Annotated in this window: 44 protein-coding genes, 4 tRNA genes and 3 rRNA genes (2 of these 51 cut by a window edge); 33 read left to right on the top strand and 18 right to left on the bottom strand. The window is 42.5% G+C overall.

Translation table 11 applies throughout. From position 1 onward, the window contains the following. The 3 genes from M886_RS03820 to M886_RS03810 all read left to right on the top strand — a co-directional run. Window positions 1-424 carry the 3' portion of a (Fe-S)-binding protein gene (locus tag M886_RS03820; protein ID WP_048050685.1) on the top strand. 740 nt of this gene lie to the left of the window's left edge, so the window shows 424 of its 1164 coding nt (coding positions 741-1164); the start codon falls outside the window, past its left edge; it ends in the stop codon at window positions 422-424. A gap of 273 nt (window positions 425-697) precedes the next feature. Further along, window positions 698-955 carry a hypothetical protein gene (locus tag M886_RS03815; RefSeq protein ID WP_048039555.1) on the top strand — a complete coding sequence of 86 codons (258 nt, stop codon included), beginning with the start codon at window positions 698-700 and terminating at the stop codon, window positions 953-955. A 24-nt stretch (window positions 956-979) separates the two neighbouring features. Further along, complete coding sequence (locus M886_RS03810) at window positions 980-1261, top strand: hypothetical protein (RefSeq protein ID WP_048039554.1); 282 nt, start codon at window positions 980-982, stop codon at window positions 1259-1261. A gap of 92 nt (window positions 1262-1353) precedes the next feature. On the opposite strand, the gene M886_RS03805 is transcribed toward M886_RS03810, so the two are convergent. From M886_RS03805 to M886_RS03790, 4 genes are all read right to left on the bottom strand, one after another. Continuing rightward, on the bottom strand, window positions 1354-3234 hold the full coding sequence (locus M886_RS03805; RefSeq protein WP_048051632.1) for a YgiQ family radical SAM protein: 1881 nt from the start codon (window positions 3232-3234) through the stop codon (window positions 1354-1356). 264 nt (window positions 3235-3498) lie between these two features. Next, window positions 3499-4140, bottom strand: coding sequence for an MBL fold metallo-hydrolase (locus M886_RS03800; RefSeq protein WP_048039567.1), 642 nt, complete (start codon window positions 4138-4140; stop codon window positions 3499-3501). Between the two features lie 152 nt (window positions 4141-4292). Next, a complete protein-coding gene (locus M886_RS03795; RefSeq protein ID WP_048050684.1) occupies window positions 4293-5066 on the bottom strand; it encodes a TatD family hydrolase in 774 nt (257 codons plus the stop codon). Window positions 5067-5263: 197 nt separating this feature from the next. Next, window positions 5264-6814, bottom strand: a complete 1551-nt coding sequence (locus tag M886_RS03790) for a 2-isopropylmalate synthase (RefSeq protein WP_048050683.1) — start codon at window positions 6812-6814, stop codon at window positions 5264-5266. Window positions 6815-7544: 730 nt separating this feature from the next. Between M886_RS03790 and M886_RS03785 the strand changes: the two genes are divergently transcribed. The 3 genes from M886_RS03785 (at window position 7545) to rrf (ending at window position 12329) form a co-directional block, all read left to right on the top strand. Continuing rightward, window positions 7545-9019, top strand: a 16S ribosomal RNA gene (locus tag M886_RS03785). Window positions 9020-9224: 205 nt separating this feature from the next. After that, window positions 9225-12131 (top strand): 23S ribosomal RNA (locus tag M886_RS03780). Between the two features lie 76 nt (window positions 12132-12207). Next, window positions 12208-12329 (top strand): 5S ribosomal RNA (gene rrf / locus M886_RS03775). Together the 16S, 23S and 5S rRNA genes form the textbook arrangement of a ribosomal RNA operon. 388 nt (window positions 12330-12717) lie before the next feature. On the opposite strand, the gene bfr is transcribed toward rrf, so the two are convergent. Continuing rightward, complete coding sequence (bfr, locus tag M886_RS03770) at window positions 12718-13188, bottom strand: bacterioferritin (RefSeq protein ID WP_011033230.1); 471 nt, start codon at window positions 13186-13188, stop codon at window positions 12718-12720. 190 nt (window positions 13189-13378) lie between these two features. Here bfr and M886_RS03765 point away from each other — a divergent pair, with 190 nt between their 5' ends. The 8 genes from M886_RS03765 to M886_RS03730 all read left to right on the top strand — a co-directional run bounded on the left by M886_RS03765 (window position 13379) and on the right by M886_RS03730 (window position 18950). Then, window positions 13379-13747, top strand: a complete 369-nt coding sequence (locus M886_RS03765) for a hypothetical protein (protein WP_048050682.1) — start codon at window positions 13379-13381, stop codon at window positions 13745-13747. Between the two features lie 170 nt (window positions 13748-13917). Then, a complete protein-coding gene (locus M886_RS03760; RefSeq protein WP_011033228.1) occupies window positions 13918-14478 on the top strand; it encodes a YIP1 family protein in 561 nt (186 codons plus the stop codon). Window positions 14479-14632: 154 nt separating this feature from the next. Further along, window positions 14633-14704 (top strand) — tRNA-Cys (locus M886_RS03755). Window positions 14705-14775: 71 nt separating this feature from the next. Next, window positions 14776-14847: transfer RNA gene (locus tag M886_RS03750), tRNA-Cys, on the top strand. 185 nt (window positions 14848-15032) lie between these two features. Then, entirely contained in the window at window positions 15033-15650 is a 618-nt protein-coding gene (locus M886_RS03745) for an endonuclease III domain-containing protein (RefSeq protein ID WP_048037296.1), read from the top strand. 302 nt (window positions 15651-15952) lie between these two features. Beyond that, window positions 15953-17131 carry a bifunctional 5,6,7,8-tetrahydromethanopterin hydro-lyase/3-hexulose-6-phosphate synthase gene (locus M886_RS03740; protein WP_048050681.1) on the top strand — a complete coding sequence of 393 codons (1179 nt, stop codon included), beginning with the start codon at window positions 15953-15955 and terminating at the stop codon, window positions 17129-17131. A gap of 48 nt (window positions 17132-17179) precedes the next feature. Continuing rightward, a complete protein-coding gene (gene tpiA, locus M886_RS03735; protein ID WP_048039996.1) occupies window positions 17180-17848 on the top strand; it encodes a triose-phosphate isomerase in 669 nt (222 codons plus the stop codon). Window positions 17849-18185: 337 nt separating this feature from the next. Beyond that, complete coding sequence (locus M886_RS03730; RefSeq protein ID WP_048037824.1) at window positions 18186-18950, top strand: class I SAM-dependent methyltransferase; 765 nt, start codon at window positions 18186-18188, stop codon at window positions 18948-18950. Window positions 18951-19197: 247 nt separating this feature from the next. Here M886_RS03730 and M886_RS03725 read toward each other — a convergent pair whose 3' ends face one another. The 6 genes from M886_RS03725 to M886_RS03700 all read right to left on the bottom strand — a co-directional run bounded on the left by M886_RS03725 (window position 19198) and on the right by M886_RS03700 (window position 25918). Further along, complete coding sequence (locus M886_RS03725) at window positions 19198-20733, bottom strand: HEAT repeat domain-containing protein (protein WP_048037826.1); 1536 nt, start codon at window positions 20731-20733, stop codon at window positions 19198-19200. Between the two features lie 74 nt (window positions 20734-20807). Further along, window positions 20808-22226, bottom strand: a complete 1419-nt coding sequence (locus M886_RS03720; RefSeq protein WP_011033222.1) for a prephenate dehydrogenase — start codon at window positions 22224-22226, stop codon at window positions 20808-20810. Continuing rightward, a complete protein-coding gene (locus M886_RS03715) occupies window positions 22223-23065 on the bottom strand; it encodes a shikimate dehydrogenase (protein ID WP_048050680.1) in 843 nt (280 codons plus the stop codon). Before M886_RS03715 ends, M886_RS03720 begins: the two co-directional genes overlap by 4 nt. Continuing rightward, window positions 23062-23790, bottom strand: coding sequence for a type I 3-dehydroquinate dehydratase (gene aroD / locus M886_RS03710; protein ID WP_048050679.1), 729 nt, complete (start codon window positions 23788-23790; stop codon window positions 23062-23064). The genes M886_RS03715 and aroD overlap by 4 nt, the downstream gene beginning before the upstream one ends. Before the next feature lie 60 nt (window positions 23791-23850). Then, the gene (locus tag M886_RS03705) at window positions 23851-24993 is read right to left on the bottom strand and encodes a 3-dehydroquinate synthase II (RefSeq protein WP_048050678.1); all 1143 of its coding nucleotides are present in this window, start codon (window positions 24991-24993) and stop codon (window positions 23851-23853) included. A gap of 127 nt (window positions 24994-25120) precedes the next feature. Next, window positions 25121-25918: a 2-amino-3,7-dideoxy-D-threo-hept-6-ulosonate synthase gene (locus M886_RS03700; RefSeq protein WP_015411702.1), complete on the bottom strand. Its 798-nt coding sequence runs from the start codon at window positions 25916-25918 to the stop codon at window positions 25121-25123. Window positions 25919-26385: 467 nt separating this feature from the next. On the opposite strand from M886_RS03700, the gene M886_RS03695 reads away from it, so the two are divergent. Then, complete coding sequence (locus M886_RS03695) at window positions 26386-26955, top strand: GMP synthase subunit A (RefSeq protein WP_048037297.1); 570 nt, start codon at window positions 26386-26388, stop codon at window positions 26953-26955. Window positions 26956-27035: 80 nt separating this feature from the next. Further along, window positions 27036-28466: an IS1634-like element ISMma20 family transposase gene (locus tag M886_RS03690; RefSeq protein ID WP_048051013.1), complete on the top strand. Its 1431-nt coding sequence runs from the start codon at window positions 27036-27038 to the stop codon at window positions 28464-28466. 197 nt (window positions 28467-28663) lie between these two features. On the opposite strand, the gene M886_RS03685 is transcribed toward M886_RS03690, so the two are convergent. From M886_RS03685 to M886_RS03675, 3 genes are all read right to left on the bottom strand, one after another. Continuing rightward, window positions 28664-29995, bottom strand: coding sequence for a signal recognition particle protein Srp54 (locus M886_RS03685; RefSeq protein WP_048042486.1), 1332 nt, complete (start codon window positions 29993-29995; stop codon window positions 28664-28666). Window positions 29996-30442: 447 nt separating this feature from the next. Continuing rightward, window positions 30443-30517: transfer RNA gene (locus M886_RS03680), tRNA-Met, on the bottom strand. A 74-nt stretch (window positions 30518-30591) separates the two neighbouring features. Then, a tRNA-Met gene (locus M886_RS03675) sits at window positions 30592-30666 on the bottom strand. A 215-nt stretch (window positions 30667-30881) separates the two neighbouring features. Between M886_RS03675 and M886_RS03670 the strand changes: the two genes are divergently transcribed. Next, on the top strand, window positions 30882-31100 hold the full coding sequence (locus tag M886_RS03670; protein ID WP_230626456.1) for a hypothetical protein: 219 nt from the start codon (window positions 30882-30884) through the stop codon (window positions 31098-31100). Window positions 31101-31196: 96 nt separating this feature from the next. On the opposite strand, the gene M886_RS19035 is transcribed toward M886_RS03670, so the two are convergent. The 3 genes from M886_RS19035 to M886_RS03660 form a co-directional block, all read right to left on the bottom strand. Further along, window positions 31197-31430 carry a protease inhibitor I42 family protein gene (locus M886_RS19035; protein ID WP_053228866.1) on the bottom strand — a complete coding sequence of 78 codons (234 nt, stop codon included), beginning with the start codon at window positions 31428-31430 and terminating at the stop codon, window positions 31197-31199. Between the two features lie 48 nt (window positions 31431-31478). Continuing rightward, window positions 31479-32030, bottom strand: a complete 552-nt coding sequence (locus M886_RS03665; protein WP_053228865.1) for a hypothetical protein — start codon at window positions 32028-32030, stop codon at window positions 31479-31481. 254 nt (window positions 32031-32284) lie between these two features. Continuing rightward, window positions 32285-33058, bottom strand: coding sequence for a helix-turn-helix transcriptional regulator (locus M886_RS03660; protein ID WP_152557984.1), 774 nt, complete (start codon window positions 33056-33058; stop codon window positions 32285-32287). A 457-nt stretch (window positions 33059-33515) separates the two neighbouring features. Between M886_RS03660 and M886_RS03655 the strand changes: the two genes are divergently transcribed. The 15 genes from M886_RS03655 (at window position 33516) to M886_RS03585 (ending at window position 55494) form a co-directional block, all read left to right on the top strand. After that, complete coding sequence (locus M886_RS03655; RefSeq protein ID WP_084685121.1) at window positions 33516-34190, top strand: phosphoribosyltransferase; 675 nt, start codon at window positions 33516-33518, stop codon at window positions 34188-34190. A 417-nt stretch (window positions 34191-34607) separates the two neighbouring features. Next, window positions 34608-35051 carry a Zn-ribbon domain-containing protein gene (locus tag M886_RS03650; protein ID WP_011033208.1) on the top strand — a complete coding sequence of 148 codons (444 nt, stop codon included), beginning with the start codon at window positions 34608-34610 and terminating at the stop codon, window positions 35049-35051. Between the two features lie 330 nt (window positions 35052-35381). Beyond that, window positions 35382-36083 carry a hypothetical protein gene (locus tag M886_RS03645; RefSeq protein ID WP_235203864.1) on the top strand — a complete coding sequence of 234 codons (702 nt, stop codon included), beginning with the start codon at window positions 35382-35384 and terminating at the stop codon, window positions 36081-36083. 697 nt (window positions 36084-36780) lie between these two features. Beyond that, complete coding sequence (locus tag M886_RS03640) at window positions 36781-37473, top strand: ArsR/SmtB family transcription factor (RefSeq protein ID WP_048050676.1); 693 nt, start codon at window positions 36781-36783, stop codon at window positions 37471-37473. Next, window positions 37470-39725, top strand: a complete 2256-nt coding sequence (locus M886_RS03635; RefSeq protein WP_048039569.1) for a CDC48 family AAA ATPase — start codon at window positions 37470-37472, stop codon at window positions 39723-39725. The genes M886_RS03640 and M886_RS03635 overlap by 4 nt, the downstream gene beginning before the upstream one ends. A gap of 191 nt (window positions 39726-39916) precedes the next feature. Then, window positions 39917-40441 carry an archaeal heat shock protein Hsp20 gene (gene hsp20 / locus M886_RS03630; RefSeq protein ID WP_048037124.1) on the top strand — a complete coding sequence of 175 codons (525 nt, stop codon included), beginning with the start codon at window positions 39917-39919 and terminating at the stop codon, window positions 40439-40441. A 33-nt stretch (window positions 40442-40474) separates the two neighbouring features. Then, window positions 40475-40972 carry an Hsp20/alpha crystallin family protein gene (locus M886_RS03625; RefSeq protein ID WP_011033203.1) on the top strand — a complete coding sequence of 166 codons (498 nt, stop codon included), beginning with the start codon at window positions 40475-40477 and terminating at the stop codon, window positions 40970-40972. A 1124-nt stretch (window positions 40973-42096) separates the two neighbouring features. Continuing rightward, complete coding sequence (locus tag M886_RS03620; protein WP_048039570.1) at window positions 42097-43209, top strand: DUF1646 family protein; 1113 nt, start codon at window positions 42097-42099, stop codon at window positions 43207-43209. 1025 nt (window positions 43210-44234) lie between these two features. Next, complete coding sequence (locus M886_RS03615) at window positions 44235-45347, top strand: DUF1646 family protein (protein WP_048050675.1); 1113 nt, start codon at window positions 44235-44237, stop codon at window positions 45345-45347. Between the two features lie 645 nt (window positions 45348-45992). Continuing rightward, window positions 45993-47105, top strand: coding sequence for a DUF1646 family protein (locus M886_RS03610; protein WP_048050674.1), 1113 nt, complete (start codon window positions 45993-45995; stop codon window positions 47103-47105). A gap of 552 nt (window positions 47106-47657) precedes the next feature. Continuing rightward, window positions 47658-48770: a DUF1646 family protein gene (locus tag M886_RS03605; RefSeq protein ID WP_011033199.1), complete on the top strand. Its 1113-nt coding sequence runs from the start codon at window positions 47658-47660 to the stop codon at window positions 48768-48770. Window positions 48771-48959: 189 nt separating this feature from the next. Beyond that, window positions 48960-50246, top strand: a complete 1287-nt coding sequence (gene rbcL / locus M886_RS03600) for a type III ribulose-bisphosphate carboxylase (RefSeq protein ID WP_015411687.1) — start codon at window positions 48960-48962, stop codon at window positions 50244-50246. Window positions 50247-50372: 126 nt separating this feature from the next. Then, window positions 50373-51467 (top strand): L-threonylcarbamoyladenylate synthase, encoded by a 1095-nt coding sequence (locus M886_RS03595; RefSeq protein ID WP_048050673.1) that lies wholly within the window; start codon window positions 50373-50375, stop codon window positions 51465-51467. 212 nt (window positions 51468-51679) lie between these two features. Then, entirely contained in the window at window positions 51680-51925 is a 246-nt protein-coding gene (locus M886_RS03590) for a hypothetical protein (RefSeq protein WP_011033196.1), read from the top strand. 32 nt (window positions 51926-51957) lie between these two features. After that, window positions 51958-55494, top strand: coding sequence for a DNA polymerase II large subunit (locus M886_RS03585; protein WP_048050672.1), 3537 nt, complete (start codon window positions 51958-51960; stop codon window positions 55492-55494). A 359-nt stretch (window positions 55495-55853) separates the two neighbouring features. On the opposite strand, the gene mmp10 is transcribed toward M886_RS03585, so the two are convergent. After that, window positions 55854-57089, bottom strand: coding sequence for a methyl coenzyme M reductase-arginine methyltransferase Mmp10 (gene mmp10, locus M886_RS03580; RefSeq protein ID WP_048050671.1), 1236 nt, complete (start codon window positions 57087-57089; stop codon window positions 55854-55856). A 419-nt stretch (window positions 57090-57508) separates the two neighbouring features. Here mmp10 and mcrB point away from each other — a divergent pair, with 419 nt between their 5' ends. After that, window positions 57509-57671 carry the 5' end (the start) of a coenzyme-B sulfoethylthiotransferase subunit beta gene (mcrB, locus tag M886_RS03575; RefSeq protein WP_048050670.1) on the top strand. It continues 1142 nt past the right edge of the window, so 163 of the gene's 1305 nt are visible here — the first part of the coding sequence; it begins with the start codon at window positions 57509-57511; its stop codon lies beyond the right edge, outside the window.

Genomic DNA, 57671 nt, shown 5'->3' with positions numbered 1-57671 from the left:
CACCCTCAAGAACAATTATCCTGAAGAATTGAGAGTCATCAGTCTACCTGAGTTCCTTGCCGAGCACCTTGAAGAACTCAACCTGAAACGCCTTGACCTTTCAGTTACATATCATGACCCCTGCCACCTGGGCAGGCATAATAAGGTCTATGATGCTCCCAGAAAAGTTATTCAGGCAATCTGCAATCTTAAGGAAATGAAAAACATCAAAGAAAACTCCCGCTGCTGCGGCGGTGGGGGCGGAGTCAGGATAGGATATCCGGATATCTCCCTCGAACTTGCCAGAAACAGGCTCGACGATGTGCCTGAAGGCGTTGACTACATAGTGACATCCTGTCCTCTCTGTGTGAGGAATCTCAGAGATGCAGGCGGAAATATCGAGATAATCGATATTATAGAACTCGTGGCAATGGCGATGCAATAAGGTCGGTTCTTCATTGTTTAGCCACTCTGATTTCAGTTATGGCTTTGAGCTGTTGTTTTCTCTCAGCTCCACCTTAACTCCGGGCCGGTTTTGTCCGGCTCAAATCTATTTCTCTCCTCTTTGAATTAACTTTACCTTTTCAGCCTGGACAACATAAACCTCTGTTTTTTACAACCAGTATACTTTTTATCCCCGGAAGACAATTTTTGTCTAGAAATTCCAGTCAAATACGGGCTTTAGAAATAGTTCTAAGTAGTCAGGGAGGAGAAAACAATGAGCTGTAGACCTATAAAGTTTCGTAATGTTCCGCCTGATACGTTCGCATGTATGAAGAAAAAGCTTCAGGGAGCAGGGATCAGTGTTCCTTCAGGAAATAGAGGAGAACTCTCGGGATCCGGCATTGTGGCAGATTTCGAATGGGATGGGCAGTCTAATCTTACGATTACCATCAAAGAAAAGCCGTTTATTGTCAGCTGTGAAGTCGCAGCCATGCGAATAAAACAATTTGTAAGACAGTGCCACGGTTCGTAAAAAATCCGGGAGCCTGGTAAAGATATGGATGAAAGAAAAATTGATACCGAAGGCTGTCAGGGCATCAAATTCAGAAATGTGACTCCAGAGGTTTTTTCTTGCATGAAGAAAAAGCTCCAGGCTTACGGGATTGAAACTTCACCGGGGAATTCCGGAATGTTTGAAGGAAATGGCATAGTTGCCGATTTTAGCTGGGATGGAGAGGCGAACCTTGTGATTGAGATCAGGGAAAGGCCCTTGACTACTTACTGCGGGCAGGTAAGCGGAAAACTGAAAGCTTTTATGCGCGAGTGCCAGGGATTTTGAGAAAAACGCAAATTTCCCTGAAAATCCGTTTCTTCTCAGTCCTGTTTATTTGAAGCCTGCATATTTTTGCTAAGCATGTCCTGTTGAGTTCTTTACTTTCGTTGCCTTTCTTTTCTCCTTATCAGGCATTTATGAGCGTTTCCAACAAGGTCGATCCGTCCTGCCCTTTCCAGAGCCTCATATACGAGTTCGTAGTTTGCAGGGTTCCTGTAATGCATAAGGGCTCTTTGCATTGCTTTTTCTTTCTTATCCCTTGCAACGTACACTTTTTTGCCTGTAAACGGGTCAAGCCCTGTGAAATACATGCAGGTTGAAACTGTCATAGGAGTTGGAGTGAAGTCCTGAACCTGTTCGGTATATCCTCCATGGTCGCGCACATACTCTGCCATTTCAATCATATCTTTAAGAGTGCATCCCGGGTGGCCCGACATCAGGTAGTTTACAATATACTGTTCTTTGCCGCATTTTTTGTTAAAGGCGTTAAATCTGTCTGCAAACTTCTCATAAACTTCCTTTCCGGGCTTGGACATTGTATCGGTTACTCTTCCTGAGAAATGTTCAGGCGCGATCCTGAGCTGCCCGCTGATATGGTGGGCACAGAGTTCCTCTAAATACTCTTCATCTTCAAGGGCAAGGTCATAGCGCACGCCGTAACCTGTAAATACATGCCTGACACCCGGAAGCTCGCGCAGTCGGTGCATTAATTCAAGCAGCTTTTTGTGGCTTGTATCCAGAGCGGGGCAGACGCGCGGGTAGAGGCAGGCTTTGTCAAGGCAGGCTCCTTTCTTCTCCCAGGATCTACACTCCATGCCGTACATATTGGCAGTGGGGCCGCCGACTCCATTGATTATGCCTTTAAAATCAGGTTTTTCCGTAAACTTCTTTGCCTCGCGCAGGACGGACTCAATACTCCGGCTCGCAATCATGCGCCCCTGATGCTGGGTGATGGCGCAAAAAGAACAGCCTCCAAAGCAGCCCCTATGCGTTGTCAGGGAAAATTTAACCATCTCAAGGGCAGGTACGGGTTCGGTGTAAGAAGGATGGGTTTCGCCTGTATATGGCAGCTCATAAACATGGTCAAGTTCCGCTTCTGTAAGTGGGCGCATTGGCTTATTCTGTATGATAATGGTTTTCGGGTGAGGCTGCACAATACCTTTTCCGGTAACAGGGTTCTGTTCCAGGAAGTATGTGCGGAAAGACTTTGCAAAAACCGCTTTATCCTGGGAAACTTCGGAGAACGAAGGAATCTCGACATATTCCTTAAAAAATTCGGCCGGGTCTAGAGATTTATCCTTAGCTACATCCTCAGTTGCATTTTCAGATTCATCCTGCTCTCCGGCTTTTTCTTTACCCTCTCCTTTAAGCTCTTTCCAGGCTTTAACTTCCATTTTCCAGACAGTTCCGGAGATGTCTCTGATGCCCTTTATGTCCTCTCCGGCTTGAAGCCGTTTTGCAATTTCTACAATCTGGAGTTCACCCATACCGTAAACTACGAGGTCTGCAGGGGCATCAGCCAGAATTGACTGCCTTACTTTGTCCGAGAGATAATCATAATGGGCAAAACGCCGCAGTGAAGCTTCGATTCCTCCGAGCACTATAGGCATATCAGGAAAAGCTTCCTTTATTCTGTTTGAATAGATAATTGCTGCGCGGTTAGGGCGAAGTCCTGTTTTTCCTCCCTGGGAATATGCATCTTTATTACGTGGCTTGAGTCCGGGTGTCAGGTTGCTTACCATGGAATCCGTATTTCCGGCGCTTACGGAAAAGAAGAGTCTGGGTTTTCCGAGTTTTTTGAAATCTTCGGGGTTTTCCCAGCGCGGCTGGGCAATAATTCCTACTCTGAAACCTGCATCTTCAAGGACCCTTCCGATTATTGCAGTACCGAAACTGGAGTGGTCCACGTAAGCGTCTCCGGTGACAAGAATAACATCAAGTTCCTTCCAGCCGCGAGCTTTTACTTCTTCAGGGCTCATCGGTAGAAATTTTGAAAGAGGGAGGGGCGGGGAAAACCTTTTTTTCTGCTTCTTTTCTTTCTTTCCGGTTCTTGTTCCGGGTCTCGACTCTTCTTCTTTCCCTTCCACGGTCAAAGCTTTCAATGGCTCCGCTTTTTCAGGCTTTCTTACGGCCTTTGTTCTGGTTTTTACTTCCGCTTTTTTTCCTGCCTTTTTCGGAGTAAAAGAACCGGAAACGGTTACTTTTGTTTTCAGGTTAAAGTTTTCTTCAGACATGAGATGTTTTCATGCTCCCATAATCATTTTCAGCATCGTATATGATGCCGTGATCTGTTTGTTTCCATCCCTGTCAGTTGGAGCCCCGTGCCCGGAGTACAGGTTTTTTACATCGAGTTTTGTAAGCTTTTCTACGGAGCCGAGCATTTTATTGGGTTCTGAGCCTTCAAAATCCATTCTCCCAAACCCTCCTCCTGGAAATACGGTATCCCCTGAAAAGAGACTCTTTGAAACCGGTTCATAAAGGCAGATACTTCCCTTTGAGTGGCCAGGAGTGTGAATGACCTTCAGGTATTCCCCATCTCCGATGTCAATTTTATCTCCTTCCTCATATGTGATTGTGGGTTTGACGGCAGGAGCGCGTTCCCCAAAGAGCACGGAAACGCTCAGATACTCATCGTTTACACCTTCAAGGTCAGCTTTATGTATCCCAACTTCTGCTCCGCTTTTTTCTGCAATTGCTGCAGCTGCTGCTGTGTGGTCATAATGGCAGTGAGTAAGGATGATGAGTTTCAGTTCTGTAAGTTTGATGTATTTTTCAAGCTGTTTAATTATCAGGTCACTGTTCATGCCTGCATCGATAAGGACTTTCCCGTTTACAAGATAAACACTGGAATCGTAAGCTGTGGGGCAAATATACCGGACTTCCATATTTCTTCCTCTTCCGCGCCTTTTTTTGCTTTTTTGTTTGTTGTTTTTTCCTTTCCTTTCTTTTATTTTTCTTCTCTTTCTTTCCCTTTTTTCTTGAAGCCTCTTCCTAATTTTCTCTTTCTGATTCTCTCTTCCTGATTACTACTGAAATCTTATATCTTGAAAACTCTGCTTGCGTTTTCAGTTGCAAATTTAGCAATCTCTGCAGGTTCCATTTCCTTATATTTTGCCACCACAGGGATCGAATCCACAATAAACGCAGGCTCGTTTCTGCCCCTGCGCGGGGAAAGGAAAGGACTGTCTGTTTCGAGGAGCAGGTTTTCAGGGGGCACTTCTGCTGCAAGGGTCTGGTGATGTTCGGAAAAACAGACAAGTGTTGCCAGGGAGATGTAGTAGCCTGCGTCCACGATTTCCTTCATGGTTTCAACAGAGCCGCTGTAGCAGTGATAAATTACAGTGTCTACGTCCCTGGCAAGCTCCAGGACTTCAGCTTCAGCCATCCTGGCATGCACAACAAGAGGTTTTTCCAGGTTTTTTGCAAGCTCGATCACCTTTTTAAATGAAGCTGTTTGTCTTCTACGTTCTTCATCTGTTTTGCAGTCCTGAAAATCCAGGCCGGCTTCTCCGATAGCTACCGCTTTTCCTGCGTTAGCTTCTATCTGGGCAAGGATTGCATTTATATCTGTATCACTGCCTTCCCTGCCGATATCAGGGCTAAGTCCCAGTGCGGCATGAATATCCTCGTTCTTTTCCGTGAGTTCAAGACTTATGCGATTTCCTTTAAGGGAAATTCCGGAGTTGACCATCCCGACAACTCCTGCTTTTCGGGCTCTCTGAATGGCTTCTTCCCTGTCAGGGTTAAATTTTGGAAAATCAAGATGACAGTGAGAATCAATGATTGGATAAGGCATGGGTTTGTATTCCATTTCATTTTATTTTACTTTATACATGCTTCGGGAATACAAACCCAAAAAAGAGAAGATCCCGGACCTTATCCGATTTTGGGTTTTGAGCTGATATTTTCGGTTTTTCTTTCCGGGTTTCCGGTATATTATTCCGGTTTTTCAGCCTTTTTTGCCCTTCAGTTTTTCTTATCCTTTACTTTTTCTTCAGGGCTTTACTTTTAGCTTTTGTTTTCTTTTTTATAGAGAAGGTTCATAGCATTTACAAGGGCTTCCACGGAGGCCATTACTATGTCCGGATTTGCGGACCTGGCTGTTACAATCCTTCCCTTTTCATTTTCCAGACCTATGTATACATCGGCAAGGGCATCTGCCCCACCTGTGATAGCATCGATCCTGAAATCCTGGAGTCTGAAATGATTACTCTCGCCAAGAATGTCTCTTACGGCATGGAGGGCTGCGTCCACAGGACCGACTCCTGTTCTTGCTGCAATGATTTCTTTTCCTTCAATATCTGCCTTAACCACAGCCGTAGGTGTAAGGATGTTTCCTGTCATGACGGATACTTCTTTGAGTTTGATCAGCTCTTCCTCAGAACTCGCTTTACCGAGAACTGCAGAGGCAACTGCATACAGATCCGCATCTGTTATCTGTTTACCTTTGTTTGCGATTTCTTTAATCCTGATCACAATTTCATCGAGTTGATTATCATTGGTTTTTATCCCGGCAGACTCAAGGGACTGTTTGACCGCGTGTTTGCCGGTATGCTTACCAAGGACAATGCGCCGTCTGTGCCCAACCATTTCCGGAGTCATAATTCCTGGTTCGAAGGTGTCGGATTTTTCAAGCACTCCCTGACTGTGAATTCCTGACTCATGGGAAAATGCGTTTTGCCCCACCACAGGCGTGTTTGGAGGGAGCCTGATTCCTGTATAGTTTTCAACCATTTTCGAGGTTTCTACAAGGTATTCTGTCCGGATATTGGTTTTTGCACCGTAGATTGATGTCAGGCTCATTACTGTCTGGGAAAGATCAGCATTTCCTGCCCTTTCTCCTATGCCGTTTATGGTGACCTGTACCTGAGATGCCCCGGCTTCAACAGCCATAAGGCTATTTGCCACAGCAAGCCCGAAGTCATTATGACAGTGCACGTCTATAGGAATCGTTATTTTAGCTGCAATGTCTTTTATCTGCCTGTACATTGCAGACGGGACCATCACGCCAACAGTATCCGGCACGTTAATGATGTCGCAGCCTGCTTCCTGGACCGCTTTGAAAACCTCTATGAGGTATTCAGGGTCTGTTCTGGTGGCATCCATTGCGGAAAACATGCACTTCAGCCCGTGGTCTTTGATGTACTGGACAGCTTCCACAGCCAGTTGAATGACTTCTTCCCGGCTCTTTTTGATGGTATAGATCCGCTGTACATCCGAAGTCGGAACGAAGGTGTGCACAAGGCCAACATCACTTTCAAAACAGGCATCGATATCTTTTTTCAGCACACGAGCCAGTCCGCAAACTGTGGTGTCAAGCCCGGCATTAGAAATCGATTTTACGGATTCTTTATCTCCTTCTGAAGAGATGGGAAATCCGGCTTCTATTATGTCTACCCCGAGTTTGTCAAGTTGATGAGCAATTTCCAGCTTCTGTGTAGAAGTCAGGGATACTCCAGGGGTTTGTTCTCCGTCACGCAGTGTTGTGTCAAAAACAGTTACTTTTTTACTCTGCATGGGTTCGATGTAAAAATCGATCCCTTCTTTCAGTGTGTACATCCATAGTAATCATCTACATGGATGTACAGTTCTGGTATATAAACATCATGTATATTTTTAAATGTTTAACTGAAATTTTACTTTTTTGAGTTTTCGATGGAAACTTATTTATAGTTGATATGCTATGTTAGGGTTGCTTCTCGGGTGTCACAAGACATCCCGAAGGTGAAAAACGGAATTTGAAAAACGGTGTTCGAAAAACGGAACAGGTACTTAAAAACGAGATATGAAAAACGAATAAAAGTGCCTGAGTGATTTGTTTTAATAACGATCGCTGATAAAAACGGACAGAAAAAAGGATTCAAAAGGACAACTTCCTTGAAATCTTTTAACTATTCACTTTCCATTATTCGAATTTGTTCGACCTCCCTTGAAGGAAAATGCTTATATACAAGAAATTCCTTGTATGTATTCCCTCACAAGGCGTAAATGCGTGGGAGAACAACAAGAAGCTTTATATACAAGAAACGTCTTGTATGTATCCCTCACACAGGTCAAATGTGTGGGTTGATAATCAAATTCAATTTCATCTTTTAATGGAGTCAGGAGTTATTTCCTGACTGACGAGGATTTGTCGGTTCGGTTAATTCTGGGTGATATTTGTTATACTACATTTGGGTGATATTTGTTATACTACATTTATCGCGACATGAACTAACTGAATTGATAGTTGTTAGTGCAAGTTTCTGCGACCAAGACCTTTAATTTTGAAGTGTGCGATACAATAACAATTCTGGTTGATCCTGCCAGAGGTTACTGCTATCGGTGTTCGCCTAAGCCATGCGAGTCATATGTAGCAATACATGGCGTACTGCTCAGTAACACGTGGATAACCTGCCCTTGGGACCGGCATAACCCCGGGAAACTGGGGATAATTCCGGATAACGCATATTTGCTGGAATGCTTTATGCGTCAAAAGGATTCGTCTGCCCAAGGATGGGTCTGCGGCCTATCAGGTAGTAGTGGGTGTAATGTACCTACTAGCCAGCGACGGGTACGGGTTGTGAGAGCAAGAGCCCGGAGATGGATTCTGAGACATGAATCCAGGCCCTACGGGGCGCAGCAGGCGCGAAAACTTTACAATGCGGGAAACCGTGATAAGGGGACACCGAGTGCCAGCATCATATGCTGGCTGTCCGGATGTGTAAAATACATCCGTTAGCAAGGGCCGGGCAAGACCGGTGCCAGCCGCCGCGGTAACACCGGCGGCCCGAGTGGTGATCGTGATTATTGGGTCTAAAGGGTCCGTAGCCGGTTTGGTCAGTCCTCCGGGAAATCTGATAGCTTAACTATTAGGCTTTCGGGGGATACTGCCAGACTTGGAACCGGGAGAGGTAAGAGGTACTACAGGGGTAGGAGTGAAATCTTGTAATCCCTGTGGGACCACCTGTGGCGAAGGCGTCTTACCAGAACGGGTTCGACGGTGAGGGACGAAAGCTGGGGGCACGAACCGGATTAGATACCCGGGTAGTCCCAGCCGTAAACGATGCTCGCTAGGTGTCAGGCATGGCGCGACCGTGTCTGGTGCCGCAGGGAAGCCGTGAAGCGAGCCACCTGGGAAGTACGGCCGCAAGGCTGAAACTTAAAGGAATTGGCGGGGGAGCACAACAACGGGTGGAGCCTGCGGTTTAATTGGACTCAACGCCGGACAACTCACCGGGGGCGACAGCAATATGTAGGCCAAGCTGAAGACTTTGCCTGAATCGCTGAGAGGAGGTGCATGGCCGTCGCCAGTTCGTACTGTGAAGCATCCTGTTAAGTCAGGCAACGAGCGAGACCCGTGCCCACTGTTACCAGCATGTCCTCCGGGACGATGGGTACTCTGTGGGGACCGCCGATGTTAAATCGGAGGAAGGTGCGGGCCACGGTAGGTCAGTATGCCCCGAATCTCCCGGGCTACACGCGGGCTACAATGGATGGGACAATGGGTCCCTCCCCTGAAAAGGGCTGGTAATCTCACAAACCCATTCGTAGTTCGGATCGAGGGCTGTAACTCGCCCTCGTGAAGCTGGAATCCGTAGTAATCGCGTTTCAATATAGCGCGGTGAATACGTCCCTGCTCCTTGCACACACCGCCCGTCAAACCACCCGAGTGAGGTATGGGTGAGGGCACGGACTCTGTGCCGTGTTCGAACCTGTGCTTTGCAAGGGGGGTTAAGTCGTAACAAGGTAGCCGTAGGGGAATCTGCGGCTGGATCACCTCCTAAGCATAAAACAATGTCACCCAGATGCCGATAAACCGAACAAATCCTCAAACCAGAAATCGATAAGATTTCTCCATTAATCTCACAAATCATCAGGTGCACCCGGAAAGTAAATTTTCGGGGAAGGATGGATAGCCTGCGCGGAACCGCAGGCACATGAAGTCGTGTATAGGTGCTGTATATTGAACGCTAACTGGACCTGGTTAGGTATACAGGAATTATGCTATCAGGTGGATGGCTCGGCTCAAGAGCTGACGAAGGACGTGCCAAGCTGCGATAAGCCCGGGGTAGGTGCATGGATCCAATGAACCCGGGATCTCCGAATGGGACCTCTCCATAGTGATCAGTCATGATCGGGAACGCTCCGAATTGAAACATCTCAGTAGGAGCTGGAAAAGAAATCAAACGAGATGCCGTAAGTAACGGCGAGTGAAACCGGCACAGTTCAAACCGAATCCCTTCGGGGAAATGTGGTGTTGTAGGGCTGTTCAAAAGTCTCGCGGCAAAACCAAACTTGCCTGGAACGGCAGACCATAGAGTGTGACAGTCACGTAGGTGTAAGCCAGAAGACGGGAACATGTCCCTGAGTACCGTGCGTCGGATATCGTGCGGGAATCCGGGGGGCACCAACCTCCAAAACTAAATACTCCTTGAGACCGATAGCGAAATAGTAGGGTGACCGAACGCTGAAAAGTACCCCGAGAAGGGAGGTGCAAAGTGCCTGAAACCTGATAGTGATGGAACGATACGGCATGAAAGGATCTTTGATATGAAGGAACCACTCGCGAGAGTGTTGTACGAATATCACTGCCAGTGTCGTATCTTACGTTTTGAAGAACGGGCCAGGGAGTGTATCTTGATGGCAATGGCTAACCTTTTAATTGGGCAGCCGAAGCGAAAGCAACATGTGCGCAACCTTTACGGGTGAGGCACGACGTATACAAGTGCGTGGAGTCATCGGGGTACGACCCGAAGCCGGGTGATCTAGGCGTGGGCAGGTTGAAGCGTGGCGAAAGCTACGTGGAGGACCGCAAGCGGTATTGATCTGCAAATCATTCGTGTGACCTGCGTCTCGTAGTGAAATGCTAATCTAACCCGGCATCCGCTGGTTCCTTCCGAAACATGTCGCAGCATGACCTGACTGGAGATTGTCGGTGGAGTAGAGCACTGATTGGCGGTTCCGGGGGGGAAACCCCTCGCCCGCTTGTCAAACTCCAAACCCACTGTCATCAAAGATAGTCGGAGTCCGGACTGCTGGGGTAAGCTTGTAGTCCGTAAGGGAGACAACCCAGCCCGTGGTTAAGGTCCCCAAGTGTCGACTAAGTGTAAACACTAAAGGGCGTCCCAAGCCCAAGACAGCTGGAAGGTTAGCTTAGAAGCAGCTACCCTTCAAAGAGTGCGTAACAGCTCACCAGTCGAGGTTTGGGGCCCCGAAAATTGACGGGGCTCAAGTCGACCACCGATACCACGGAGTACCGTAAGGTAATCTCGTAGGAAGGCGTTGTGTTCGGGCTGAAGCAGGGCTGTGAAGTCCTGTGGACCGTTCACAAACGAAAATCCTGGTAATAGTAGCAGCATAGCAGGGTGAGAATCCCTGCCGCCGAAGGGGCCAGGTTTCCTCGGCAATGTTCGTCAGCCGAGGGTTAGTCGGTCCTAAGACGTACCGTAATTCGAGTACGCCAAAAGGGAAACAGGTTAATATTCCTGTACCATTTAGCACTGAGTCTGACGTCTCAGGGCAGGCCGAGCGGCGCCGTCGCGCCGTCTAAGCAGCGAATCCCGTGGAGAGCCGTAATGGCGAGAATCGGGCGAATCTGTAATGGCTCAAGTCGGCTGCACCCAGGGACCCGTGAAAAGGCAGCTAAATGTCCGTACCGAGAACTGACACAGGTGCCCCTAGCTGAAAAGGCTAAGGCGTGTCGGAGTACTTCAGTTAAGGGAATTCGGCAAATTAGCTCCGTAACTTCGGGATAAGGAGTGCCTGCTGTGAAGACAGCAGGTCGCAGTGACCAGGGGGCTCTAACTGTCTAATACCAACATAGGAGATTGCAAACCCGTAAGGGCTAGTACAATCTCTGAATCCTGCTCAGTGCAGGTACCTGAAACCCCGGTTCAACGGGAAGAAGGGCCTGTAAACAGCGGGGGTAACTATGACCCTCTTAAGGTAGCGTAGTACCTTGTCGCTTAATTGGCGACTTGCATGAATGGATCAATGAGAGCCCTACTGTCCCTAACTGGAATCCGGTGAAGCTTACATTCTAGTGCACAGTCTAGAGACCTCTAGGGGGAAGTGAAGACCCCGTGGAGCTTTACTGCAGCCTGTCGCTGGGTTGTGGTTCTGGATGTACAGAGTAGGTAGGAGGCATCGAAGCGTGTGCGCCAGCATGCGTGGAGCCACAATTGGGACACTACCCTTCTGGGACTACGACCCTAACTCTGCGAAGAGGACCCCGATAGGTGGGCAGTTTGCCTGGGGCGGGACGCCCTTGAAAAGATATCAAGGGCGCGCAATGGTTGACTCAAGTGGGTCGGAAACTCACTGAAGAGTGCAAGAGCATAAGTCAGCCTGACGTTATTCAGCACAGCAGTGGATGACGAGACGAAAGTCGGTTCTAGCGAACTTTTGAGCCTCCTTGGTGGGGGCCAAAAATGACAGAAAAGTTACCCCGGGGATAATTGAGTCGTTGCCGGCAAGAGTACATATCGACCCGGCAGCTTGCTACCTCGATGTCGGTTCTTTCCATCCTGGCCGTGCAGCAGCGGCCAAGGGTGAGGTTGTTCGCCTATTAAAGGAGATCGTGAGCTGGGTTTAGACCGTCGTGAGACAGGTCGGTTACTATCTACTAGAGGTGCACGAGGTCTGCGGGTAAGCTGCTTTTAGTACGAGAGGAACCAAGCAGCGGCGCCACTGGTGTACCGGTTGTCTGACAAGGCATCGCCGGGCAGCTACGCGCTAAGGAATAAGAGCTGAATGCATCTAAGCTCGAAATCTGACCTAAAAAGAGACCTTTTTAAGGATTCCGGTAGAAGACCGGTTTGATAGAAACGGGATGTAAGCACCAAGGCAACGAGGTGTTCAGTCCGCGTTCACTAACTATCCGTTCCTTTCCCTAATTCAGGTCCAGGCGAAATTCAGTATGCAGCACTAAACACGACTTTCATATTCCTCTATCCTTTTTATAGGTTGAGTTTGGCGGCCATAGCGGCAGGGCAACTCCTGTACCCATCCCGAACACAGAAGATAAGCCTGCCCGCGTTCCTTACTGTACTGAAGTGTGCGAGCCTTCGGGAACTCTGGATCGCTGCCAAGCTCACCTTATAATACTTTAATTTTAAAACCGATTTTTGAAATTGTTTTTTCTAATATTGTCTTTTTGAATAATTTTTTGAAATTGTACTCTTATGTCGTATTCCGATATTGTTTTCTATGATTTTTAATTCTATTTTGTTTTCTATGATTTTTAATTCTATTTTCCTGCAATTTTGTTTATCTCTTCACATTTTTTGCTTGATCGTAGTCTAAATTCTCACAAAAATAAATTCTAAAAAAGGGCGTTTTACAAATTTTCTCTGCAGGAATTTATTCGATAAATATTCTCTGGGGTACTGGGGTTTTGATCTTTTCTAAAACTCTTTTGCAGGTACCCTCAAGATCTCTAAAAAAAGTAAATTAAAAAAGGTAAATTCTATAGTTCATCTTTATTCGTAAATCTGTTGCGCCAGATAGTTCTGGATACCAATGTGACTTATCTGGTCGAGCTGGGCCTCAATCCAGTCGATATGCTCTGTTTCTTCTTTAAGGATAGACTCGAGAAGTGATTTTGTGTCATTATCTCCTATCTCAGACGCCAGACGGATACTTTCATTATAACCCTTTATAGCTCCTTCTTCGGCCCTGCGGTCGTTTTCATGCATCTCAGGCACAAAGGACCCGATGGTTATTTCGTTCAGGTTGCTGACTATGGGTCTTCCTTCGAGGAAAAGGATGCGTTCGATAAGTTTCTCGGCATGCTTCATTTCAGTAATGGCTCGCTTCTCCACTACCTCTCCCAGTCGCTTGTAATTCCAGTCTTCACACATTTCAGCATGTACAAAATACTGATTGATAGCAGTCAATTCCTCCGCTAAACGAGCATTTAGATGCTCAATCATCTTTTCATTTCCTTTCATGCATAAACCCCCTGTGCAAAAGAGATTATAGTTTGCACAATTTATAATTTATCTATTATACTTTTTAGATACTCACCTGGTACCTGAGAGCGATGTCAATCATATATCTATTTAAATATCCATTTAATTATAAAAATCGCCTAAAATTGTTAAATATCATGAAGTCTCTTATTTTTGTGGAGGATTACATATGAGTGATACTGACAGCAGGGATATATTTGACTTTAAGCTTGAAAAGTGGGTTTTAGGTGCGGATGAATGTGCTTTTGTGAACCTGAGCGCTATAGGGAAGGACAAGCCTCTAAGTCAATATTTGATGGAGTCGATCAAAAACTGGGTAAATAAAGAAGAGGTATTTTTAACGGACAAATTCATTTCCGAAATGTGCGACTTTATAAAAAGTCAGGATGAAGACCTTTACGACCGTTTAATGAAGAAATGTGCTTTAAAAGGAATAAGTGTGGGTGAAGGTATATTTGAAGCACTGAATTTATTGACCTGTGGAGCAGTAAGTGAACAGCAGTGTAGAGAGATTAGAGATAACTCATGTGATGAGTAACCTGGTCACTCTCTCTAAATGTGCTTCTGTGAAGAATTTTACTAAATTTTATTATATCTTTTTTTGCGGTCTAATATTCTTTTTGTCTGAGATCCTGTTTATCTAAAAGCAGATTTCTTTTTGACTCATGTTTAAATATGACTCATGCATATTTTTTATCGGGATATTCTATGGATTATATCGAAACATGGAAAGAGGTCATTCAAAGACCTTCTAATTTTTACCGAAAAATGCCAGTGACCGGAGGATACGCTGAGCCGCTTACTTTTGCAGCAATCAGTTATCTCATATACGGGCTTTTGAGTGCACTTTTCAACCGCGAAATGATCGGAGATATGTATGGATATGGAATAGGTTCCGGCGGTCCCGGTCTTTTTAATTCGCTCATTATCGCGATTACGTTTCCCATTACGGGTATTATTTCTGTACTCGTAGGGGCTGCAATACTTTACATAATTTATAAAGTGCTTGGTGGCAAAGGGAGCTATGAAGGTACTGTAAGGTTCATATGCTATGCGACTGCTGTGATGCTGCTTTCCTGGATCCCTTTTATCGGCTGGGTTTTCGGATTTTACGGACTATATCTTTATATTCTCGGCGGAATGATTGTACATGATGTCAGTATGGTAAAATCGGCGATAGCTGTACTCTTGCCTCTAGTCCTGATCATCTTACTGGCCGTGGCTGTAGCAGTATTTGTTCTATCCAGTACTTTTTCAACTCTTGTTTAAGCATATATCATCCGGGTGTCTCTTTTTAAGAGATAACCCAAAAATTTTTTTACTTATTTCTTAAAATTTTTTATTATTCACCTTTTCAAGCTAAATATTTATATATAAGAAATTACTTTAATTGCATCTACACGACTAAGACGTGTTCAAAAATGCCAAGATGGCGGAGCGGCTACGCAATCGCCTGCAGAGCGATACCATTCCGGTTCGAATCCGGATCTTGGCTTTTCTCTTCTAATAAACAACTCAACCTAAAAGTATATATTCAATAAAGTGCTTTAAACGAATCCACTTTGTGCCAAGGTGGCGGAGCGGCTACGCAATCGCCTGCAGAGCGATACCATTCCGGTTCGAATCCGGACCTTGGCTTTTTAAACACTTTATCTTTTTCTTTCTCATTTAAAATTTGTTTCTTTTGTCTTTTCCTGGATTTTCTCTAAATCTTTTTATCTTTAGTTGAGCTTTCTCTGGAAAATTTTTTTCTTTTTTAGCTGAGAAAACAATCACCTTTTTAATCTGGTATTTTTTATATCAAAAGAATACTAATTCTGGGCATGGACACTGACGAACTCATGCGGAGACTTTTCGAACTTTATCCCGATGGCTGCACTGTAGATGTACGGGAGCCTTTTTTTGCATTGATTTCCACTGTCATGTCACACAGAACCCGTGACGATGTGACCTACCCTGCAGCAAAGAAGCTTTTTGAAAGGTTTTCGACCCCTGAGGAAATGGTCGAAGCTAACGTTGAGGATATTGAAGAGCTCATAAGAGACGTTGGTTTTTATCGGGTCAAGGCAGGAAGGATAAAGGAAATATCCCGGATTTTACTGGAAGATTATAACGGCAAGGTCCCGGATGATATGGAGACTCTCCTTAAACTCCCTGGAGTCGGCAGAAAAACAGCTAATTGTGTACTTGCGCATGCATTCCTTAAAGAAGATGCTCTTGCCGTTGATACCCACGTCCACAGGATTTCTAACCGGCTAGGGCTGGTAGTAACAAAAAATCCCGAGGAAACGGAAATGGAATTAAAAAAGCTCCTGCCGCAAAAATACTGGAGACATGTAAATATTTTGCTTGTAAAATTCGGGCAAAATGTCTGCCGGCCCATATCTCCCAGGTGCGGGATTTGCATCCTGAATGATATCTGCCCTAAAATTCTCCTTTGATCAGGATTTCAATCCTCCTTTGATCAGGATTCCTTTACTATTTTTTCTGTGAAACTAATCTGTATAATCGAATTCATAAGGCATTGTGCATGGATAGAAAACTATTATGGGGATACGAGATTATTTATATAAAGCTGGCATTAAGCTGGCAAAAGGGTTATGCTTATCCCTTAATTCGATGACAGATTCATTTCAGGTGCACAAACATCATTCTTTACATTGTACTCTCAAAATTCAATACTCTGCACAGTGTATATCATCAGTAATCTGCATCTCACATTTACCATTTCGCGAGGTTAAACATGTTTCAGATAGGAGAAGCATTAATGGGGCAGGGCTCAGAACTTGCCCACGTTGATTTGATGATAGGAGACAAGGGAGGTCCAGTAGGGCAGGCTTTTGCAAACGGCCTTACCCAGCTTTCAGCCGGGCACACCCCTCTCCTTTCAGTTATCAGGCCAAATCTGCCGCCCAAGCCTTCAACCCTTATTATCCCGAAGGTCACTGTAAAAAACATGGACCAGGCAGCTAGGATTTTCGGACCTGCCCAGTCAGCTGTTGCAAAAGCAGTAGCAGACTCCGTAGAAGAAGGCGTGATCCCGAAGGACCAGGTTGAAGACCTTGTTATTGTGGTAAGCGTTTTTATCCACCCTGAAGCCCAGGACTACAATAAAATCTACAGGTACAACTACGGAGCCACAAAACTCGCAATAAAGAGGGCACTTGAAGGCTTCCCCGACATCGACACTGTACTTGAGGAAAGCAACAAGTCCACACATGCTATCATGGGATTCAAAGTTACAAGGCTCTGGGACCCACCATATCTACAGATTGCCTTTGACAACCCGAACCTTGAGTTCGTGCTCTCGGCTATCTCGGAAATCCCGAAGAGCGACCACGTAATCATCGAAGCAGGCACGCCACTTATCAAGCGCTACGGCACAGATGTTATTTCCAAGATCAGGCAGGTAAGACCGGATGCATTCATCGTTGCTGACTTGAAGACTCTGGACACCGGAAACCTTGAAGCCAGAATGGTTGCAGACGCCGCAGGTGACGCTATTGTAGTTTCAGCCCTTGCTCCTATCAGCACCATTGATAAACTTATTGAGGAAGCCCACAAGACCGGAATCTACGCGGTTATGGACACCCTTAATCAGCAGGATCCGATTTCTGTCTTAAAGCAGCTCAAAGTCATGCCAGATGTCATTGAGCTTCACCGTGGAATCGATATTGAAGGCACAGAACACGCCTGGGGCAATATTGGAGAAATCAAAAAGATCGCTCCAAAGGCTCTGGTTGCAGTTGCAGGTGGAGTCCGCCTCGACAAGGTTCCTGTAGCCCTCAGCCAGGGTGCTGATATCCTTGTGGTCGGACGTGCAATCACCAATGCAAAAGACGTCAGGGAAATGGCTGAACAGTTTATCAACAGCCTTAACAAGCCAGAGATTGACCAGTTCAGAGTCATGACAGACTTCTGAAAGCGTGTATTTTCACGCTTTTTTTTCTTTTTTCAGGAGGGGATTTTTTTGGGTTCACCATTCATTTTACTGAACTATAAGACTTATATACAGGGCACAGGCAAGGGCGCAGTTGATATTGCAAAAGCCTGCAAAACCGTATCCGAAGAGTCAGGTATCGAGATTGCAGTAGCTCCTCAGCTTCCGGATATTTACAGGGTAGCTTCCGAAGTTGAACTTTCGGTTTTTTCCCAGCATATGGACGGCATAGGAGCAGGAAGCTTTACAGGCCATGTTTTCGGGAAATGTATAAAAGAAGCAGGAGCTTTCGGGACTCTTATCAACCACTCTGAAAGGCGTCTGACCCTTGCGGAAATCGAAGCTTCGTTGAAAGCTGCAAAAGAGTTCGGGCTCAGGGCAGTTATATGCACCAACAACGTCCCCACAACTGCAGCAGCTGCAGCGCTTGTTCCTGATTACGTAGCAATCGAGCCACCTGAGCTTATAGGTAGCGGAATTCCTGTCTCAAAAGCCGACCCTGAAGTTGTCAGTGGTTCGGTTGAAGCGGTTTCAAAGATCAATCCTGATGTAAAAGTGCTTTGCGGAGCCGGAATTTCAAAAGGTGAAGACCTGAGGGCAGCCCTTGACCTTGGCTCGCAGGGAGTACTACTCGCATCCGGTATAGTGAAAGCTTCAGATCCTAAAGCTGCACTTGAAGACCTTATTCGGCTTGTTTAAGTCTCACTTTGTTGAATTTCAGGTTGAGCTTTAGATTTGTCTTTATTTGATGAGAGTTCTGTTATTTTCTCATCTTTTTTTCTGTTTTCTTATCTCCAGTATCAAGCAGAAGAATCGGCTTTTTTCTTTTTTATTTCTGGTTTTAAGTAATTCTTTTTTATTCATCTTTATTCTGATATTTGTATTAGCAATCTATTCTTTGTTAATAATAGTGAATATTTTATATGTTTGTGTAATATCGTATTACAAATATTGAATTATTTATGTTAACATTTTTTCACTCTATACTTGATCATTAATTAGACTGGTTATAAAATCGCTTTCATGGAGTAATTTGATGGAAACTAAGGAAATAATCAGAAACTACTGGGACCACCGCAGCGAGATCTACAGCACTGGCATTGTGGAGTACTCTGAAGAGGAAAGGATTGCCTGGAAAAATATGCTTGCTTCAAAGCTGGGCGGGAGAAAACACCTTGAGATACTTGACGTGGGCACAGGACCTGGCCAGCTTGCTCTGATGTTTGCAGAGATGGGACATCATTTAACTGCTGTCGATCTGTCTGCCAGCATGCTTGAAAAAGCCAGGAAAAATGTCTTACAGAGATCTCTTGATATTAATTTTATTCAGGGAGACGCAGAAAATTTGCAGCTTCCTGACGCACATTTCGATGTTGTGTCTAGCAAATTCCTCCTCTGGACACTTCCTGACCCGAAAAAGGCTCTCCTGGAATGGAAGAGAGTGTTGAAGAAAGACGGCATGATAATTGCTATTGATGGGGACTGGTACAGCTCCGGGATATTCCTGAAATCGATCCGTACGGTTTCCGGACTCATCCGGTCTGTAAAGGAAATAAATCGTCAAGACCCTTTTAAGAATCAATACCAGCTGATTAAAAATGATCTCCCTCTGTATAGCTTAAAACCTGATAGGGTATTCGGTTTATTGAATGATGCCGGGTTTGAGGAGATTAATATTGAAAGTATGGATTCTCTTTGCCGTTCTGCCAGGAAACACGGAAGCCTGCTGGATAAGCTCGATTATTCCCACCCGATTTATTTCATAAGGGCTGTTAAAAAGCGATCGGTTTCTGAACCTTAAAAAATCCACAGATAAATAATACGATTATAATACTCTAACATATATGAATAATAATACTCTAACATATATGAATAATAATACTCTAACATATATGAATAATAATATTCTAACATATATGAATAATAATACTCTAACATATATGAATAATAATACTCTAACATATATGAATAATAATACTCTAACACATATGAATAAAAAATAGTGCGGCTTTTTCAGCCGCTTTTCAGATTTCCTAAGGATTTTTTAGTTACTGATATGCTTCAATAAGAGGTTCAACCGCTCTTGGATCCCCTATTTCAATAAGGATCAGGGCAGTTTCATCCTTAATTTTCTGGTCTTCTGTTTTCAGGTTTTCTATCAGGGGTTCAACTGCCGTTTCTCCCATGTTGATAAGGGCTTCTCTGGCACTCACTCCAAAGTCTTTATCTCCTATTTTTTCTATAAAAAACTCTGCAGCTTCCTGGTTTTCAGTTTTACCAAGAGCAATAAGGGCTCCGTTTCTGACGTTCATATTCATGTTCTGGTTTTCATAAGTCTTTTTAAGGACATTTACAGCTTCAGGGCTTCCTATGTTCCCGAGAGCTATGGTTGCGGCTACCCTTACATCAGGTATTTCTCCCTCGTCGTTTATTACGCCAATTAATGTTTGTGTAGCCTCAGTGCCCCCTATTCCTCCAAGAGCAAGGACAGTGCTTTTTCGGACATCCACACCTGTATTCAGGCTATCTTTTCTTCTCCCTTCAGCATCCTTGCCGCTTTCCAGAATATTTTTCAGAGGTTCTACTGCTGTTTCATCCCCTATTTTACCAAGTACAAGGGCTGAATTACTCCTTACCGAAGCTCTGGTATCTCTCAGTCTTTCTATCAGATAAGGCACTGCCTCTTCTGCCTCCAATTTCCCAAGAGCTATTGCAGTGCTGCTCCTGATGTAATCCTTCCCGTTATTTTTCAATTCGTTCATCAGGGTGTTTACAGCTCTTTCATCTCCCATTTCTCCAAGTGCCATAACTGCACTGTGTCCGGCCAGAGGGTAATCCTGAGCAAGCATCTTCAGTAAAGGATCTGTTGCGGCTTTTTCCTTTTTTTGTCCAAGAGCCATCGCAGCTGAAACTCTCACGTATCCTTTTTCGCTTTTAAGAGCTTGAAGAAGTATTTCAGTTTCGTTTTCAGATTCAAATTCAAAATTTGAGAGTACAAAGGAGGTATATAGAGTGGAATTCTGTTCTTCTGCCTTGAGGGCTTCTTCAAGAAGGTCTGTATCATTTCCGTATTCACTGGTCATAGACCTTGCAAGGCTCTCTCTCATGGCTTTATCTTTTGCTTGTATAGCCAGCATAATATCTTCCGGGACTTCTCCTTTACTCTGTACACCGTCTGCTACAGCCGCATTTGAAGCTTCTTCTTTTCCAAGGTATTCAGAAATAATATTCTCCGCTCTTTTATCTCCTGTTTCAAGAAGTGCAAGAAGCATGTAACTCTTTATTTCTCCCCCCAGACTCGGGTTTTCGGCTTCCATTTTCTCAATGATAGCGCTGGCAGCTGGCTCTCCGAGGTTCCCAAGTTCAGTCGCGGCGTTTAACCTGGCTTCACTTCCATTGCCAGTTTCCAGTCTGTTCATAAGGCTTATAACCTGATTTTCTCCCGAAACTCCAGCCATTGCTGTAGTATTTACTTCGTTTCCCATACTTTCCGTAAACTTATCACTACTTAATAAAAGTGAAAAAAATATGGAAAGAGTGATAAGTGCAAATAAAAGAGAAATTTTCCATTTGACCTGGGACATTATAATTTCTATCTATTAATTGTTTATATGTATTTCTCTGTTTATTAAGCCCGGCAGAGAGAAAAACCTTTTCATTAACTGAATTTCAGGTTTTTCTCTCTTATACGGCATCCGAGACCGCAAAGAAGGGCTGTCACCTCAGTTTCAACAGAATCTGCGTCACAATCCCCAAATATACTTATTCTGTAAGTTACTCCCAATTTTTCGGCTGTACTTCCTTTTTTTTCTAGCAACGTCCCATTAACCCCTTTATAAATGTCACTGATTTTACAGTCTGCAAGATGTTTATTTGTACTCACCGCCCTGAGGACTACTTCAGGATCGGCTCCTTCAGGGATCACGACTGAAATATCCCTTACCGAATGCTCCAGGTTTTCTTTTCTCCATTCCCTTAGTTCAGCTTCCGAAAGGGGGCGAAGGTTTTCAAGCTTTAGTGTTATAAATCTGTTTTTTATATTGGGAGCAGTACCTTTTGAGACAAGTTTCATAAGAACTATCTCGTTCGGTCTAACTTTTTCCAGTCTGCCCACGTGGATATTTCCGGAATAAATATGAGAAAAACCACAGACTTTTCCTGTAGAATTCAGGATAGTTTCATATTCGATTATCCTGGAGTTGATCAGTTTGTCCGACCTGCGCAGGGCATGAGATGTGTCATCATATTTACGGGCAGCTGCTTTCATCTTTCTTACAAAGCCTTCCTCATCGTGTGCCTTCACAAGGCTGGAAAGCTCCTCACACTCTTTTATAAATGCTTCATGCACCTCAGGAACTCCAGGGTTTTCCATCTGAATCAGGGCATAGAGATAGGGATTCTGTCCCAGGATCCTGCCCACAAAGTCGAGCATTATACTGTAAACCGGGCTTACGAATTTTCTGGACTTTTTGACGTCAAAATCAAGCCTGTCAATGGTTGTGCCTATAGCAATATAAGCAAAATGAGTAAGCCCCTGCACTACTGAGACCAGCCTGTCGTGTTCCTCTGCAGTTGTGATCTCAACGTGCGCGCCGCTTTCCTCAAAAAGCTGTCTGATTACCGGAAACCATTTTTCCGAATACCCTTTTACCGGAACAAGGATTACTGTTTGCCCCCTTATTGTGGGAATTGTCGGACCAAACATGGGGTGCGTCCCAAGAATTTCAACATCTTTGGGCGCAAACTTTCTCATCGCTTCAACAGGTCCTACCTTTATTGAGGTAAAATCCATAAGAATGCTTCCAGCTTTCATTTTTGGGGCGATTTCTGCGATGGTTTCTTCTGTTGCATTGATCGGGACGGAAACTATCACTATGTCACTTTCAGGGATAACTGCCTCAAGGTCTAAAGCAAAAGGTACGTCCAGTTTTTTCGCGACTTCTATCTTGCCGCCTTTTCCCCAGACAGTAACCTCATAGCCTCTTTCTTTGAAAAAACGTGTGAACCACTGCCCCATCTCTCCGGTCCCGCCAAGGATCAGAACCTTCGTTTTTCCAGCATCGTAGTCCGTATTCAAGCTTGCAGAGCCTCCAGTACGGTCTTTTTCATAAGCTCCAGCGGAGGCTCAACCCCTGTCCAGAGCCTGAAAGCTTCTGCTCCCTGATAGACGAGCATTAAAACCCCGCTTATCGTTTTTGCTCCTGATGTCCTGGCTTCCCTTAAAAGCCTTGTCTCAAGTGGGTTATATACGATATCAAAAACTGTAAGGCCGCTGTGAAGCTCTTCTGCTGTTACAATAGTTGCGTCCGTGTTCGGGTGCATTCCGAGAGTTGTGGTATTTATCAGGACATCGGCATCCCTTAACAGTTCTTTTAATCCTGAAAGCCCGGTACCTCTGATTTTTCCCGGAAGGTCTGCAGCCGAGATTTCTCTTGCAAGTCCTACTGCCCTTTCTTCTGTCCTGTTTATTACTGTGATATCTGCACCGTCGGCTGCAAGCTGAAAAGCAACTGCCCTTGCTGCTCCTCCTGCTCCTGCGACCACCATTCTGGACCCCCTAATTTCCACTCCAGTGTCCAGAAGCGCCTGCTTTGCCCCAGGCCCGTCAGTGTTATATCCCTGGATATCTCCCTTTTTCCCGAATACCAGAGTATTCACTGCTCCAATTCTCTTTGCAAGGAGGTCAGGCTTGACGAAGTCAAGTTTTAAAGCCTTTTCTTTCAAGGGAACTGTAAGGTTAATCCCTCCAAATCCCATAGCTTCAGCTCCAAGGATCGCTTTTTCCAGCTTTTCCGGAGTGACCCTGAAAGCGTGATAGATACAGTCCATGCCAAGCGCTGAAAAAGCTGCATTATGCATGGCTGGGGAAAGGGAATGACCTACAGGGTCTCCAAATACACCAAAAACCTGCTTCATTTTAGCATTTCCATTATTCTTTTTATTTCATTTACCGGAAGCTGGCCAGGAGCTGCAGACTCATCACTTTCTATAGAAGCGTATGTAAGAACTGAACCATAAAAAGGGGCAACAACTCTTGTATGCTTTCCTTGACTGCCCATTGCAATTGTGCACACGGATTTTCCTGCATCTTTAAAGTCCAGAGTAACTCTCAGCAGGTTAAGGGTATCTTCCACTGACAGGGGCATAACTGCAAGTTTGGCAATATCTGCACCTGCAAGAAACATTTCTTCAATAATTGTCCTCATGTTCTGGAGGGGAGGGGTTTTCAAAAAGTCATGGGAAGAGACAATTACAGCTGTTCCCCGGTCCTTAGCCGCTTTAATAACCCTGTTTCTTTCTTTCATGCCGGCAGAAAGTTCGATATCAATCGCATCCGGGCCATCTTTTAAAGAAAGAAGATTTATAAGAAGTTCTGTTCTATCTTCTTCTTTTCCATCCCACTTTCCTCCTTCCGCTCCCGAACGGCTGGTAACAATTATGGGAAGCCCGGTTTCGGCTTTTATTTCCCTTATCATCTCTGCAGCTCTCTCAGGATTCCTTATCCCAAGCAGGTCCAGCCGGATTTCAAGGATATCAGCTCCTTTTTCGGCTGCCTTCTTTGAATTTTCAAGGGGTTTCTCAAGAATTACTGCAACAACTGCAGTTTTCTTTTCAAGATCAAACGAGCCTATTTGAGTCATGCTTTCTCCGAACCGGGAGTAGAAATCTGCTGCTATCGACTTTACAGAGTCTTTCCTGCTTTATTTCTCTATAATCGTCTCTTCGATTTTTTTGCCGAAATGCCTGGCTCCTTCTTCGAGGCGTACCAGAACCTCATCACCTTTTTTGAGCTTTGCAACCGAGATAGGGGTTCCGTCCTTTCCTACAAGCTTGATGGTTTCGGCATTTTGCAGGATTGCGGTTAAAGTCCGGTCTCCGGCTTTTGCTTCAATTAGCATAAGTGGGCGGCTTTCTATCTTTACCCTGCCAACTATTCCTTCCCTCTGCTTCCCTCTTGAGTCTATGATAGTAACGCTGTCTCCAGCCTGGAGTTCTGAAAGATAGCGGGTTTTGTCTCCAATTTTTATATAAGAATGAACTGCACCTGCATTTACCCTGAATGGGCGGGCTGCCACGTAAGGACTGTCGTCAGACTCCGAATTTACCAGGAACATCCCGCTTGCCTGTGAACCTATAAGCATTCCTTCTCCGCGCTGCATGAGGTTGCATGTGTCCACACAGACTCTGTCTCCCATTCCAAGAGGTTCTACCCTGGTTACAATCGCAGGCTCAAGTTCAGCGCTTTCGCTTTCAAGTTCTCTTGCAGCTTTTATTGTGTCCTTTATATCCTGGGGGTTTCCGCTGTCAAGAAGGACTCCATCGGCTCCAGCTTCAAGAGTCTGGAAGGCAAGTTTTGCTTCCTCAGCACTTTTTACTCCAAAGATAATCTTAACTTTCTCACGCTGGAGATCAGCTATCAGGTTTTCGAGAGGAATAACTTTCCAGTCCGTGCCGGTAACAAGCAGATAATCGCAGATTTTTCCCATTTCGGCTGCGAAGTGCTCATAGTGCTTATCCTTTATGACCACGTATCCGCCTACGGTTAAGCCTTTGTCAGTGAGCATGATTGCTGCGTTTACATCAAAAGAACCCGGAATCTCCTTCGGCAGGGGTTTTGTCCCGTCTCCTTCCCCTCTCTTTCCCACGACCACGATGTCAGCCCCGGACCTGTTGTCACGGGCAAAGGCTGCAACTGTAATGTTTCCAAGTTCTCTTACCTTTCCTACATCTCCCGGGTTTACAAGTACACAGTCGGCTCCGGATTCCAGGCCTGTCGTGATCCTATCTTTCTGTTCTTCCCATCCGCCTTCATCGGCTTTTATCCAGACGCTTTTCTTTTTCAAAGGCTTTCAACCCCGTTCATAAATTCTGTTTTTATTCCGGATTTATTCCGGTACATTCTCCGAAACCCTGCTTGGGAATCCTTCATTCTGTGTCTTTTTCACAGCGGGCCTTTTTTATTCAATATTTTTATTTTAGCTGCTCCAGAGCTTCTTCTACAGGCCTTCTGTGGTGAACGATTTCGCAGATAGCCCTGGTCAGCCTGACAGGGTCCCCGTGCTGGAAGACATTTCTTCCTATTGCAGCTCCTCTTGCTCCGGCTTCCATTGCCCCGTCAATCATTTCAAGAAGTTCCATGTCGGTAGAGGTCTTCGGCCCGCCTGCAATTACCACAGGCACAGGACAGCCCCTCACAACATCCCTGAAACTGTCAGGGTCTCCGGTGTATACGGTTTTCACAACATCAGCCCCGAGTTCGGCTCCAATTCTTGCAGCGTGTGCCACATTTACCGGGTCATGTGGGTTTGTGATCTTTTTGCCTCTCGGGTACATCATGGCAAGAAGAGGCATACCCCATTCCGTACAGTCCCTTGAGATTTTCCCGAGCATTTCAAGCTGGTCGGCTTCTGTATCAGATCCCACGTTGATATGCATGGAAACTGCATCAGCTCCCATCTTAATCACTTCTTCAACGGTACAGACCTGCACTTTGGCATTTGGGTCCGGGCTCAGGACAGAAGAGGCACTGATATGCACAACAAGCCCGATATCGTGGCCGTATCCTCTATGTCCGTACCTGACCATGCCCTTCTGCATGAGAACTGCATTTGCTCCTCCTTCGGCAACCCTATTAACTGTATCGGTAATATTAATAAGCCCTTCAATAGGTCCGTCAGAGATTCCATGGTCCAGCGGAATAATTACCATGTTTCTGCTCTCACGATTCATCAGCCTTTCTATACGGATCTTTTTGCCAATTTCAGACATCGTCATTCCCCTATTCTAAACTGATTAACTTTATCTGTTTATTTTTTCCTGATTTTCTAACCTTTACTCTTTTCTAGCGTGCTAGTGTGTGACATACTAGCACAGAACTTGTATTTAAACTTATTCAAGCTTCTTTTAAATCCGGTTTTAATTATTCTGAATTCTAATGAAGTTATTGAGCTAATTTGTACATCTATGTACTATAATGTTCAGTTCTTAAAGTTTTCTCTTATTTAACAATCTTTTATAGCAGGTTATTATTCCTGTTTCAAATCCTCAGTTAACTTTCCTGAAACCTTTTCCTTCTGGTGCAATTATATAAGTCTAAGAAAATGAGGGCTGGAGAACAGGAAAGCGCTGAATCAAATCCTGGAAGATACAAGAATTAAAATAGGATAAGATGGGCTAATAGGATAAGCTCAGAGCGTAAGAACATTTTATATTTGTAAACAGGAACGGAAGGAACTATGAGAGAACTAAAAATCCTTGTTGTGAACAACTACGGGCAGTTTTGCCACCTTATTCACAGGACTGTCCGGGACCTTGACATGGATACAAAAATCATTCCTAATGTAACCCCCATAGAAGAGATTCTGGCAGAAGAGCCTGACGGGCTGATCCTGAGTGGTGGCCCTGAAATGGAAAGGGCAGGCCTTTGCTTTGACTATGTGAGAGAAATAGATGTCCCTATACTTGGAATCTGCCTGGGGCACCAGGCAATTGCTCTCGCTTACGGAGGGCACGTTCATGCAGGCAAAAAAGGAGGCTATGCTGAAATTGAAGTAGAGGTTCTCGAAGAAGACGACATACTTAGAGGACTTGGCCCGAAAACAACTGTATGGGCCTCGCATGCTGATGAGGTAGCCATTCTTCCTGACGGATTTATCCATCTTGCCCGCTCGGATGTCTGCGAGATTGAAGCCATGCGCCACCCCACAAAACCGATTTATGGAGTTCAATGGCACCCTGAAGTGTCCCACACAAAGAAGGGAGAAGAGCTGCTGATGAATTTCTTTGAAGTCTGCGACAGGCACTGATCTCAAGCACTGACATATTACAGCCTGACTTTGACAGTAATATAAAAATAAGTGCTCTTTGTTTTGTGTTGTTTGGTAAAATGAACATCACAAAACATAGAGCCTTCCCTACAATTCCTAACAAGAATATATGTGTTCCTATCGGACCGATTCTTGCCGTCCAACTCTTTTATGAAAAGCTTAATTTCTGTGACATTTTTAGCAAGCATAAAAGCAAAGGTCTTGACCTCAATAGTTTAATAATCGGTTTGTTAAGCTATAAATTAACTGAGAATTTCAGTATCAAAGAAGCTGGCAAATGGTTAAATCAGAAAGAGATTCTCGATATCTTAAATCTTGAACAGTTTCATGAAAGAGTTCTTTACAGAACTCTTGAACTTTTAGGACGTAACAGAGAGGAAATTCTCTCTGATATTCTGGATTCTCTGTTTTCTGTATACGATTTTGAAGAGACAGATATAAACCTGGATTGGACGAGTATAGTTCTTTTCGGAACTAAATCCAAACTTGGTAAATACGGGTATAGCAGAGATTACAGACCTGATAAGCTACAGATAACCGTTGGAATTAGTGAATTAGCTAATCCCATTAACATTCCTATTGGAGTTACAGTGAATAGAGGAAACGTTCTTGATCTGGAGCATTTCTCTGACACATATAACCAGGTAAAAAGTAAACTTAAAAAAGGTTCTCTTATTATTTTTGATAAAGGAGCTAATACCACTGATAATCTCAAGAGTATACAGGATGCTGAGATGGAATATCTCACTGCCATGAAACTGAATACAAGTGACGATAAAATAATAGAGAACTTTTATCTGGAAAAAGCAGAACTAATAGATTCCGAAAAAGGTATATATGGGATAAAAATCGTCAAGCCTAGCAGCATCAAATACTTATATTTCTCTGAATCTTTACAGAAAAGACAGTTAGAGGCAAAAGCAAGAGCTGTTATGAGGAAGTTAAAGGAAGCAAAAGAGATTCAGAAAGCTGTAGTAAACAAGAAAAAGCTTCCTAAGAAATTCAGAATAAATAATGAATTGATTGAGATTGATTACTCTTTTAGAACTAAGCTCGAAGAGCTTAGTGACGAGGAAGCTGTAGAACTCCTTAGAGCTTCACTGATTAATGGAAGAGAAGGATTTTTTTGTCTGAAATCAAACAGGGATTTGACACTTGAAGATGCGTTAGTAACATACAGAAAAAAGGATTCTATTGAGAAAATATTCCATTCGTTGAAAAATGAAATCCAGATTAAGCCGTTAAGAGTTTGGTCAGAGGATAGCGTTTATGGAGCTATTATCCTTGGATTTATCGCTCAATTATTCATATCGCTGATGCGATATGAATTTGAAGAGCTAAAACACACCTCTACAAAATTCATTAAAAAAAGCTTGAAGAATTTGACACTTACAATCAAGTTCAGGATAAATGGCGTCAAAAACTATATTTTTGCGAATTTTGACAGGATCAATAGCTTGATAGTAGCAAAATGGAATGGAATTACATAGAATATGTAAGAAATTTTTATAAAATTGAACGAATTGTCAAGTCAAATTGGGACAAAAAAGAAGGGAAAAATAAAGTATCAATTAGTGGATGCTGTCAAACTTAGGTTACAGTAATGATTCTTCCAGGATCAGCTAATGAATCAAATCAAAAAACGGTAAGTTATTTAATCAAAATCTAAAAAAGAACTCGGGGATTATTACATCCCCATTTTCTTCTTCATCATTTTCTGGATATTGAATTTTCCGCCTCTGAAGCCTTTCAGAGCCGTCTGCATGGTTTTATGATATTTTAGAAGTTCCCTGACATCTTCAGGACTGCAGCCAGAGCCTCTTGATATTCTTTTGATCCGTGATCCGCCTATTAGCTTGGGGTCAGCCATTTCATCTTCTGTCATCGAGTCCATAATGACCTTGTAATTCTTCATTTTGTCACTGGTAGCCTGGAACATCTCATCTGATAATTTCACGCCTCCCAGTCCTCCCATGCCCATAGGGAGCATTGACATAATCTGCTTGAGAGGGCCCATTTTATTCATTGCTTCAAGCTGCTTGTACATATCTTTCAATGTGAAGCGCCCCTGCATAAGGGCTTCGACATTGACGTCTTCTTCGCTCAGGCTTTCCTCTGCCTTTTCCATCAGGCTCTTGAGGTCCCCCATTCCAAGAAGTCTTGAGATGAACCTGTCAGCCTCGAACTTTTCAAAGTCTTCCGGAGTTTCCCCTACTCCTATAAAGGCAATCGGAGCTTTTGTTTCAGATACTGCTGAAAGCGCTCCACCACCTTTTGCTGTTCCGTCCAGTTTTGTGATGATAACGCCCGTGATCCCTACCGAGTCATTGAAAGCATGAGCCTGCTGGCTTGCCTGTTGCCCTATACCCGCGTCGAGAACCATGAACTTGTGGTCAGGTTTTGCAACGGCATGGATCCTCTCCATTTCTTCGATAAGGTCGGCTTCAAGGGCGTGCCTGCCTGCTGTGTCCACTATTTTTATATCGTATTTTTCGAGTGCTTTAAGCCCATGTCTGGTAATCTCTACAGCATCGGGGTTTCCTTCCTCCCCGTAAAAACCCACATTGAGCTTTTCAGAGAGAGTCTTGAGCTGGTGGTAAGCTCCTGGCCGGAAGGTATCTGCGGCAACAACACCTGCTTTGAGCCCCTTTCTCTGGAAATAACGTGCCAGTTTTGCAGCACTTGTGGTCTTTCCGCTTCCCTGAAGTCCCACCATCATGATTGTCTGGGGTTTGAGCTGGATATCGGCTCCTTTCCCGATGATTTCCATCAGTTCCTGATACACAATGCGGATCACATGCTCCCTCGGGTTCATACCCGCAGGAGGGTCTTCTTTCATTGCACGCTCTTTGATTCTCTGCGACATCCCCATGACAAGTTTTACGTTAACGTCAGCCTGGAGCAGAGCGCGCTGAATATCCTTTACTACTTCATTGACCGTGCGCTCATCAATTCTCCCTGCGCCGATCAGCTTTTTGAGTGCTCCCTGTAAGGAGTCTCCGAGTTTTTCCATTACCATATGAGAATCGTCCTGCTAAATTTTGAGGATGGATAAAAGGATAGATTAAATTTAATATCTTGAATTTATCTTATTCGTCTGCGTACAAAGTTGTTTTCCGGTTTTATTTTTTACCTTATAAGAAGGTGATCTTTTTTGCATTTATTTTACTCTGTATAAGAGGCGATCTTTGTTTAATAAGCCTTTTAGTTTTTGATACTTAAAAGGTGTGAAGGTAATGTCTGAGATAATAATAGAATGTGTATGATAGAATGTGTATGATAGAATGTGTATGATAGAATGTGTATGGTAGAATGTGTAAAACGAATTTGAATATCAGGCAGATTAAATGCTCCGAATATAAATAACCGCTCGGATATAAAAAATCAAAGTATGAAAAAAACCTGAGGATGCATAAAATTTCAGGTAAGAAAAACGGAAAAATAATTCATGAAAAATTACTCTTAATAGCGGGGGATGGATTCGAACCATCGGTCTACGGGTTATGAGCCCGTCGGGATCTCCTGGCTACCCCACCCCGCTACGGGGTTTGCTGATTGTTTGCTGGTTATTTTACAAAAGGATTATTATCATGAAGAGATGCGAAACTTTCCTTATAGCGGGGGATGGATTCGAACCATCGGTCTACGGGTTATGAGCCCGTCGGGATCTCCTGGCTACCCCACCCCGCTACGGGGCTTTTATACTTCAGGCATTATGCCCGAGACAGCTATCAGAACATACTAACGATTACTTATATACTTTTCGCTCACCTATTATTTTGCAGGAAAATCCGGATAACAGTCATGTCCGATTTAAAAACTTCGCCAAATTCCTCTATTTTACCCGGCTTTATGTCAGGTTTCATTTCTAATAGCTGCTTCTCAGGTTTTTTCGGGAAAGATATTTGAAAGCTGAAGTCCCACGTTATATTATGACCAGATGTTTGTTTTGCGGGGCTTATTGTGAAGTAAAATGCGGAATCTACTGTGAAAGCTATTCAGGAAACACGGAAGAAAAAGAACATAGGGAAGACGCAAACATACTCGAGTGTACCCAGATAGGCACCTCGTATATCTGCGACAGTTGCCTCAAAGATCTTAAAGAAGCTCTCGGGCTCTTATAAAGCTCTTGAAGCCGATGCGGTCCTTAAGAGAAATATTTCATGCCTCTATGAGGAGAAAGTAAAAAGAATCAGAGGCATGAAAAATGAGATTACTGCTCAGAAAACATCAACATTAAGTATAAATCTGTCTTCGGTTCCTATTTCATTTTCCCAGGGCCTTTTATATACCGCTGTTACCTGCTGGGCGCCCTCGGAATCCGTTTTAATTTCCCACTCACGGACTCCTCCAGCACCAACAAGAGGTGGAATATCCTCCTGAGAGTCTGGGGAATAAAATGTTCCATTGATATCAGTGAGATTAAGTCCCTGGCTCAGGTTTAATTCCCACAAATAGCCTGTAGACGGGTTATCCTTAAGTCTAAGATAGAAACTCTCGCCCTATTCGATATTTATATTTGTCCCATTACCAGCTTCTGTTACTACCTGCTGTCCCGGTGGCATAGAGTCCGGCGTCTCCTTAAGGATATTATCGACAGTAAGTTCAAAAGATCCGGTCACTCTATTTACATTTACAATATAATTTCCGGCTCTGAGACCCTGGATTTCCAGGGGGATCGTTTCCCTGAAGCTCTCTATAGCCTGGGTGCAGATTGCATCTTTTGGACGCTTTGTCGTGATATTGATATTGAAGGTTTCTCCTTCCCTTTCGGTCTTTATTTCGTCAATCCTGGTGCATCCATCAGGCAGATAGCCTTCTGCTATTACATTTATCTGCACTGGAAAAGATTCCATAATCAGAATATCAATACTCTCCACATTTGCCATACCGTAAGTGTATTCTATTTCAGTGGTGTTATTCTGCTCGTCCTCGACGTTTTCAACACAGCCGGAAAGAGCAACTATAAAGAATGCAAACAGGACTGCTGTCAATCTTACAGTTTTGACATGCCTGATACTTTTTATGTACTTTCCATCTATTTTTCCTTTCATCTGTCTCCCTCTTCTTTTAATATATAGATGAAAAAATAAGCCTGTTCCAATTTATCTTTTGCTTAAACTTCAGTTCTGTTCGTAGCTTTCATTTTTTAATCCGGAATTCTTAAGTAGAAGCATTTAAAAAATGAAAAAGTAAAAAACCGGTTTTTAAATTTCCGGTTTCAATATCAGGGTTTTTAATGGAAGGATAAAGTGTATCAGGGGAATAATTCCGGTAATCTTTATTTCTTATTTTCAGGATCCATCCTTTAATTACTGAGCCTGGTTTTATAATGGAGAATAAGCTCTTCCGCCCATTTCAGAGAGGCAGGCTCGAAAGCCACGATACTTTCCTGATCATAGGCTCCTTTCCATGTGAGAAAATCTGCCATCATAAAATGCTCGGTTTTTGTAAGCATAGCTATTTTCAGTTCATCAGTGCAAACAAAAAGCTGTCTGTTTTTCCTGGCAATATAAAGTTTCAGCTCTTCCCCAAAGTCTTTTTTTAACCTTTCATAAATTCTTTCTGTCACTATGAGTGTAATTTCAATATCTTCACCTTCGATTCTTAGAAATATTTCCGGGAATGCCGGATGAAATATTGAAGATAAAGACATTATTCTTTTTGATTTCTCTATGTTTTTCAGAAATGCCGGGGAAGTCTCGAAAATTTTGTCAGGATCGGGTTTTACAAGAGAATATGGTTTTAATTCATTAAGTCTCTCAAGGAATTCAGGAGATAGATCACTGAGGTCACGTTCCTGCCAGAAATTTTTATGCTCTTCGATGACCTCAAGAGTGTCAAGCAGAGGCTTCATTTTTTCTACCAGAATTTCTGCCAGATGGGTAAGTCTGTATTCTTTATCATCCTGAATAATAAGAAATTCTTCCTTTAGCTTTTTAATCTGCGGAAGCATTCCTGTAGGGGTGACATTAAGAGTATCTACTATTTCTTCTATTGTCTTCCCTCCATCTCTGAGAAGTATTAAAAGGTCCTTTCTTTTTTGAGACATGAAGAGCAGGTCTATTAACATTCTATCCATTGTTTTCACTTTCCAGACTTTGCCTCTGCAGACATGCTCTTTGCCTCTGCAGAATTGTTATTTTTGACTTTTCCTGCTTGCCGGTAATCTTCCAGAACTCGAACTTACTGCCCAAGAAACCATAATATCCAAAAAACCATTAATATAATGTTTAGTTTTAAAAGTTTTTTGGAATAATATCTTAACTGCTTTTGAAATAATATTTTAACCGCATTCGAATATATCAACAAAGTTTCAGGTCTTTATGCATGTAAGGTTTTCAATCCACTTTAAAATATTTCTTTTCAATTCTTTCCCAAACTATTTTTTGACAAGATAAGAAAACTTAAAGCCTATGGGCTAAATTATATAATCTCGAAGGTGGAGCCTGGACATGAGTGCCCCCCCAAACAGCATAATTTCCTGTCAATACCGGGTTTCGGATCCGGGAGGGTTTTATATAGAATCGTTTAGATGCGTGCTTACAAACTGGGATTATATTTACAATCTGTGCCGAAACATTTCAAGAGAAGTCAAAAGTTCCGGTTACGAGCCGGATGTTATTATTGCACTGGCCAGAGGAGGCTGGTTTGCAGGACGCGTGCTGTGTGATTTTCTGGGACTTGATGACCTGTCCAGTCTTAAGGTCGAGCACTATATAGGGGCTGTAGCTATTGACACTGGTGAACCGTATATACGGTATCCTCTTTCTGATAATGTAATTAAAGGTAAAAAAGTTCTTATTGTAGATGATATTGTAGATACCGGGGAAAGTATGATCAGTGCTAAAACTTATGTGGAAAGCAGAAATCCCAGCGAGGTACGGACTGCTTCCTTGCAGTACCTGGGAAGCTCAAAAATAGATCCTGATTATGTAGGAGAACGTCTTGAAGATTGGGCATGGATTGTTTATCCCTGGAATTTTATGGAAGACATGATAAGCATTCTGACAAAAAACATGAGAAAAGAACCAGAAAAGCTCTGGAGTTTAGAAGATATTAAACATAGCCTTTACATAAATCATGCCCTTGACCCTGTGGTTTTTGAAATTACTCAACCTGGCAGGCTTCCGGAAGTTCTGGAAGAAATGGACCGAATCTATACAACTACTTCCGATATTATTAATGGGAAAAAGTACTGGAGACTTTTATAAAATAGATTTTTATGTCATGTTCTCGATAATTGTTTTTGATGTAAATTTTGATGTAAATAATCTGCATCGGGTAAGGTAAATAATGAGTAAATAAAAGTAAATAATGAGTAAATAAAAGTAAATAATGAGTAAATAAGAGTAAATAAAGAGTAAATAAAGAGTAAAAACTTCGGGTTAAAGCAGGTCTTTTGAATTTGCTAAATAAAAAAACTGTAAATACAAATATACATATTTATTAAAGGTATTATTTAAGACAACATTTGAGAAGTATAACATAAGCGTTTATTTCGTGTAAATAAATCCCATACTTAACAGGGTGCCGTTCAAATTATTAATTTAAGGTATATATGCAATTAAGATGCATTAGAGCTGTATACTACAGCATTTACGTTTGTATTACTGATTACTGGTGAACTCATGCCCCATAGATGTACCAGATGCGGAACCATTTTTGAAGACGGGGATTCTGTAATCCTCAGCGGCTGCCCAAGCTGCGGCTGGAATAAATTTCTCTATGTGAAACAGGATCCAGAAGGTTTGGAAAACCCGGGAAGAGCCGCTCTGGAAGAACAAAAACTGGATCTTGAAGCCTCTCTGGACGAGGTTGTCAGAAATATTGACGAAGCCCTCGCATCCGAAGAAAAAGAGAAGGAACACGAATCAGGGAGCGAAACTAAAACTGAGGAGGAGAGGGTGGAATCTGTGAGGATTCTTGGTCCCGGCTCTTACGAACTTAATCTGGATTCTCTTTTAGAGCGCAAGGAGCTTGTTATGGCAATCAGGGAAGAAGGTTCATATGCACTCCACTTGCCTTCTGTTTTTAATCAGCAAAAGAAAAACAAAAAGAGAAACCAGGATTAAAGAGAGAAGATAATTTCTCATTTTTATAAAGTTTTCCATCTTAAATCTATTCTTGAATTCCTTGTTTTTTCTATCTTGTATTTATCTTGAATTTCTTAATTTTGTCTATCTTGTATTTATTCTTGAATTTCTTAGTTTTTTAATTATATTAGCTTCAATCCGGCTCTTTATATACATTTTTTTCATTTCGTGAAGCTTTACTTTTTTGCTATTTTTTCGATATAATGTAAAAAGATTGAAATAAAAAGAAAATGTTATTTATGGTATGAAATAATTGATTTTTTACTTGATAATTTGAATATATTTATTGGTACCGGGATTTAAATGAAAATGGACAGCTTGGGTATAATCTCATTAATTGCAGTCTTCTTGGGTCTGGTTGCTCTTTCAGGATATCTGATTTTAGCTGATGATAGTAATAAAGCCAGAATTCCTGGAATTGCTGGAAGACCACCTGATAAGATTAATTCAAATGAAGAAATACTTAAGAATTTTTCAAAGACTTCTAATAATATAGTTGAAAAGGTTGAGGTTCAGAATATTTCATTTGAGTCTCAAAAATACTGGGACGGGTTTGAAACTGTTACAATAAATGTTGAAGTATTTGAAAGCGCCGCTGCAAATGGAAATTTAAGCCTCAGATTACTGGAGAATGATTTTGAGATACAGATTAAAAAGATTTCCAGACTTAATGGAGGAAAGTCGTACCAGTATTCTGGGTATGTTAAAGACGTGCCTCAAAGTGAGGCAACTTTCTATGTCTCCGGAGAATTACTTAGCGGTTCTATAAAGTTTGAAGATCTTATGTACAATATTGCAGTAAGCTCTGAAATAAAAGACGAAAAAACTGTTTATATTGTATTTATTACAGACTGGAAAAAGGACAGAGAAAGGCTGAAAAGCTGGTTAAATCCCCTGAAATATTTTTCCTTCGGTAAGAAGGGAGATATTAATGTGACACCAGCCATGTCTCCTGCAAACCTCAACTCTACTTATAACCTGTCAGGAACAGCCGGCACCATCCGGGGATAATCTTAAAACAGGGGTCAGGATATGCAGAAAATAGAAAAAGCAAGCAATTTAAAACAAAAATAAGCAATTTAAAACAAAAATGTGTAATTTAAATGAAAATAAGTAACCTGATACGAAAATCATCGATTTAAAATGAAATAAGTAATTTAAAGTGGAAATAATCCAATTGCCTGATGTGATATTTTAATAATTTTGTGAGAAATTAGCAGTCATTTTATCTTTCATTTGCTTAATATTCTTTAGCGATATATCCTTTAATTTTTTATTACATAATTAAAGGCGTTTTCATCCTTTGTGGATTCAAGTTTTGCGGGTTTTGTGATGATAAGAGAGCTTACCTTACTGATAAATTTCATCTTATTTTCAAATCATCCGAATATAAAGAGTTTGATGGAAAAGCTTATATATTATAACCGCTAACTAATGGTTACTAACTATTAATCTCGCAATGCGGTTAGTACTCTGATCAGGGTTATCTGTAAATTCTGAAATATAGATAAGTAAAATTATTTTTACCTGAAACCTGGCTTCCAGACGATAATTCCAGTAATTTGGGTAGAACATTAGCTTCCAATATTGTATTAATTAAAAAATATATAATTAATTATTCAAAATTACATAAAAACAGAACCGTAAACTCATCATTAATTAATAGTAATTTCAATAGTAAATTTCAGCGATCACCAGAGGGGGAAAAATGGACCCAGCAAAATTACTTGACATCCTGGGGAATGAAAACCGCAGGAAGATAATTCAGCTTCTTGCAAACCGCCCCTGCTATGTCAGTGAGATTTCAGGCAGGCTGGGGGTAGGACCAAAGGCGATTATCAGTCACCTTAGCCTGTTAGAACAGGCAGGACTGATCGAGTGCAGTGTGGACGAGCAAAGGCGCAAATATTTCAATATTGCAAATAACGTGCGGCTTGAGGTATCTGTATCACCTTATTCATATACGATGGCTCTTCAGGACATCAACTTCGACAGGGAGAAAAAACGGGAAAGTTATGCTGTCGAAAATAATGGATCTGCTACCAGAGATGAATCATCCTGCTTCTTCCTGAAGCTGAGCGAAAGGCTCCGTGAACTTAGAATAAAACAGGAAGAGCTTGCACAGATGCAGAAACAACTTCAGGCTGAATATACGGAATTGATGGATAAATGCCTGGATTCCATCGAGGATATTGCCAGAAACCCTGTAGAATGCGAGCTTCTGTTCGAGCTTTTGAAAAACGAGGCTACAGCGGCAGTCCTTTGCTATAACCTGCGTCTGCATCCCAGCATTATAAACTCTAACCTTATGGATCTTGCAGAAAGAGGCTTTGTTGAGTATACGATCAAAAATAGCCAGCAGTACTGGAAAATATGTGAGACCGGAGTTGAAAATAAATGACTGAAGAAATTAATTTGAGAGTAGCTGAGGCTTATCATAAAGACGTGGGAAGGGGAATTGCAAGAATCGACACCCGTTTAATGCAGGAAATGGGACTTGTAAGCGGGGATATAATTGAGATTTCGGGCAGATCCAAAACCTACGCAATTGTCTGGCCAAACGTCGAACGTGGGCAGGAAAACAGGATCAGAATAGATGGAAACCTGCGGAGCAATGCAAAGGTAGGAATAGACGACAGAGTCACTATTCAGAAGGTCCAGGCAAAGCATGCTCAGAGGGTTACACTTGCTCCATCCCAGCCTGTCAGGCTTGTGGGCGGTGCTCATTACATCCTGAGAATAATTGAGGGCAGACCTCTAAATAAAGGTCAGCAAATAAGGGTTGAAACCGTAAACAACCCTCTGACTTTCGTGGTCGCATCTACAAGACCTGCAGGTCCTGTTGTTGTTACCAAAGATACTGAAATCATCATTAAAGAAAAATCAATTGAAGAGATCAAGGCTCCTGAAGGTATATCCTACGAAGATATCGGAGGGCTCAGACGGGAAATCCAGCTTGTAAGGGAAATGATTGAGCTGCCAATGAGGCATCCTGAACTCTTCCAGAAGCTGGGTGTCGAGCCTCCAAAAGGAGTTCTTCTTCACGGACCGCCTGGAACGGGTAAGACCATGATTGCAAAGGCTGTCGCAAGCGAAACCGATGCCAATTTTATTACAATCAGCGGTCCTGAAATCGTCTCCAAGTATTACGGAGAAAGCGAACAGAAACTCAGGGAAATCTTCGAAGAAGCCGAGAAGGATGCTCCTTCCATCATCTTCATAGACGAAATAGACTCAATCGCCCCTAAACGCGGCGAAGTTACCGGGGAAATGGAAAGAAGGGTTGTAGCCCAGCTGCTTTCCCTGATGGACGGGCTCAAGTCCAGGGGCGAAGTGGTGGTCATAGCTGCTACAAACCGCCCGAACTCCATTGATGAAGCTCTCCGCCGCGGTGGAAGGTTTGACAGAGAGATCGAGATCGGAATACCTGACAGAAACGGCAGGAAGCAGATTCTCCTGATCCATACTAGAGGCATGCCACTCGAAGATGAAGTGAGCCTCAGTGAGATCGCAGATGTGACCCATGGTTTTGTGGGAGCTGACCTCTCATCCCTCTGTAAGGAAGCTGCAATGCATGCACTCAGAAGGATCACTCCAGAAATTGATATCGAAGAGGAGATTCCACAGGAGATCATCGACAACCTTGTGGTCACAAAAGAAAATTTCAGAGAAGCCCTGAAAAATATTGAGCCTTCAGCTATGAGAGAAGTCTATATTGAAGTTCCGCATGTTGGCTGGGACGATATAGGCGGGCTTGAGAAAGCAAAACAGGAACTTATCGAGTCTGTGGAATGGCCTCTCAAATATCCTGAAATGTTCAAGGCTGTCAGTATAAAGCCTCCGAGAGGCGTCCTTCTCTTCGGGCCGCCGGGTACTGGTAAAACTTTGCTTGCAAAAGCTGTTGCAAATGAAAGTGAGGCTAATTTCATCAGCATTAAAGGCCCAGAACTCCTCAGCAAGTATGTGGGTGAATCCGAGCGTGCGATAAGGGAAACGTTCAGGAAAGCAAAACAGGCTGCTCCGACTGTAATCTTCTTTGATGAGATCGATTCCATTGCTCCTCAAAGAAGCTCTGTTTCCGACACGCATGTTTCCGAAAGAGTGGTCAGCCAGATCCTTACGGAACTTGACGGGATAGAAGAGCTGAAAGACGTAATCATAGTCGCCGCTACAAACAGGCCGGATATGGTAGACCCTGCCCTTCTGAGACCCGGCCGCTTTGACAGGCTCATCTACATCAAGCCTCCTGGAAAAGAAGGAAGAGAGAAGATCTTTGAGATTCATGCGAAAGAAAAACCGCTTGCAGAAGATGTAAAACTCTCTGAGCTCGCTGAGATGACCGAAGGGTATGTGGGTGCGGATATTGAAGGCATCTGCAGGGAAGCTGCAATGCTAGCCCTCAGGGAAATCGTCACTCCGGGTGCTGATAGGAAGAACATCCAGGAAAAGGCAGCAGAAGTCCGTCTTTCAAAAAGGCACTTCGAAAAAGCGATCCGCCGTGTAAAGCCCACAACATCCAGAGAAACTCTGAGTGCCTATGAAAAGAGTGCTGAACTCTTTGCCAGGTACGCAACTGATTTTGAGGAAGAGTCTTCAGAAGAAAAAGATCAGGAAATCAAGGTCGAAGAAAAAGATCAGGAAACCAGGGTCTAAGAAAAGATTCCTAAGAAAAAGATATCCCGGATTTTCTGCAGGCAGATAAAACTTTATTTGACCAGCCGGTAAATTCCGGCACTTTAATTTTTGCCAGGAAAAGAGCAGCCAGTTTAATTGAAAACTTTATTGATTTGAGTAGCACTCACTTAAGAAACTCAATACGCATAACTTAATAACGATGTGATTAGATGGACAGAGACAGGAGAAGAAGAAGTTTTTTCGATGAAATATTCGGAATTGATCCCCTGCAGGATATGGAAGAAATGTTCGAGCGCCTCAGCAGGGCTATGGGCATGAGCATGGACAACTTCGGGCAACACCCGTTTGTTTACGGCTTTTCTGTAACCCAGAGGCCAGGGGAAGAGCCTGAAATCCGGGAATTTGGGAATATCCCGATGTTTGAGCAGACTGAAACCGGAGAAAAGCGCTATCTTGACATAAGAAAACCCCTTATTGATGTACTGGAAAGCGAAGAAGCAGTCCATGTGATTGCCGAGATGCCAGGCATCGATAAAGAAAATATCCAACTGAACGCAACTGATTTAATACTTGACATCGAAACATTAGATGGGAATCCAAAATATTCCGAACGTGTTGAACTGCCAGTAAAGGTGGATCCCCAGAGTGCCAGAGCCACTTATAAAAACGGCGTCCTGGAGGTTACCTTTAACAAAATGGAGTCCAGTTCTCGAACTTCAATCAATATTGAGTGATCTTCGGGAGCGTGAGGAAAATAAGAGGTAATAATGGTGGGCATAAGAAAAAGAAAGGATTTCTTTGAAGACTTTGGGTCTGAACTTTTTGACAACCTGGAAGAGATTATCGAAGCCCTCCTGGAAGAAATGGGAGAATCCGGCCCCTTTGTTTACGGATTTTCTATCATTCACCGCCCGGGGGAAGATCCCGAACTCCGGGAATTCGGAAACGTTCCGGAATACCCTCAAAAAGAAGAGAACTTCTTTCCTTCAGAAACAAAAGAACCTTTAATTGATATCTTCGAAAATGAAGATATGGTGCACGTACTTGCAGAATTCCCAGAAATCGAAAAGGAAAACCTTCTGCTGCATGCGACTGCCCAGAACCTTGAAATTAAAGTCACAGGGCTTTCTGAATTTTCGGAAGATGTGGAACTTCCTGTTCCCGTGGACCCGAAGAGTGCAAAAGCCAGCTATAAAAATGGGGTGCTTGAAGTTATCTTCAGGCGCTGTGTTGAAGAAAAACCAGTTGAAATTAAGATCAGCTAATATTTATCAACCCTATATATTTTTTTAAGGGTTATATAATGCAGTCTGGAACTGTGAATAATTTCAAGCTCGAACTGCAGATTCGAGAGAAAATTTGAAGCTCTGGACAAATATAAGCTGATGTTCTAATTAAAAAGATAAAGCCCATAGGAATACCTATAAAGCGAATATTCTCTCTGCTGGTCCAAAAGAATTAATTTTTTTTATCTACTTTTTTATTTTATTCTATTCTTTTTTCACTTTTATATTGGTAGTTTATCAAATTTTTTTATGGATAATCTCTGAATATATTTTTCGTCATTAGAGTTCCAAGCTCGAATTCCGGTTTTTCTGGGAAAATATTGAGTATAAATAAAAAATATTTATTTTATGGGTTTAAATTCTTAAAAAAAGATGTATAAAAACTATTTGATCCAAAATAAAAAAATATAGCAAGTTTATGAATTTCCTGTTTCTGGCGCTTAATCTCTTTTTATTAATTTTCCAGCTGGGAATTTTTACGCTAAACCTTTCACTTTTGATAATAACAAAAGCAAAAACTATATACCTATCTTAGAGTAACAAGATCTCTATAGCCCCGATATAAACAAAGCATGATGGATTGAGAGAAAGATATATGGATATTAGTTCTGATCTGTGTAATTTTTAACATTAAAAATCCGGGATCACACTTTGTTCTTTATCTTAATTTCTTAACTCCATGGATTAAAAAATAGAGGCGGTCTTGCCGATAGAATGACTCAACTTCATGTGAATTGTCTGATAATATTTCAATTGTACATAACAATTGTGGATCGGGACTTTTCCATTTGAAAATTATTAATAAATTGATTTTTCAAATGTATGAAATTGAACAGGTCTATAGCACAGAAAAGGTCTCTGCAAGGCTAAAAAATGGGGCTTCGCAGCGTTCAACAGGACACAAATTCTTCAATTAGTTTGTAATCTACTGTTTACAGTTAATGATTCTTCATATCAACCAGTAATTATTGCAATATTAGTTCGGTTATTTCATCCCTCAATATTAGTTATACTGTTAATAAGGGATTTCAAATCTACAGTTTATCAAGTTTTACTTTACTGTGGGAACGCTATATGTTTATTAGTAAAGGAGGAAAAAAGTAATGGCTCTTGAACCAGGAATTTTAGCTGGATTCCTTGTAATCTTCCTGGCCGTATTGCTCGGCCCTTTTAAGATACACGTTATTGAGGAAAATCTGGAACCATTTTTGCTTGTTTGCGGTATTGCAGCAATGACTCTTTCAGGTTTTGTCGAAATCCCGGGTAATGAGACCGGCTGGCGGATGGAGATCGTCGAAGAAGCATTTACTGCCCCGTTACACGTTGGAGATATCTTTGGTATTCCAATCGGCATATTCCAGATCGTGCTTGTAGTCGGTTTGATTATTTATAAATGGCATTCTCCAATCCACAAAGCAATCAGGAAATTGACTGATATGCTTTCTGTTAAGGTTTTAGGTTTTCTCCTTATTGTTATTCTGGGACTTCTTTCAAGTGTTATGTCGGCTATTCTTGCATCAATTATTCTCGTTGAGGTAGTTAATGCGATGCCTCTCTCTCGCAAGTCCAAGATAGACCTCACAATTATTGCGTGTTTCTCAATCGGACTTGGAGCAGCACTTACCCCCCTAGGAGAACCTCTTTCAACAATCGCCATCTCAAAATTAGCCGGTGAACCTTACAATGCTGATTTCATGTTTTTGTTCAATATGCTTGGTAAGTATATTATCCCAGGTATCTTCGCTTTCGGTATTATTGGAGTGTTTTTCCTTGGAAAAGCTGACCCGAAAGAGGCAGGAATGAAAGCAGCAGACTATAACGAGACTGTAAAGGATGTCGTGATGAGGGCGGTCAAAGTTTATGTGTTTATCATGGCTCTAACATTCCTTGGAGAAGGTTTCAAGCCTCTTATCCTTGAATACTTTATCCAGATTCCTTCTAGTATTCTCTACTGGGTTAACATGGTTTCTGCCATTCTTGATAATGCTACCCTCGCAGCTGCTGAAATCGGACCTGCTCTCAGTGAAATCCAGATTAAGAGTATACTTATGGGTCTTTTAATTGCAGGTGGTATGCTTATCCCTGGAAATATCCCTAATATTATCTCTGCAGGAAAACTTGGTATTAACAGTAAAGAATGGGCAAGACTTGGACTCCCTCTTGGGGTCATCTCAATGGCTGTCTATTTCGTCCTCATCTTCATGCTTGGGATATAAGCTCAAATATGCCCACCAGAAAAGTTGTACCGGTCAGTTCCGAAATCTGGTAATGAAAAGCCGGATTCTGGAACAAATTCCGGTATATTTCCATTAGTGATTACAAATTCATAATATTCTCTTCAAGTTTACAGGAAAAGTAATTTTCACAGATATGAAATCTAAAATTTAATAAATACACTCAAGAGACCACATAATCCTATCAATCCATACCACAAAATTCTTTCATATCTTGAATCGAATTTCTCCATGAAATTTGAAGAGGATATCATTTTTTGATAGTTTGTTGATAACCTTCGATTTAAAACCCTGCAGGAAATACGAGATATTATTTTCTATATCTATTGTTTTTATTTACTATTATTTTTATTCACTATTATTTTTATTCACTATTTTTTATATTCACTATTTTTTATATTCACTATTATTTTTATTCACTATTTTTTATATTCACTATTTTTTATATTCACTATTATTTTTATTCACTATTTTTTTTATTCACTATTTTTTATATTCACTATTTTTTATACTTATTATTATTTTATACTTATTATTATTTTATGTTTAATATTATTTTATGTTTAACTCAGATCACTTTATCTTGATATAAGACGGAGCCTTGAGATTTCTAGGGCTTATAAACTTACTATCCTTACTTCTTTTGGATCGACTCTTTGATTATGTTTTTTTATCTCACACTGGCTATTATTTATAAAAAGACGTCAAATGTTTATTATTTGTATTACCAGCGCCAAACAGTTTTATTTACTGAAAATATGGGCCAAAAATCCTTTTTTAATGATAAAAATATGCTTTATCAGGGTTTCAAATGAAAATAAAATATCCATCTTTGGAAAAAATGTAATACTTTCTTTATATATTAAACACTAATATATTATGGAAGATTAAATAGAACACCTCTTATAACACTAAAACATTCTAGCCTCTAAAGGAGTTTAACAGTATAATAAACTCTTAAAGAATTTTGTGGTCTAGATTGATAACTATAGGAGGAAAAAATAGTAATGGCTCTTGAACCAGGAATTTTAGCTGGATTTCTTGTAATATTCTTGGCCGTATTACTCGGCCCTTTTAAGATACATGTTATTGAGGAAAATCTGGAACCATTTTTGCTTGTTTGTGGTATCGCAGCAATGACTCTTTCAGGTTTTGTCAAAATCCCCGGTGAAGAGACTGGCTGGCGGATGGAAATCATCGAAGAATCACTGACTTCACCTCTGCACGTTGGAGATATTTTTGGCATTCCAATCGGCATATTCCAGATTGTGCTTGTTGTCGGTTTGATTATTTATAAATGGCATGATCCGATCCACAAAGCAATCAGAAAGCTGACCGATATCCTTTCTGTTAAAGTCTTGGGTTTTCTTCTAATTGTTGTTCTTGGCTTATCCTCAAGTGTTATGTCAGCTATTCTTGCTGCAATTATTCTTGTTGAGGTAGTTAATGCAATGCCACTTCCTCGTAAGTCCAAGATTGACCTTACAATCATTGCATGTTTCTCAATCGGACTTGGCGCTGCGCTTACTCCCCTTGGAGAACCTCTCTCAACAATCGCCATCTCAAAATTAGCCGGTGAACCTTACCATGCTGATTTCATGTTTTTGTTCAATATGCTTGGTAAATATATCTTCCCGGGTATCTTTGCGTTTGGTCTTTTAGGAGTTTTCTTCCTTGGAAAAGCTGACCCGAAAGATGCAGGAATGAAAGCAGCAGATTATAACGAGACTATAAAGGACGTTATAATGAGAGCTGTAAAAGTCTACGTATTCATTGCAGCACTCGTGTTGCTCGGCGAAGGTTTCAAGCCTCTTATCCTTGAATACTTTATCCAGATTCCTTCTGGCATTCTCTACTGGGTTAACATGGTTTCTGCTATCCTTGATAATGCTACCCTTTGCGCTGCTGAAATCGGACCTGCTCTCAGTGAGATACAGATAAGGAGTATACTTATGGGTCTTTTACTCTCAGGTGGTATGCTTATCCCTGGAAATATCCCTAACATTATCTCCGCAGGAAAACTTGGTATTACCAGTAAAGAATGGGCAAGGCTCGGTTTCCCACTCGGGATCGTCGCGATGGCTGTCTATTTCGTCGTTATCTTCGTACTTGGAATATAAGCTCAAAATATGCTCATTCGGCTATACTGATTTAGTTTCAGAATCCGGTGATAAATAAACTTCAAAATCACTGAATTCTGGAACAAATTTTGATACAGCCTCATAATACTGCTTGCAGTTTCAATTATTCCTCTTCAAATCGAATGGAAAAAAGATTGAAGAAGATACAGTTTTTATACTTGCGCTTTTTTATACTTTCGGCAATTTTTTAAATTTCCTGTAGAAAATGTAATCCGTTTTAAAACTCAATATTTTCTGTATTCATTTAACTTCTCATCTTTTTTTAATTAAACTCTGAAATTAAACCCTTTTATTTATTAACAGTTTTCTATAAATTAATCCAGATTTTTTTGATTCTCTGGAATAATAGATATGAAAGCAGCCTGACAGAACTATAATTAAAAACACTTTCTGGAGACACCTAAATATGAATCTTAAGTAAGTTTCAGATAAATAAAAGCCTGAGAGTCCTGTCCAGACACACAAGAGCTTAATTCCATTTTTAGGGAAAATATATTATGGAAGAATATATAATTACTCTGGCTTTTATAAGGTAAAAAATTCGGAACTCAAAGCGTTCAACAGTAGGCGAATTTTACAGGTTTTAATTCTCTAGATTGATAACTATAGGAGGAAAAAATAGTAATGGCTCTTGAACCAGGAATTTTAGCTGGATTTCTTGTAATATTCTTGGCTGTATTGCTCGGCCCTTTTAAGATACATGTTATTGAGGAAAATCTGGAACCATTTTTGCTTGTTTGTGGTATCGCAGCAATGACTCTTTCAGGTTTTGTCAAAATCCCCGGTGAAGAGACTGGCTGGCGGATGGAAATCATCGAAGAATCACTGACTTCACCTCTGCACGTTGGAGATATTTTTGGCATTCCAATCGGCATATTCCAGATTGTGCTTGTTGTCGGTTTGATTATTTATAAATGGCATGATCCGATCCACAAAGCAATCAGAAAGCTGACCGATATCCTTTCTGTTAAAGTCTTGGGTTTTCTTCTAATTGTTGTTCTTGGCTTATCCTCAAGTGTTATGTCAGCTATTCTTGCTGCAATTATTCTTGTTGAGGTAGTTAATGCAATGCCACTTCCTCGTAAGTCCAAGATTGACCTTACAATCATTGCATGTTTCTCAATCGGACTTGGCGCTGCGCTTACTCCCCTTGGAGAACCTCTCTCAACAATCGCCATCTCAAAATTAGCCGGTGAACCTTACCATGCTGATTTCATGTTTTTGTTCAATATGCTTGGTAAATATATCTTCCCGGGTATCTTTGCGTTTGGTCTTTTAGGAGTTTTCTTCCTTGGAAAAGCTGACCCGAAAGATGCAGGAATGAAAGCAGCAGATTATAACGAGACTATAAAGGACGTTATAATGAGAGCTGTAAAAGTCTACGTATTCATTGCAGCACTCGTGTTGCTCGGCGAAGGTTTCAAGCCTCTTATCCTTGAATACTTTATCCAGATTCCTTCTGGCATTCTCTACTGGGTTAACATGGTTTCTGCTATCCTTGATAATGCTACCCTTTGCGCTGCTGAAATCGGACCTGCTCTCAGTGAGATACAGATAAGGAGTATACTTATGGGTCTTTTACTCTCAGGTGGTATGCTTATCCCTGGAAATATCCCTAACATTATCTCCGCAGGAAAACTTGGTATTACCAGTAAAGAATGGGCAAGGCTTGGTTTCCCACTCGGGGTCATCTCGATGGCTATCTATTTCGTCGTTATCTTCGTACTTGGAATATAAGCTCAAAATGCACCCATTCAGGTGTAATTATATAGTGTAATTATATGTTTCAGATTCGGTGATAAAATAAACTTCAAAATCACCGAATCTGAAATAAACTTTAGTAAAGCTCCTCATATGACTAATAATTAGTTACAAATTCTCAGATTATCTCCTTAGCAGGTCTTAATTCTTATTTTGTAATGTTAATTCCTTTACAGATTTCCTAAATAACTTTTTTTCTGGAAGCGATATTCCTAATGTTTTTACCTAAGTTTGGAGTTTGCTCTTCTCTTTAATTATAGGCAATGTTTGAATGCAGGTAAAGGAGCCCATGAGTTAAATGCCGGAATGGATTAATGTTAAAATCGAGAACAAAAAGTTTGTGACAACTGTACGGAGGGAATAAAATTCTAAAGTATAATATAATGATAGATTAATATATTATAGGACTATATTTAAGAAAACAGGTTTCTATAAGGCCCAACCATTCGAGAATTTCATGCTGTTAAATAGCAAGCTACTTTCTCAGGCCCTTTATGACCTAGAGTAATAACTAAAGGAGGAAAACTAATGGCTCTTGATTTAGGAGTTTTAATTGGATTTCTTGTAATATTCCTCACCGTATTGATTGGACCTTTTAAAATACACGTTATTGAAGAAAATCTGGAAGTATTCCTGCTGGTCTGCGGTATCGCAGCAATGACACTTTCAGGTTTTGTTAAAATTCCCGATGTTGAAACAGGATGGAGTTTAGAAATTATTGAAGAGGCAGTGACTGCTCCATTGCACGTTGGAGATATCTTTGGTATTCCAATCGGCATATTCCAGATCGTGCTTATAGTCGGCCTGCTCATCTATAAATGGCATACTCCAATCCACAATGCAATCAGAAAACTTACCGACATGCTTTCTGTTAAGGTTCTGGCTTTTCTTTTGATTGTCGTGCTCGGCTTATCCTCAAGTATTATCTCGGCTATTCTTGCTGCAATAATTCTTGTTGAGGTAGTTAATGCAATGCCTCTGTCTCGAAAGTCCAAGATAGACCTTACAATCATTGCATGTTTCTCAATTGGTCTTGGAGCAGCACTTACCCCCCTAGGAGAGCCTCTCTCAACAATTGCTGTTTCAAAGTTAGCCGGCGAACCTTACAATGCTGATTTTCTGTTCCTGTTTAATATGCTTGGCAAATATATTTTCCCGGGTGTCTTTGCTTTTGGACTTCTTGGTGTGTTTTTCCTTGGAAAAGCTGACCCAAAAGCTCATGAAATGGAATCTGCAGACTATAACGAGACTGTAAAGGATGTCGTGATGAGGGCTATCAAGGTTTATGTGTTTATTGCGGCGCTCGTACTGCTCGGAGAAGGTTTCAAGCCCCTCATATTCGAGTATTTCATACAGGTTCCGTCTATGGCGCTCTACTGGATTAACATGGTCTCTGCTGTCCTTGATAATGCAACTCTGGCAGCTGCTGAGATAGGACCTATCCTTAGTGAATTCCAGATAAGGAGTATCCTTATGGGACTTTTAATCTCGGGAGGAATGATGATACCAGGAAATATTCCTAACATTATCTCTGCAAGCAAATTGGGTATTACCAGTAAAGAGTGGGCGAGACTCGGGTTGCCTCTCGGGCTTGTCGCGATGACTATCTATTTCATCGTGCTGTTTATACTCAAAATCTAAACTTTCAAATTTCTTTTTTTATTTTTATTATTCATCTTTTGAGAGTATTCTTTCGATTTAATTTCTATTTGCTCAGTAAACAAGTTTTTATTTATGTTCAGTTACTTCCTTCAATCAGAACTACTATTTTTATTTAACAGAATTATGTTCTTGGAATTAATATTCAGTCAGGAGTAAGGAGAAAACAAAATGAGAAGGGACTATATTGACATCGGCTACAGCCCGAAAGAGACGGATCTGGTCTGTGAATTCCACATTGAACCAACAGCAGGAGTGAATTTTGAAGAAGCTGCCACCCATCTGGCAGGGGAAAGTTCCATAGATTCCTGGACTGAGATTGCTACGCTGAGTCCTGAACTTGCAGAGAAACTGAAACCCCATGTCTTTTATGCGGATGAGGGTGCACAGACTATAAGGGTTGCTTATTCGGAAGAGCTTTTTGAGCTGGGTTCTGTCCCTCAGGTCCTCAGTGCTGTTGCAGGGAATATCCTGAGCATGAAAATAGTTGATAACGTAAGGCTGCAGGATATCGCTTTCCCGAAATCAATGATTAATGAATTCAAAGGCCCTAACTTCGGACTGCCGGGGATCAGAAAACTTGTGGGCGTACAGGACAGGCCTCTCATAGGGACTATTGTTAAACCGAAAGTCGGCCTGAACTCTGAAAAGCACGCTGAGGTCGCTTACAATTCTTTTGTCGGGGGCTGCGACCTTGTTAAGGACGATGAAAATCTGAGTGATCAGAAATTTAACAGTTTTGAGAAGAGAGCCGAGCTTACCCTGAAACTTGCAGAAAAGGCAGAGTCTGAGACAGGGGAAAAGAAGATGTACCTCTGCAATGTCACTGCCCCCACCTGCAGGGAAATGATCCGCCGCATGAACTTTCTTAAAGACCTTGGAGCCAGTTATGTAATGGTTGACATCGTGCCCGCTGGCTGGACTGCGATTCAAACCCTGCGCGAGGAAGCTGAGGATGCGGGTCTTGCCCTTCACGCCCACCGCTGCATGCATTCCGCCTACACACGAAACCCGCGCCATGGGATAAGCATGCTTGTTGTTGCCAAGCTGTGCAGGCTGATAGGCCTTGACCAGCTCCACATAGGCACTGTTGTCGGGAAAATGCATGGAGAAAAGCATGAAGTCCTTAACCTCAGGGACCAGTGCGTGCTCGATAAAGTGCCTGCCGACGAAAGCCAGCATATCCTTGCCCAGGACTGGGGGGGATTAAAGCCAATGTTCCCTGTAGCATCCGGAGGTCTCGCTCCTACAATGATCCCTGACCTTTATTCTATCTTTGGAAAAGACGTTATTATGCAGTTCGGAGGCGGAATTCACGCTCACCCAATGGGCACAGTAGCCGGAGCCACTGCGTGCAGGCAGGCTCTCGAAGCAAGCCTTGAAGGAATCAGCCTCCAGGACTATGCGAAAAATCATAAAGAACTTGAAACCGCTCTTGGAAAATGGTTGAAGAAATAAATTGCTGAGTGTGAAACAGCCTGTATAAGCGGAAATATCGGCAGCACTATTATAGGCTATGAACCGTGCACAGGTTTTACAAACAAAACAATAGCAAAATAACAATCAGTAAGGAGTTTTCCTCTGGTGAAGGCAGAAAACGGAAATAAAAAAGAGACCCGGATTTTGAGGGTCTCTGAAGTGAATTTTGACGTGATTATAGACGAGGCTGCGGAAATCATCCGAAAAGGAGGAACTGTCGCCTTCCCAACTGAGACAGTCTACGGGCTTGGGGCTGACGGGCTTAACCCGGATACCGTTCTGAAAATTTTTGAGGCAAAGGAACGCCCCCCGGGGAACCCTCTAAGTCTCCTTGTCCATTCCAGGGAAGACATTAAAAAGGTTGCAAAAAATATTCCTGAAAAAGCTCTCTTGCTTATGGACACTTTCTGGCCCGGTCCCCTCACAATTGTGCTTGAGAAAAAAGATACTGTTCCGGAAATCACTTCGGGAAACCTGCCTACAATAGGGCTCCGCATGCCTGACCACAGGATCCCCCTGGAACTTGTAAAAAGGGCAGGCACCCCTCTGGCTGCTCCAAGTGCTAACCTTTCAGGAAAGCCCAGTCCCAGCCTGGCAATCCATGTCCTGGCTGACCTGGCAGGCAGGATTGATGCGGTTATTGATGGAGGGGGGACAGCCATAGGGCTTGAGTCTACCGTTGTTGATATGACGGTCGAACCTCCTGTCGTGCTCAGGATAGGAGCCGTAGGAATTGGCGAGCTTGAAAAAGTTATAGGTAAAATCAGGCCCACATATGCGGGAGCCGAATCCGGGTCTGGAATGCTTATGCCTGAAAAACAGGCAGGACAGAAGTACAGCCATTACACTCCCAATACACAGGTCGTGCTCGTCGAAGGGAAAAGCGAAGAAAAAGTTTCTGAACAGATTGGTATTTTGCTGGAAGAACATGTGAGCAAAGGCCAGAAAGTCGGGCTTTTACTCAGTGATGAGACCGCAGGTTTTTTTACTGCCGAAGAGTTGAATGTCCACGACTGCTTTTTACTGGGGTCCCGAAAAGAGCCGGAAGGAGCCGCAAAGAGATTATTTGAAGGGCTCAGGACACTTGACGCAGCAGGGCTGGATGTGATCCTTGCTGACGGTTCTTTTTCCCATTCAGGACTTGGAGCTGCCCTTATTAACCGGTTAAGAGAAGCCGCTTCAGTAAGGCATCTTGTTTAAATCAGGGACATCGGTTAAATTGCAAGAGTATAAGTGAGGGTTTGACAGTCAGAGTTGAGTGAAGTTTGACACCCGGATCTGAAATTCCGATTCGAGGTTCAAATGTTGATAACCATTTATTTGGCATGAAAGTGCTCTCAAGTACTTTCATTTTTTGGGCATGTTATTCGAAGAATATCATGTGTGTTTTTTAGATATCTGGAGAGATCTTCTTGAAGGCGGAAAAAAGAGAACAGATGGAAAAGATGCGGGCTTATAAGAAAGTCCGCGAGCAGAACAAAAAAACGACATTAATAAGCCTTTCGATCCTGGCTACAGGTATGGTTTTGACAACTCTTGAAATAGACCTCCTTGGAATTGATATCGGATACTATTTGATGTGGGCTGGGGTTTTTGTCTTCTTTGTTGTCTCAATTCAGGGACTCTTTGCTGCCGGGTCCCTGCGAAAGCAGAGATAATTTTTTCGTTCTCTTAAAAGGGGATTTTTAAAATGGGTGAAACTATTGCAAGTGAAGAAATGCACAGGTACTTCGATGGGCTTGAGGCAAGATTAAAAGAAGCAATTGAGATTGCAAACAGAGCACGAGCCCGGGGAGGAGATCCCAGACCCGTTGTAGAAATCCCTCTTGCCAAAGACCTTGCGGATAGGGTTGAAAACCTTATTGGAGTCAAGGGTGTTGCTGAAAAGATCCGGGAACTTGAGGTCAGGATGTCCAGGGAAGAAGCTGCCCTTGAGATCGGAAAACAGGTTGCTGAAGGGGTGGTAGGAAGTTTTCCTTCAAAGAAAGATGCCGTTGAAGCTGCTATTCGTGTCTCAATGGCGGTTCTGACGGAAGGGGTGGTTGCGGCTCCTATTGAAGGAATTGATAAGGTAGACCTTGGTAAAAATGATGACGGTTCGCAGTACATAAAGATCTTTTATTCCGGGCCTATCAGAAGCGCTGGAGGGACTGCTCAGGCACTTTCCGTTCTTGTTGGCGATTATGTGAGACGCGGGATCGGGATCGACCGCTATAAGCCAAGAGAAGAGGAAGTGGAGAGGTATGTGGAAGAAATCCTGCTTTATAAGAGGGTTGCAAGCTTACAGTATACGCCTTCTGAAGATGAAATCCGCCTGATAGTCCGAAACTGTCCTGTTTGTATTGACGGGGACCCGACTGAAGAAGCCGAGGTCGAAGGGCACAGGGACCTTGAAAGGATAGGAACGAACCGCGTCAGGGGGGGGATGTGCCTTGTACTTGCCGAAGGGCTTGCACTCAAGGCTCCCAAGGTCAAAAAGCACGTGAATAAATTGAAGATGGATGGCTGGGACTGGCTCGAGACACTTATCGGGGGAGCTAAAAGCGGGGAAAGCGATGAAGATGAGCAGAAAAACAAAATCAAGCCAAAGGATAAATACATCCGTGACCTGATCGCCGGGAGACCTGTATTCTCTCACCCCTCAAGGCCTGGAGGATTCAGGCTGCGGTACGGGCGGTCAAGAAATACTTCTTTTGCTTCAGCAGGGATTAATCCTGCCGGTATGGTTTTGCTTGATGATTTTATTACTAACGGAACCCAGCTTAAGATAGAAAGGCCCGGTAAAGCTGCCGCAATGTCTGCCGTGGACTCAATAGAAGGGCCTACGGTAAGGCTTTTTTCAGGAGACCTTATCCGGGTAGATGATATAAAGGAGGCGTACGAAGTCCGCCAACAGGTTGAAGTAATTGTGGATATCGGGGAAATTCTGATCAATTACGGGGACTTCCTGGAGAATAATCATCCTCTCATGCCTTCTCCCTATGTTTTCGAGTGGTGGATTTATGATTACGAATCCGTCTGCTCCGAAAAGATCCTTGAGAAAGATTTGAAAAATCCGTCCGCCAGTTTTGCCCTCAAGCTTGCAGAGAAGTATAATGTGCCTCTGCACCCGAAGTTCACCTATCTCTGGCATGACATAAACCGAAATGAGTTTGAGGCTTTAAGAAAGTTCGTAGCTGAAAAAGGGACCTTTCTGGAAGGTGAAGGAGAAGGAGAAAGAGAAGGAGAAAGAGAAAGAGAAGGAGAAAGAGAAGGAGAAAGAGAAAGAGAAGGAGAAAGAGAAGGAGAAAGAGAAGGAGAAGGAATCCTCAAACTGCCCCTCGAAGACTCTGTTAAAGAGGGAATAAAGCCAGTGCTTGAAAAGCTTCTTGTTCTGCATAAGGTAAAAGAAGGCGGTATCTTTGTTGAAGAAGCTCTCCCGTTTATTTTATGCCTCGGGCTTGACAGTTCGCTTAAAGAAAAAGTCAGTATGCCGGATACTGGTGATATGGTAGAAGCCGCAGGCATTTTGAGCGGGTTTAAGGTTTATCCAAAGGCTCCTTCAAGGATAGGGGCAAGGATGGGAAGACCGGAAAAATCCGACCTGCGAAAGATGTCTCCTGCGGCTCAGGTTCTTTTCCCGATAAGCAATGCAGGAGGAATGACGCGTAACCTTGTTTCTGCTTCAGATTATACTTCGTGCATGAATGCCAAGATAGGGGAAATCGAAGTTGAACTGGGGCTAAGGGAGTGCCCTGCCTGCGGGAAAGAATCTTATTTCTGGCGCTGTGAATGCGGGGAATTTACCAATCCCAAACTCTCCTGCCCCCGATGCAAAATTGACGTGAGAGGTGCAGAAACCTGCCCCAAGTGTGGGAGAAAACCGACCTCCGTTGCGAATGTAAAGCTGGATTTCCGTCCTATTTACAAGCAGGCTTTTGAGAATGTGGGCGAAAGGGAAAAAATGGATATTATTAAGGGAGTAAAAAGGCTCATGAATGGGCAGATGACTCCCGAGCCTCTGGAAAAAGGAATCCTGCGTGCAAAGCATGATGTTTATATTTTTAAGGACGGGACGGTCAGGTATGATATGTCCGATATCCCCCTTACGCATATCAGGGCTGATGAGCTCGGAATTACCGCAGCCAGGCTTAGAGAACTCGACTATAAAGAGGACATCTATGGAAAGCCGCTTGAGAGGGACGACCAGGTTGTCTGTCTGAAGGTTCAGGACCTTTTGCTTTCTTACGATGGGGCTGAGTATATGCTGCGTACGGCAAAGTATGTGGATGAGCTTCTTGTGAAGTATTACAAGGTTGAACCCTACTATAATGCCGAAACCATTCAGGACCTCGTCGGGGTACTGATGATAGGGCTTGCTCCACATACTTCAGCGGGAGTGCTTGGGCGCCTTATAGGTTTTACAAAAGCTTCAGTAGGTTATGCACATCCTTTTTTTCATGCTTCAAAACGCAGGAATTGTGATGGGGATGAGGACTGCGTAATGCTTCTTATGGACGGAATTCTCAATTTTTCGAGGTCGTATCTTCCCGAGAAAAGGGGAGGAAAGATGGACGCTCCTCTGGTGTTGACCACCAGAATCGACCCCAAGGAAGTGGACAAAGAAGCCCATAATATTGATTTGCTTGCAAGATATCCTCTTGAGTTTTACAGGGCTACGCAGGAGATCAAAAGCCCCACCGAGATTGAAAGCATTATGGACCTCGTCAGCAGCCGGCTGGGTAAGCCTGATCAGTACGAGCACTTTATGTTTACACACGATACTTCAAATATTGCTGCAGGTCCTCTGAAATCTTCATATAAGACTCTTGGAAGCATGATTGAGAAGATGGAGGCTCAACTCTCCCTGGCTGGCAAGATAAGGGCGGTAGATGCACCTGATGTGGCTGAAAGAGTTTTAAAGTCTCATTTTCTTCCGGACCTGATTGGAAATCTCCGTTCTTTTTCCAGACAGCGCATGCGCTGCATCAAATGTGGAGAAAAATTCAGACGCCCGCCTCTCACAGGAGCATGCCCTAAGTGCGGGGGCAATGTAGTACTGACTGTACATGAGGGAGCTGTCCGCAAATATCTTGAAATTTCAAAAGAGATCGGTGAAAGGTACGGGGTTTCAAGCTATACCAGGCAAAGAATCGAGCTTCTTGACTATGATATCTGCTCTCTGTTTGAAAACCATAAGGTTAAGCAGCTTGGACTCTCGGATTTTATGTCCGGGTCTGCGCGCTGAGTTGAAAAATAGAGAATGTTCAGGAAGATGAAAATATTCTTATCGCCTTCAGGGAGAAGGTAGGGCAATCTAAAATCCGGTAAAAATGGAAATATTTATTAATAATGCCTCCAAACCTTCCTGCAGGATTTTTTTTCTTCCGGAAAAGAGGTTTTTTCATTCTCCGGTCTTTTTTTATCTGCAAAGTTCTCTCTATCTAATTGAGTAGCTTTCTATTGATTTTTTCGATAATTATATAATTTCTTATGGATTTATATAGTATCTGTTTTAATATCTATACCTTATTCTATAGCTCTTTTTTGATGATGTTTTGCTCTTTTTAAAGCTGAATTTGAACGGGTTCCGAGTAGATCAAGGCTTTAATCTACCGGCAGTCCAAGGGAGTTAATCTGATTAATAAGCTCTGTGAAACCTTCTATTTCCAGCTCTAGAACTTCTTCTCTTGTCATGCCTATGGACATTTCACCGTCTACTGAGAGGCGTTCCGGTCCTCTGCGAACAATCCTGTCTACTCCATCCTTTTTGAGAGCTTCCCTGACTTCCATATCATGCACAAAAGCTCTTCCAGGTATGAAGACAGTTTCAGTCACCTCGGAGAGGTCCAGATTTCTGAAATCATCAATTGTAATAAGGCAGCCTATGTCCTTTTTCAACGGGACTACATTCACGCTGCCTCCAAGAGCTTCAAATATTTCGGTAAGCCTGGGGGCTGCTACCTGCCCTGTAAGAACGGTTGCTTTTTTGGTAACTCCGGGAAGTTTTGAGAGGGCTTCGGGAACGTTCCGGATTGCAAAAGGCGAACCAATTAAAGGGTCTTCCAGTGGTGTTCCTGTGATCCTCATGGAAGGATGTTTTGCTGCAGAACTGCGTACAATTTCAGTGAACTCGGAGACTGTATGTGGAATTATCCCCGGGATAATGGGAGAATTGTTAAGGATAAGGCCGTTTTCCTGAAAGTTTGCAAACCTCATAAAAATGGCTCCCTTTGCGCCCATAGATTCCAGGTCGCTGAGGGTCTTTTCAAGTACCTCTCCATCGTTTATTCCCGGAAGAAGGACTATCGCTCCATACACTTCGCAGTGGGCACAGAAATCCCTGAGAACCTGAATAGATGCTTCGGGTTCAGGGTCTTTCATGTATTCGGCTCTCAGGGAAGGGTCTGTCGCAAAGACCGTGAAACTCACTTCCGTAACACCGTTCTTTATGTAAAAAAGAGCGTCATCAGGCTTGCTGAATCCCTTTCCGCTAGTATATCCAAGGTGTATTGGGGTGTTGAACTGGGACAGGAAAGTAATAAGATTCTTCAATTCGGGGTAGCAGCTTAAGTCTCCTCCTCCGCTAACAGTGAACTTTTTTACCTCTCCGGTTGCGAAATACAGCTTATTTGCAGTCTCTTCGAGTACCATCTGGAGAGGCTTGAAGCCTGAATACGATTCTTTTACGCTGCGAGTACAGTAATCGCACCCTTTTTTAAAGGGGAGGCAATACTTGCAGCCGAGGGGCTGAACGTCTTTGACTTTTTTAAAGTAGCAGTATTTGCAAAAGCCTCTACAGTCTACCCCGGGATTTCCACCTACGTCGACAACTACTTCCATATCAAACTTTCGTATAATGAGGATATTACTAAATCTTTTTGGTATGATTCTATGAGTGAGTATTAACAGAACCAAAAAAATTACATTAATTCAGGCATTTCTCAGAAAAATATATAAATAAGTTTTTTGTCAATTTTTTGATATTTTTGGGTGACCCTAAAAATTAAATTTTCTATTGATGCTGTTTTTTAATATAATTATACAAAAATACATTTCACCTTAATAAAATGATTTTTAAAAAAATACATGAATTCATCTAGCGGAGAACACAAAAGATTTAAGTACCTTCTAAACGAATGAGATTTCATTGGGAAAGTGGACACTTAAAAACGACGCGGTACTTGATTTATTGAGTGCAAAAGCACTCGATTAGGTGACCAGTCCCAAAGTGATTTTAATAAATTAAGGAGGAAATTAAAGTGTCTGACACAGTAGACATCTACGACGACAGAGGAAAACTGCTCGAGAGCAATGTCGACATTATGAGCCTTGCTCCAACAAGAAACGCAGCAATTAAAAAGATTATCTTGGACACCAAGCGGTCCGTTGCAGTCAACCTCGCAGGTATTCAGGGCGCACTTG

Origin of the sequence: Methanosarcina soligelidi, from assembly GCF_000744315.1 — an archaeon.
Lineage (GTDB): Archaea > Halobacteriota > Methanosarcinia > Methanosarcinales > Methanosarcinaceae > Methanosarcina > Methanosarcina mazei.
This window is presented reverse-complemented; position numbering and strand designations above follow the sequence as displayed.

Excerpts from the sequence above, each read along its gene's own strand:
- M886_RS03815 (WP_048039555.1), top strand. The coding sequence starts at position 698 with ATGAGCTGTAGACCTATAAAGTTTCGTAATGTTCCGCCTGATACGTTC.
- M886_RS03810 (WP_048039554.1), top strand. The coding sequence starts at position 980 with ATGGATGAAAGAAAAATTGATACCGAAGGCTGTCAGGGCATCAAATTC.
- M886_RS03805 (WP_048051632.1), bottom strand. The coding sequence starts at position 3,234 with ATGAGCCCTGAAGAAGTAAAAGCTCGCGGCTGGAAGGAACTTGATGTT.
- M886_RS03800 (WP_048039567.1), bottom strand. The coding sequence starts at position 4,140 with ATGGAAGTCCGGTATATTTGCCCCACAGCTTACGATTCCAGTGTTTAT.
- M886_RS03795 (WP_048050684.1), bottom strand. The coding sequence starts at position 5,066 with ATGGAATACAAACCCATGCCTTATCCAATCATTGATTCTCACTGTCAT.
- M886_RS03790 (WP_048050683.1), bottom strand. The coding sequence starts at position 6,814 with ATGTACACACTGAAAGAAGGGATCGATTTTTACATCGAACCCATGCAG.
- bfr (WP_011033230.1), bottom strand. The coding sequence starts at position 13,188 with ATGAAAGGAAATGAAAAGATGATTGAGCATCTAAATGCTCGTTTAGCG.
- M886_RS03765 (WP_048050682.1), top strand. The coding sequence starts at position 13,379 with ATGAGTGATACTGACAGCAGGGATATATTTGACTTTAAGCTTGAAAAG.
- M886_RS03760 (WP_011033228.1), top strand. The coding sequence starts at position 13,918 with ATGGATTATATCGAAACATGGAAAGAGGTCATTCAAAGACCTTCTAAT.
- M886_RS03745 (WP_048037296.1), top strand. The coding sequence starts at position 15,033 with ATGGACACTGACGAACTCATGCGGAGACTTTTCGAACTTTATCCCGAT.
- M886_RS03740 (WP_048050681.1), top strand. The coding sequence starts at position 15,953 with ATGTTTCAGATAGGAGAAGCATTAATGGGGCAGGGCTCAGAACTTGCC.
- M886_RS03730 (WP_048037824.1), top strand. The coding sequence starts at position 18,186 with ATGGAAACTAAGGAAATAATCAGAAACTACTGGGACCACCGCAGCGAG.
- M886_RS03725 (WP_048037826.1), bottom strand. The coding sequence starts at position 20,733 with ATGTCCCAGGTCAAATGGAAAATTTCTCTTTTATTTGCACTTATCACT.
- M886_RS03715 (WP_048050680.1), bottom strand. The coding sequence starts at position 23,065 with ATGAAGCAGGTTTTTGGTGTATTTGGAGACCCTGTAGGTCATTCCCTT.
- aroD (WP_048050679.1), bottom strand. The coding sequence starts at position 23,790 with ATGACTCAAATAGGCTCGTTTGATCTTGAAAAGAAAACTGCAGTTGTT.
- M886_RS03700 (WP_015411702.1), bottom strand. The coding sequence starts at position 25,918 with ATGTCTGAAATTGGCAAAAAGATCCGTATAGAAAGGCTGATGAATCGT.
- M886_RS03695 (WP_048037297.1), top strand. The coding sequence starts at position 26,386 with ATGAGAGAACTAAAAATCCTTGTTGTGAACAACTACGGGCAGTTTTGC.
- M886_RS03690 (WP_048051013.1), top strand. The coding sequence starts at position 27,036 with ATGAACATCACAAAACATAGAGCCTTCCCTACAATTCCTAACAAGAAT.
- M886_RS03685 (WP_048042486.1), bottom strand. The coding sequence starts at position 29,995 with ATGGTAATGGAAAAACTCGGAGACTCCTTACAGGGAGCACTCAAAAAG.
- M886_RS03665 (WP_053228865.1), bottom strand. The coding sequence starts at position 32,030 with ATGAAAGGAAAAATAGATGGAAAGTACATAAAAAGTATCAGGCATGTC.
- M886_RS03660 (WP_152557984.1), bottom strand. The coding sequence starts at position 33,058 with ATGGATAGAATGTTAATAGACCTGCTCTTCATGTCTCAAAAAAGAAAG.
- M886_RS03650 (WP_011033208.1), top strand. The coding sequence starts at position 34,608 with ATGCCCCATAGATGTACCAGATGCGGAACCATTTTTGAAGACGGGGAT.
- M886_RS03645 (WP_235203864.1), top strand. The coding sequence starts at position 35,382 with ATGGACAGCTTGGGTATAATCTCATTAATTGCAGTCTTCTTGGGTCTG.
- M886_RS03640 (WP_048050676.1), top strand. The coding sequence starts at position 36,781 with ATGGACCCAGCAAAATTACTTGACATCCTGGGGAATGAAAACCGCAGG.
- M886_RS03635 (WP_048039569.1), top strand. The coding sequence starts at position 37,470 with ATGACTGAAGAAATTAATTTGAGAGTAGCTGAGGCTTATCATAAAGAC.
- hsp20 (WP_048037124.1), top strand. The coding sequence starts at position 39,917 with ATGGACAGAGACAGGAGAAGAAGAAGTTTTTTCGATGAAATATTCGGA.
- M886_RS03625 (WP_011033203.1), top strand. The coding sequence starts at position 40,475 with ATGGTGGGCATAAGAAAAAGAAAGGATTTCTTTGAAGACTTTGGGTCT.
- M886_RS03620 (WP_048039570.1), top strand. The coding sequence starts at position 42,097 with ATGGCTCTTGAACCAGGAATTTTAGCTGGATTCCTTGTAATCTTCCTG.
- M886_RS03615 (WP_048050675.1), top strand. The coding sequence starts at position 44,235 with ATGGCTCTTGAACCAGGAATTTTAGCTGGATTTCTTGTAATATTCTTG.
- M886_RS03610 (WP_048050674.1), top strand. The coding sequence starts at position 45,993 with ATGGCTCTTGAACCAGGAATTTTAGCTGGATTTCTTGTAATATTCTTG.
- M886_RS03605 (WP_011033199.1), top strand. The coding sequence starts at position 47,658 with ATGGCTCTTGATTTAGGAGTTTTAATTGGATTTCTTGTAATATTCCTC.
- rbcL (WP_015411687.1), top strand. The coding sequence starts at position 48,960 with ATGAGAAGGGACTATATTGACATCGGCTACAGCCCGAAAGAGACGGAT.
- M886_RS03585 (WP_048050672.1), top strand. The coding sequence starts at position 51,958 with ATGGGTGAAACTATTGCAAGTGAAGAAATGCACAGGTACTTCGATGGG.
- mmp10 (WP_048050671.1), bottom strand. The coding sequence starts at position 57,089 with ATGGAAGTAGTTGTCGACGTAGGTGGAAATCCCGGGGTAGACTGTAGA.